Consider the following 54,352-nt stretch of genomic DNA (forward strand, 5'->3'; position numbering starts at 1 on the left):
CGGCGATGACGACGAAGACGAGCTTCGTTCTTGTCGATCTGCTTAACCATTGTCTTTCACTCCTTACCTTATTTCTTGCCCTTGCCGGCCTTGCCTTCTTTGTGCTTGACAACCTCGCCCTCATAGCGGATGCCCTTGCCCTTATAAGGCTCAGGCGGCTTCTTGGCGCGGATCTCGGCGGCATACTGGCCGACCTTCTGCTTGTCAATACCGGTAACAGTGAAGTGGTTGGGATCCTGCCACACGATGGTGCAATCCTCGGTATCGGGGATGTTCACCTGGTGGGAGAAGCCCAGGTTCATGACCAGGTTGGAGCCCTGCTTCTGGCAGCGCAGGCCAACGCCCACGATCTCCAGCTTCTTCTCATAGCCATTGACAACACCATTGACCATGTTGGCAATGTTGCTGCGGGTCAGGCCGTGCAGGCTGCGGGCCTGGGGTTCGTCATTGGGGCGGGTAACCAAAACCTCATTGCCCTCGACCTTGACGGTCATGAGGGGATGATAGTTGGAATTCAGGCTGCCCTTGGGGCCCTTGACGGTGACGGCATGTGCTGCCTCATCGACAGTGACCGTAACGCCGGCAGGAATGACGATGGGTTTTCTTCCAATTCTCGACATTGTCTTTTACCCCTTTCTTACCACACAAAGGCCAGGACCTCGCCGCCAACGTGCGCAGCACGAGCAGCCTTATCGGTCATGATGCCCTTAGAGGTGGAAATGATTGCGGTGCCCAGGCCCTTCATGACCTTCGGCATATCTTCGCAGTTGGTGTAGATGCGCAGGCCGGGCTTGGACACGCGGCGCAGACCAGCGATAACGGGCTCGCCGTTTGCCTGGTACTTCAGGGTGACAACGATGGTGCCCTGGACGGTGTCGTTCTTCACCTGCATGCCCTTGATGTAGCCCTCGTCAACCAGAATCTGGCAGATAGCCTTCTTCATGTTGGAAGCGGGGATCTCCACAGAAGGGTGTTTGGCAGTGCTAGCGTTGCGGATGCGAGTCAGCAGGTCCGCGATAGGATCAGTAATCTGCATTTGCCACTAACCTCCTTAGATTAGCTCTCATTTGTTTTATAATGATACCGCCCCGAAACATCGTTGCCCCGGGGCGGATATCCGACAGTTTATCCAGCCTCTGGTTTAATTACCAGGAAGCCTTCTTGACGCCCGGGATCTCGCCCTTGTAGGCCAGCTCACGGAAGCACACACGGCACACGCCGTACTTGCGCAGCACGGAGTGGGGGCGGCCGCAGATGCGGCAGCGGGTGTATGCGCGGGTAGAGAACTTAGCAGGACGAGACTGCTTCAGCTTCATAGACAGTTTAGCCATTGTACAAATCTCCTCCCTTAGTTGTTCTCTGCGAACGGAGCGCCCAGAGCCTTCAGCAGCTCCTTGCCCTCTTCGTCAGTCTTTGCAGTGGTGACAAAGCAAACATCCATGCCGCGGACTGCATCGACCTTATCGAAGTCGATCTCAGGGAAGATGATCTGCTCCTTGATGCCGCAGGCAAAGTTGCCACGGCCATCGAAGCCATTGCCGTTGATGCCGCGGAAGTCGCGGACACGGGGCAGAGCCACGTTGAAGAAGCGATCGACGAACTCATACATACGCTCACCGCGCAGGGTGACCTTGCAGCCGATGGGAGTGCCCTGGCGCAGCTTGAAGTTAGCAACGCTCTTCTTGGCACGGCAGACGACTGCCTTCTGGCCAGTGATCTGGCCCAGATCCTTCATGACAGCTTCCAGGATCTTCTCGTTGTCCTTGCTTCGCCGCAGGCAACGTTGATGACGACCTTGTCCAGCTTGGGGATCTGCATAACGCTCTTGTAACCGAACTTCTTGTTCAGAGCAGGAGCAATTTCATTGACATACTGTTCTTTCAAACGAGCCATTGTTCCTTACTCCTTTCTTACAGCTCAGCGCCGCACTTCTTGCAGACGCGGACCATCTTGCCGTCTTTCTCGACGTGGCCCACGCGCACAGCCTTGCCGCACTTGGGGCAGATGGGCATGACCTTGGATGCGTACATAGCACCCTCAGCCTTGACGATGCCGCCCTGCTCGCCCTGACGGCGGGGCTTGACGTGCTTGGTAACCATGTTCTGGCCCTCAACGATGACCTTGTTCTCAGAGGGGCTGACCTGCAGGACCTTACCAGTGTGGCCCTTGTCCTTGCCGCTGATGATCATAACGTTGTCGCCGGTTTTAACATGAAGATTATTCATTTTTAAAACCTCCTTACAGCGATTCCGGAGCCAGGCTCAGGATCTTGGTGTAGCCGGCATCGCGCAGCTCGCGAGCAACGGGTCCAAAGATACGGGTACCCTTGGGGCTCTTGTCGGCCATAACGATAACGGCGGCGTTCTCATCGAAACGGATGTAGGAACCGTCGTCGCGGCGGACGCCATGCTTGCTGCGCACGATGACAGCCTTGACGACGTCGCCCTTCTTAACGGAGCCGCCGGGGGCTGCTTTCTTGACAGAGCAGACCACGACGTCACCAATGTTTGCGTATCTCTTGCGGGTGCCGCCCAGCACGCGGAAGCACATCAGCTCCTTGGCACCGGTGTTGTCGGCAACTTTGAGATAAGTTTGCATCTGAACCATTTCAGATATCTCCTTTCAAACTGTTCAAAGCAGCGGGCAAAGATTACTTTGCCTTCTCAACGATACGGACCAGGCGCCAGCGCACATCCTTGCTCAGGGGGCGGCACTCCATGATCTCAACACGGTCACCGATGCCGCACTCGTTCTTCTCATCACGAGCCTTGAACTTGGCGGTACGCTTCAGGATCTTCTTGTACAGGGGGTGCTGCACGCTATCCTTAACGGCAACCACGATGGTCTTATCCATCTTGTCGGACACGACGACGCCGACGCGGGTCTTTCTCAGATTACGTTCTTCCATCGTTTAACCTCCTTACTGCTTCTCAGCCAGAACGGTCATCACGCGTGCGATGTCCTTCTTGACTGCTTCGATGCGGCCGGGGTTCTCCAGCTGGTTGATGGCATGCTGGAAACGCAGGTTAAACAGCTCGGCCTTCAGGTCTGCCAGCTTGCTGGTCAGCTCTGCGGTCTGCATTTCGCGGAGTTCATTAGCCTTCATTGGTGCCATCCTCCTTCACGGAGTCCTCACGGACTGCAAATTTGCACTTGATGGGCAGCTTGTGCATAGCCAGGCGCAGTGCCTCACGAGCAGTTGCCTCATCGACATCTGCCAGCTCGAACAGAACGCGGCCGGGCTTCACGACTGCAACCCAGTACTCGGGAGAGCCTTTACCGGAACCCATTCGGGTCTCAGCGGGCTTCTCAGTAACAGGCTTATCGGGGAAGATCTTGATCCACACCTTGCCGCCACGCTTGATGTAACGAGTCATGGCAACACGAGCAGCCTCGATCTGGGTGGAAGAGATCCATGCCGGCTCCAGAGCAACAAGGCCGTACTGGCCCTGGCACACCACGTTGCCGCGGGTAGCCTTGCCGGTCATGCGGCCGCGCTGGACGCGGCGGTACTTAACACGCTTAGGCAGTAACATTACTTGTTGCCTCCTTCCTTCTTCTGAGCGGTCTTAGCGCTCTTGAGGACCTCGCCCTTGTAGACCCACACCTTAACGCCGATGCGGCCGTAGGTGGTAGCAGCCTCTGCAAAGCCGTAGTCAATGTCAGCACGCAGGGTCTGCAGGGGGATGGTGCCCTCATGATAGCTCTCAGTACGAGCGATATCAGCGCCGCCCAGACGGCCGGAGCACATTGCCTTGATGCCCTTAGCGGGAACGGTTGCACGATCGCGGGGGCTCATAGCATTGCGCATGCACTGCTTCATAGCGCGGCGGAAAGTGACGCGGTTCTCCAGCTGACGAGCGATATCCTCAGCAACCAGCTGAGCGTTGGTAGCAGCGCTCTTGACCTCGATGACGTTGACGATCACGGTCTTGCCATACTCTTTGGTCAGCTTGTTCTGCAGAGCAACGCGCTCTTCGCCGCCCTTACCGATCACCATACCGGGCTTTGCGCAGTAGATGTTGACGGTCACGCGGGGAGCGGAAGTGGAAGGATCCACAGTGCGCTCGATCTCGATCTTGGGGACGCCAGCGTCCTTCAGCTGAGCTTTCAGCTCAGTGCGGATCTTGTGATCCTCGACGAGGTTATCGCTGAAATCCTTCTTGGAGGCAAACCAGCGGCTGTCCCAGTCTTTAATAACGCCGACACGAATGCCGTGCGGATTTACTTTCTGGCCCATTGTTTTCCCTCCTTACTCTTTCTCTTTCAGAACAACGGTCATGTGGCTGGTGCGCTTCAGGATGCGGTAGCCGCGGCCCTGTGCACGAGGCATCATGCGCTTCAGCGTCGGGCCGGGGCAGACGTAGCACTCGGCGACGTAGAGGTTGTTCTTGTCCATATTGAAGTTGTTTTCCGCATTTGCGGCTGCAGACTTCACCAGCTTCAGAAGGGGCTCACAAGCTGCCTTCGGGGTGTACTGCAGGATTGCCAGCGCTTCGTCCAGGGGCTTGTTACGGATCAGGTCCATAACGATAGACACCTTACGGGGACTAATGCGGGCATAACGAAGAATTGCCCGAGCTTCCATGTTGTGTTCCTCCCTCTATTACTTAGAATTACCGGTGTGGCCCTTAAAGGTACGGGTGGGAACGAACTCACCCAGCTTGTGGCCAACCATGTCCTCAGTCACATACACAGGCACATGCTTGCGGCCGTCGTGGACGGCAAAGGTGTGACCAACGAATTCGGGGAAGATCGTGGAGGCACGGCTCCAGGTCTTGATGACCTGCTTCTTGCCGGAAGCGTTCATCGCTTCAACGTGCTTCATAAGAGCAGCCTGGACGAAAGGTCCTTTTTTAATGCTTCTACCCATTGTCTTAAACTCCTCTCTTACTTACCTGCACGCTTCACGATCAGCTTATCGGAGCGCTTATGATGCTTGCGAGTCTTGAGACCCAGAGCGGGCTTGCCCCAGGGAGTCATAGGACCGGAGTGGCCAACAGGTGCGCGGCCCTCGCCACCGCCGTGGGGGTGGTCGCAGGGGTTCATAACGGTACCACGGCTGCCGGGACGGACACCCATGTGGCGCTTACGGCCAGCCTTGCCCAGGTTGACGTTCTCGTGGTCGATGTTGGAAACCTGGCCGACGACTGCGGTGCAGTTGACGGGCACGTTGCGCATCTCACCGGAGGGCAGACGAACCAGTGCGTAACCGTTCTCTTTAGCCATCAGCTGAGCCATGTTGCCAGCGGAACGAACCAGCTGAGCGCCGCGGCCGGGATACAGCTCGATGTTGTGGATGATGGTACCGACGGGGATGTTCTCAAAGGGCAGGCAGTTGCCGGGCTTGATGTCGGCAGTCTTGCTGCTCAGAACCACGTCGCCGACCTTCAGGCCATCGGGAGCAATGATGTAGCTCTTGACGCCATCGGTGTACTCGACCAGAGCGATGAATGCGCTGCGGTTCGGATCGTACTCCAGGGTCTTGACGGTAGCGGGCATATCGGTCTTCTGACGCTTGAAGTCGATGACACGATACTTGGTGCGGTTGCCGCCGCCCTGGTGGCGGACGGTGATGCGGCCGGTGTTATTGCGGCCGCTGTGCTTCTTCATGGGCTCCAGCAGGCTGCGCTCGGGAGCGACCTTAGACAGGACGCTGTAGTCCGTGACGGTCATGCCGCGGCGGCCCGGGGTAGTGGGGCCATACTTTTTGATAGCCATTGTGCTATTCTCCTTTGTTATCTTATGAATTATTATCGGGGTCATATCCCCATAGAGGAACCCTCGGCGGGTTCAGCTTAGACCATGCTGTTGAAGAACTCGATTTCCTTGGAGTCCTTGGTCAGGGTCACGATTGCCTTCTTGGAAGCGGCAGTGTAACCAGCATGCATGCCCTGGCGGCGGAAGCGGCCACGCACGGAAATGGTGTTGACCTTTGCGACCTTAGCGCCGGGGAACAGGGTCTCGACAGCCTGAGCGATCTCGACCTTGGTAGCGTCGGTAGCGACCTTGAAGGTGTACTTCTTGTCGGCGATGCCAGCCATGGAGTTCTCGGTAATGACCGGCTTCAGGATGATATCATGTGCGGTTTTCATTAGCCAAGCACCTCCTCGAGCTTCTTAGCTGCGTCAACGCTGATGATCAGCTTGTCGGCGTTCAGCACATCGTAGGTGTTCACGCTGCCAGCAAAGGTGGTCTTCACACCGGCAATGTTGCCAGCGCTCTTGACGAACTTTGCATCGACAGTCTCATTGACCAGCAGGTTCTTCTTGCCGGCGCCAACAGCGTTCAGCATTGCAACCACGGTCTTGGTCTTGTACTCGTCGCAAGCAAACTTATCAACAACCACCATGTTGCCGTTGGCAGCCTTGTCGGACAGGACGCTCAGCAGAGCCAGGCGCTTGACCTTGTTGTTGATGTGGTAGTTGTAGCTGCGGGGCTTGGGGCCCAGAGCAACGCCGCCGTGAGTCCACTGCGGTGCACGGATGGAACCCTGACGAGCGTGGCCGGTGCCCTTCTGACGCCAGGGCTTCTTGCCGCCGCCGGAAACTTCCATGCGGATCTTGGTATTCTGGGTGCCCTGACGCTGGTTGGCCAGGAAGTTCACCACAGCAATGTGGACAGCCTTCTCGTTCGGGGTGATACCGAACACGGCGTCGGAAAGCTCGATCTCGCTAACATGCTGACCGTTCATATCGACTACATTAAACTTTGCCATTGTAGCTTTCCTCCTTACGCCTTCACGCTGTTAGCCAGGGTGACGATGGTGCCCTTGGTACCGGGGACCGCACCCTTGACAGCGATCAGATTGTTCTCGGTGTCAACCTTGACAACAGTCAGGTTCTGCACGGTGACGCGCACAAAGCCCATGTGGCCGGGCAGGCGCTTGCCGGGGAACACGCGAGCAGGGGTAGAAGTGGAACCGTTAGAACCTGCATGACGAGCAACAGGACCGGTGCCGTGGCTCTCACGCAGACGGTGCTGACCGTAGCGCTTGATAACGCCCTGGTAGCCTTTGCCCTTGGAGACGCCCACAACATCAACCTTGTCGCCTGCCGCGAAGACATCAGCCTTCAGCACGTCGCCAACGTTCATTGCGGAGACATCCTCCAGACGGAACTCACGCAGGGTCTTCTTGGGGGCAACATTTGCCTTCTTGAAGTGGCCTGCAGCTGCCTTGTTGACCTTCTTGGCGGAAACCTCGCCGAAGCCCAGCTGAACAGCCTGGTAGCCATCGCTCTCGACGGTCTTCTTCTGCACGACAGTGCAGGGACCAGCCTCGATGACGGTCACGGGAACGACCTTGCCGTTCTCGTCGAACAGCTGAGTCATACCGACTTTCTTGCCGATAATGCCTTTAACCATTTTCTTTTCCTCCTGTAAAGGTTATTGGTTGGCGGCGCACGTCACCGCCAACATGACCCCTCGGGAAACGAGGGCATCGATGGATCAGATTTTACAGTTTGATCTCGATGTCCACGCCAGCGGGGAGCTGGAGGCTCATCAGAGCCTCAACCGTCTTGTTGGACGGCTTCAGAATGTCGATCAGACGCTTATGAGTGCGGCTCTCGAACTGCTCGCGGCTATCCTTGTACTTGTGGGTAGCGCGCAGAACGGTGACGATCTCACGGTCGGTGGGCAGGGGGATGGGGCCGGACACGCGGGCACCAGTGTGCTTTGCGGTCTCCACGATCTTCTCTGCTGCGGCATCGATCAGCTGAGCATCATAGCTCTGCAGACGGATTCTGATTTTCTCTTTGACTGCCATTGCTTACGCCTCCTGAAAAAATTGATTTTGCCCTAGGCGAGCCGATAAATTGCTCTACACAGTTCCGGGTGTTCCTCGACTTGGCACTAGAAAAACCGGTGAACCGCTTGGCAGTTCTCCCGGAAACATCTATAGCAAATCAAATCCGAACATTGGTTCCGCCGTTTCGCAGGAGAGTAACTTTCCTGCCGGGGAACGTATTCCATCGCTGTCAGTAATTTTTTCGCCCGGTTCTAAGATCGGACATACTCCGCGGAAATAACCCATCACGACTATTGCCGGATGACAACCTCCCGCATCTACGCATATCGCTGGCCTGCACGACTTGTATCGCACAAGCCCTTTGCAGCCGAGAGATATTTTATCACATCTGCGTGCAATTGGCAAGTGTTTTTTCAAAAAAACACGAATTTTCTTTTTTATTTTCTCCGCACGATGTTTGGACACATTTTCTGTGCAGAATGCACAATCCCCGCCGCTCTTTTTCAGTGGAAAACCCGTTCAGCCTTTAGGATGGCTCTGTCCGGCCTGTTTTATACTTTTCTATATAAAAAAGCCGTCCTCCGCTGAGGGCAGCGGGGAACAGCTTTCCGTGCACTCCCCTGTAAGGGCCGTGCATTCCTATGATCTGGGAGGATCGTTCAAAGGCAGATGCCTTACAGGGTCAATTCTACGCCCGTCCGGTAAAGGGTGTCCGGGTCTTTCTCTTCTTTCACAGCATCCGTTACTTTGATCTGTGCCACGTTGACCGCCACAGCCGCTGCTGCGGCTTCCTGTGCTGCGGTGCACCGCACGATGGCGCAGCAGTTCAGGCGCAGCTTCGCCACGATCTCTTCCGGCGTCAGCGTCTTGTCCAGCGTGACCACCGCGCAGTTGGCGCAGGTAACACCTGCGGGGTCCAGCTCCAGCAGCTCCGGCTTGATGTTCAGCAGGGGCTTGTTCCGTACCACATGGCCGGTCAGCAGCTGCAGGTCTTCATACTCTACATCCGGGATGGCGTAAAACACGTCTTCCAGCGCAGCCGACAGGCTCACATCCCCGCTGGCGTGCAGGTATTCCACCTGCCCCAGCACCTCAGCGGCATCATCGGAGATGTTCACATCCCCCATGACGTAGATTTTGGAGCCATAGCGGCGGAACGTTTTGGGGGTCAGCTCAAAATCATCGTCCACCACAGCCGTTCCCTCCGGCAGAACGATGAGTTCCGTGTTTTCCGTAAAGAGCGGGGCCAGCGTCTCAGTAAACTGCTCCAGCAGGATGGCTTTGGGGGCCGCAAAGCGGACGCCCTTGGCAGCCAGGGCGGCCACGTCCAGTTTGGGGTCTACCGCCACGAACTGCTTTTCCGTCCAGTAGAGCCGTGCCTGTGCCCGGAGCAGGAAGCTGCGGTCCAGCTTGACCGTGCCTTTCAGCACCACCGCCTCATCCGGGTAGACCGCCAGTTTGCCGTTGATGGTGCACTTCTCGGTCACAAGGCCCGCCAGTCCGGCCGGGCAAAGGACTTTCCCGTTGACGATGATCTTCCCGTAAGCCCGCAGGGTGTCCCCCGCGTCGGCTGCAATGTTCGCCTTTCCGTTGACGATCAGGACGCTTTTTCCCTCCGGCTTGTGGGAAGCGGTCAGCTCTGTCTTGCCATTGACCATATTCACCTTGGCATCGTCGTCATAGCACTGGACGCTGGTCGCATCCAGCTCCACCGGATACTTTGCCAGCAGCGCTTCCGTCCTGGGGCTGGTCATGGCCAGTGCGGCATGTATTTGAATATGCTCGTAGCTTGCCAGCGTTTCCTCCGAAACATGGCGCAGGTCGATCACAACGGCTTTCACATTCAGTTTCTTCATCGTTCATTCCTCCAGCAGTTTTTGTTTGAGCAGATGGCGTACTTTCCCCAATCGGGTGCGGACGGTTCCAGGCGGGAGTTCAAATTTTCGGCCCAGCTCGCTGGCGTTGTATCCCTCTTCGTACCGCAGGGTAAACAGCATCCTGTCCAGCGGGTCGAGTGTTCCCAGCAGGGAATCCAGGTCCACGGTCCCCAGCGCGGCCTCCGCCGTCTCGTCCGGCGTTTCGGCATCGTCGGGGTCCAGCAGTGCCAGCAGGCTTTCTTCTTTCACGGCCCGGCGCACCTGGTCACAGTAGAGGTTGCGGGCCGCGGCAAACAGCCAGGCCTTGCACTGCCCGGGGGCAAAACTCTCCATGAGTGCCTGATTCTGCAGTGCCCGCAGGAACACTTCCTGCGTTAAATCTTCCGCCCTGCCGTCGTCCCGGCAGAGTTTGTAGCAGAAATGCTCCAGCTTGTCCCAGAACTCCTCGTAAAGCAGCTCCCACATGGGCCTCTCCCCTCCTTTCTGCCTGGTAGACGAATGAGAAGCGCAAAGTGTTTGCAAAATTTGAAAAAAGCTGTGCAGACTCCAACGCTGCACAGCTTTTTCAAATCATTTTTTCTGTTTGAGTTGCTCGGCCAAGTCTTCCCGCGGGGTGACATACACGGTGGTATACACCTCATACAGCACCATGCCGGGCTTGGCGCCGTTGGCTTTCCAGATATTCTTCACCTCGGTGGTGTCCACAGCCACTTTTGCGCCCGTGCCCGCCTTGAACGCGCTGGAATAAAGCACGGCCAGCTCTGCCGCCTCCTGCTTGGTGGAGTCCGGGATGTCCTCGCCCCGGCTCATGACCACCACATGACTGCCGGGCGCTTTCTGCACATGGAACCACAGGTCCTTGCCCCGGGCGGTGTGGAGGGTGAGCTTATCGTTCTGGGCGTTGTTGCGGCCCACCAGAATTTCAAAGCCGTCGCTGGAGGTAAAGCGGAGGAAGTCCGCAGGCTTCTGGCGCTTATCCCGCTGCTTGTAGTATTTCAGGTAGCCCTGGCTCTTGAGCTCGGCACGAATCTCATTCAGTGCCGCCTCACCGGAGGCCGTCTCCACCTCGTAGAGGACGGTTTCCAGATAGGCGATCTCTTTTTCGCCCTCCGCCAGCAGGTCCACCAGCATCCGGGCCGCCGTCTGCTTCTTTTTATAATTCTTGAAGAAGTTCTGGGCGTTCTGGCTGGGGCTGAACCGCAGGTCCAGCGGGATGGTAACTTCCTTGCCCTCATCGTACCAGTTGGGCACAGTGATGTTCTTCATCCCCTTTTGGGCCAGATACAAGTTGGCGGAGAGCAGCTCGCCGTACAGGCGGAGCTTTTCACTCTTGCCGCTGGCGGCCAGCTCTTCCTGCCGGGCCGCCTGCTTGCGGACCGCGCGCTCGTACATGTTGTGCACGGCCTTGTGCAGCTCCTTGCTCTTGGTGCGGAGCCGTTCGGCACGGTCCTTCTCGGCGTAGTAGCCTCCAACATGGCGTTGAACGAGGGCCATTCTTTGATCGCGTACCCCTCGCCGTACTGCCGGGGCCGGAAGAACGTGTACTCCACCGGCTTGCCGTCCGGGGCGGTGACGCTGCAGGGACATCCGCCTTTTTCATGGAGCTCTTTCAGCTCGTCAATAGCGGCCATCAGCCGGAGCTTCTGGGGTTCCGTCAGCTCGTTGGCGGGCAGGTGCTCGCCGTCAAAGGCGCGCCAGGCCGCCTCCCGGCAGACCACCGGGCCCACACCCGCCACGGTCTTGTTCAGGGCGTCTGCTACCGGCAGATCCCGCTGGCAAGCCGCCGCCACGATGGAAGCCGAGCTCACCGAGAGGAAATCCGGGCGGGCAGGTTTCGGGGGCGTGGTATAAGGCAGGCCCGGCAGCAGTTGCCGGACATCGCTGTCCTCAAAATCCACCCGCTTGAGGGCGTCGATGATTTTGCCATTCTGCACCAGCACCAGGTTGGAGTAGCGGCCCATCAGCTCCGCACAGAGGATATTCCGCACCAGGTCTCCCATCTCATTGGTGCACTGGAATTCAAAGTAGACGATGCGGTCGCCCGGCTCCATCCGGACGTCCAGCAGCTTGCCGCCCGTCAGGTGCTTGCGCATCAGCATACAGAACGAGGGGGGCGTCTCGGGGTTCTCGAAGCTCTCCTCGGTCAGGCAGACCCGGGCCGAGCCGCTCCGGGCCGACAGCAACAGGCTGTACGTCTCGGTGCGGGTGCGCAGGGTCAGGACCAGCTCATCGCGGGTCGGTTCAAATATTTTTGCGATCTTGGCCTCGGTCAGGGCAGCTTTCAGCTCCCGGGCTGTCAGGGCCAGTGTCGCGGCATCCAAAGCCATAGTGGTACCTCGCTCAACCTCTCCGTCATCTTCGCTTCGCTCGATGACGCCTCTCCTGACAGGAGAGGCTTTGGCAGTCCGATCCGTTTCCCAGCGAAAACGAAATCTCTTTGCCAAGGGCTCCCCTGATAGGAAAGACTCCCCGCCGGGGCGAGGTGGCACGCAAGTGCCGAAAGGGGAGCAGCTGGCGAGCGGTAGCGAGACTGAGAGGTTTTCTTTATTATAAATAAGTAAACGGGTCGCGGTTGGCTGTGCTGACCAGCACTTCCACAGCCGGGAACGCGGCGCGGAGCTTTTGGGCCACCGCTGCCGCCACCGGGAACTCGGTGGCATAGTGGCTGGTGGCCACGATGGACAGCCCCAGCCGCTTGGCGTCCAGCGCGTCGTGGTGGTCGGCCTCGCCGGTCAGCAGGCAGTCGGCCTCCATGGCCAACGCCTCTTCAAACAGGCCGCCGCCAGCCCCGCTGATGACAGCCAGCCGCCGCACGGGCTTGCCCGTGTCCGCATATTTGACCGGCACTTCCGGGCCGTCCAGCGGCGTGTTGCACCGGGCACCCAGCTCCACCTGTGCTTTGCGGGCCAGCTCCGGGACAGTGATGGGTTCCACCTCGCCCACCCGGCCGCAGCCGCCGGCGAAAGGCTCCCAGTTTTTCATTCCAAAGATGCCTGCCAGCACTTCATTGACACCGCCCTCGGCGGCATCCAGGTTGGTGTGCATACAGATGGCGGAGATGCCTTTCTGCACCAGCTGGAACGGCAGGTCGGCCGGGCTCAGTTTTTTCAGCGGGTGGAAGATGACCGGGTGGTGGGTGACGATGAGCTGGCAGCCGTTCTGTTCGGCCTCCGCCAGCGTTTCGGCCGTGACATCCAGTGCCACCAGCACCCGGGAGACCTCCCCGCCGCAGTCCACCAGCAGGCCGGGGTTATCCCAGCTTTCGGCCAGCTCCAGCGGAGCCATCCGCTGCATCTCTTCATAGATCTTCTGGACGGTTGCCATTCCTCAATCCTCCCGTAAAATTTGGTCGATCTCCTCCGCCAGCGGGGTGCCGTCGGGCACGCCCAGCCGGAAGCGGGGAAGCTTGGCTTTCTGCCAGGCCGCATAACCGGCCCCCTCCGGCCACTCCCCTGTTCCGCCAAACAGGCATTCCGTAAACGTGGGGGTACGTGTCTCGCCCGTATACTCGGCGGCCATCACGGCATACCAGCGGCCTGCCGCCTGCACGGGGCGGTCGGCCACCAGGGCAAAGCCATGCTCCCACAGCCAGCGGCGCAGCTCACTGTGGCGGGTGGCCGGTACCATGACCAGGCGCGGCCCGCCCGGCTGGGACACCCAGGGCGCTTTTTCGATGATCTCCCAGGTGGTCTGGGCCGAGACGCCTGCCAGCACGATGGTGCCCACTTCCCCTGCCGACAACACAGAAAGACCGTCGCCGAGCCTCAGCTCAGCGCGGTCTTCACAATGGGCATGTTCCAGCGTCTGCTTTGCCTTTGCCAGCGGGCCGGGGCGCAGGTCGGCCCCGATCACCTTGGGGTACTTCCCCGAGGCAGCCAGCACGGCGGTCAGTTTGCCGTGGTCACAGCCAATGTCGGCCACAGGCTCTCCCTCCCGCACCAGCGCGGCAGCGGCGGTCAGGCGCTCATCCAGTGTGGGCAGCAACTCAGGCCTTCTTGGAAGCCAGATGTGCATTCAGCTTCTCCAGCAGCTCGTCGCAGTCCACGCCGTGGACCTCGCAGGCCTCCTCGATGCTCTCGCCGCGGGAAGCAGGGCAGCCCAGGCAGTGCATACCGATCTCCATAAAGTAAGGAGCGGTGGTCTGGTCCATATCCAGGATATCGCCGATGATGGTTTCACGGGTCACCTGCTTGGGAGCGGCGGTGTTCTCGTCTTTCTTGAGCATATTGAAAATATCAAACATGATTGAAATTCCTTTCTGTTTATGGGGTGCCGCGCCCGAACCCGGGCGCTCTTTTTATAATATACCCTAAAGTAATGTGATATTGCAAGAGGCAATGCAAAAAAGCCCCTCCGGCCATACAGCAGGAGGGGCTTACAAGCTTCAGATTAAAAAATCAGCGCTTAGTTCTGCTTCATGCGAGCGAAGCAGTCAGAGCAGTAGACCGGACGGTCCTCACGGGGCTGGAAAGGAACCTTGCAAGCCTTGCCGCAAGCTGCGCAGACAGCGTCGAACATCTGGCGCTCACCGCCGTTGTTGCCGCCACGGACGCCATTCTTACGGGCGTCACGGCAGGGCTTGCAGCGCTGGGGCTGGTTCTCAAAGCCGCGAGATGCGTAGAACTCCTGCTCACCAGCAGTCCAAACAAACTCCTTGCCGCAGTCTTTGCAAACTAAAGTCTTGTCTTCGAACATAGTAGTATCTCCTCTTTGTTTAGTTCTTGCCCACGGAAGGATTGTAACCATACCTTTGGTTTTTCGGGACCATCGCGCTGATCGTAAGCTTACCAGGGGCTTGAATGAGTAAAATGCCCTCTAGCTGAGGACTCTCCTATTGTACCGTTCTTTTTTTTGTTTGTCAACCAAAAAACAAACCTCCGCCCTCTTTTTTGTGCAATCGGCACAATAAGACAGACTTTGCCCCGCCAAAAACACCAAAAGGGCTGTGCCCTCCGCGAGGACACAGCCCTTTGTACCGCGAATGCGGCAAAATTACTTCTCGATGACTTCCTTGGTGTCGCGGGCGATCATCAGCTCCTCGTCGGTAGCAATGACCAGGGTGCGGACCTTGGCGCCCCAGGCAGTGATGTCGCAGACATCGCCAACGGGATGCTTGTTCTTGTCGGTATCGATGCGAATGCCCAGCCAATCCATGTGGTGGCAGACCTTCGCACGGGCAATGGCGTCATGCTCGCCGATACCACCGGTGAAGACGATGGCATCCACGCCGCCCATGGCTGCGATGTAGCCGCCGACCAGCTTCTTGATCTGGTAGTTCAGCATATCGGAAGCCAGCTGCGCGCGCTTGTTGCCGGCAGCAGCTGCCTCTTCGATATCACGCTTGTCGCTGGAAACACCGGAGACGCCCAGCAGACCGGACTTCTTGTTCAGGATCTCGTCCAGCTGGTGGCCAGTGATGTTCAGGTTGTACTTCAGGTAGTTGACCACAGAGGGGTCGATATCGCCGCAGCGGGTACCCATCATCAGGCCAGCCAGCGGGGTCATGCCCATGGAGGTATCAATGACCTTGCCCTGGTCAACCGCGGCAATGGAAGAACCATTGCCCAGGTGGCAGGTGATGAGCTTCAGGCGCTCAATGGGCTCCTCCAGATACTCGGCAGCCTTATAAGCAACGTACTTGTGGCTGGTGCCGTGGAAGCCATAGCGGCGGACGCCGTACTTCTCATAGTACTCGTAGGGGATGGCGTACATATAGGCTTTCGGGGGCATGGTGCTGTGGAAAGCGGTGTCGAAGACAGCGACCATGGGGATGTCCGGGCCAAAGACCTTGCGGGCAGCCTCAATGCCCAGGATGCCTGCGGGGTTGTGCAGGGGGGCCAGGGGGCTCAGCTCACGGATGGTCTTGATGACCTCGTCGGTGATCAGGCAGCTCTCCTTGAACTTCTCACCGCCGTGGACAACACGGTGGCCGATGGCGTTGATCTCGCTCACATCGTCGATGCACTTGCCCTCGCCGGTGGTCATCTTCTTCACGACCTCAGCAAAAGCCTCGGTGTGGGTGGGGAAGATCGCCGGGGTGGTAGCCTTTTTGCCGTTGGCCTCGTGGGTGATCATGCTGCTCTCCATGCCAATGCGCTCGCACAGGCCCTTGCAGAGCACTTTCTCGCCGTCCATATCGATGAGCTGATACTTCAGGGAAGAAGAACCGCAGTTAATAACCAGAACTTTCATCTTCTGTAGCCTCCAATATTTTTTCGTCTGCCCGCACAAGAGGGCAGAATTTTACAGATTCCTGAAATTATTATATAATAGGTTCAGCCGCTTTTCAATCCGCAACCGTGGCAAGCGTTCCCCCAAGTACGCAGCCTTTTTTGTACATCCTGCCCAGAATCCTGGCAGGGCAGGCCATTTTCTCTGTCAGTCTGACAGATTTTTCACAATGTTTCGAGGTCTTCACATGAAGTTTGCTGGTATCATTGCCGAATATGACCCATTCCACAACGGCCACGCCTGGCAGCTGGCCCAGGCCAGGGCGCTGGGCGCGCGGCAGGTGGCCGTGGCCATGAGCTGCAGCCTGACCCAGCGGGGCGCTGTCCCCCTCCTGCCCGAGGCCGTCCGGGTGCAGGCCGCCCTGCGCTGCGGGGCTGATTTTATCTTTGCCCTGCCTGCCCCCTGCGCCTGCGCCGGGGCGGAGGCCTTTGCCCGGGCGGGTGTTCGGCTTCTGGCCGCTGCCGGGTGCGACGCCCTTGTTTTTGGGGCCGAGACTCCGGACACCGCGCTCCTGATGGACGCCGCCCGGGTGCTTGCCAGTGAGGAATACCGCGCCGCCCTCAAGGCGCAGCTGGCCGCCGGGGCCCGGAGCTTTGCCGCCGCCCGGCAGGCCGCTGTGGAAACCCTCCGTCCCGGCTCCGCGCTTGCCGCTTTGCTGGACCAGCCCAACAACAATCTGGCCGTGGAATACTGCAAGGCAATTCTGGAGCTGGATGTCCCGCTCACGCCCATCCCCCTGCCCCGGCAGGGTGCCAACCACGGCGAAGCCCTCAACGGCAACGTGCAGTTTGCCAGCGCCAGTGCCCTGCGGGCGCTCTGGACTCAGCAGGGCGTGGAAGCCCTGCGGCCCTACGTCCCGGAAGCGGTCTTCCCGCTGTATCAGGAAGCTGCCGCCGCGGGCAGTTCCACGGATTTTTCCGCCGCCGGGCGGTGCGAGCTGGCCCTGCTCCGCGCCCGCTGCACCGGTGAGACGCCATTCGCCAATGTCCGGGGTGTTTCCGAGGGGTTGGAACATCGGCTGGAAAAAGCCGTCCGGGCCAGCTCCACACTGGACGAGCTGCTGAACACCCTGACCACGATCCGCTACCCCCGCGCCCGGATGCGGCGGCTGGCCATGGACGCCGCCCTTGGTTACACCGAAGAAGCATTCCCCGCCCTGCCGCCCTATCTCCATCTGCTGGGGGCCCGCCGGGAGCTGCTGGGCCAGCTGAAACAGGCCGCCCTCCCCGCCTCCCACTCCCTGATGCGCTTACAGGAGGAAAATGCCGCCTGCGCCCGGATGGTACAGGCCCAGCTCACCGCCAGCGATTTTGCGGCGTTCTGCCGTGCAAAACCGCGGCCCATGGGCGGCGCACTTCGTCAAAAAATTATCTTTTTGACGATATAGCAAAATTTATTCGTAATTTTTCGGCAATTATGCTATTGTATCTTTCTTCGTATCCGGTGTATCATAAAGGAGCAAGATTCTTGGATACAACAAAGTGTATCCTGCCACCCACGGAAGAGGAGGAACTTCATGGCGCTTCACGTTCTGGACGAAGCCAACCGCTGCCTCGGCTGCAAAAAGCCGATGTGTCAGCAGGGCTGCCCCATCCACACCAATATCCCCGAGGTGATCCGGCTGCTGAAAAACAACCAGCTGGACGACGCCGGCCGGATGCTGTTTGAAAACAACCCCCTGACCACCGTCTGCAGCCTGGTCTGCAACCACGAGAACCAGTGCGAGGGCCACTGCATCCGCAACCGGATGCCCAGCCACGACCCCGTGCACTTTTCCATCATCGAGGATTATATCTCCACCACCTATGCCAACAAGATGACGGCCGGCCCCACCCCCCGGAACGGGATGAAAGCCGCCATCATCGGCGCGGGCCCGGCGGGCCTGACCATTGCGGTGCTGCTGGCACGCTGGGGCTATGACATCACCATTTTTGATGCCCGGGATAAGATCGGCGGCGTCATGCGGTACGGCATCCCCAATTACCGCCTGCCGGACAGCGTGCTGGACGATTTTGCATACCGCCACCTGGAGCTGAAAGACATCAAGGTGCGCACCAACACCGCCATCGGCCGCACCATCACCATCGACGACCTCTTCCGCGACGGCTACAAGAGCGTCTTCATCGGTGCCGGCCTGTGGAAAGCCAACGCCATGCACATCAAAGGCGAGACGCTGGGCAACGTGGCCTTTGGCATCGACTACCTGGCCAACTCCAAGGCGTTCCGCCTGGGGGACGACATTGCCGTCATCGGCGTGGGCAATTCCGCCATGGACTGCGCCCGCACCGCCATCCGCAACGGTGCCCGCCACGTTACCTGCTACGCCCGCCGGGACGAGGACTGCATCAGCGCCTCCGAGCACGAAGTGCGGTACGCCAGGCTCGAGGGCGTGGGCTTCCGCTTCTGCAAGGCTCCGGTGGAGATCCGGGAAAACGGCATCATCTGCCGCGACACCGTCAAGGGCGAGGACGGCAAGTTCACCCAGGTGGAGGGCAGCGAGATGTTCTATCCCCACACCGGCGTCATCGTCTCGGTGAGCCAGGGTGCGGAGAACGAGCTGGTGCAGAGCACCACCGGCATCCAGACCAACCAGCGCGGCCTGCTCACCGTCAATGAGGATGGCAGCACTACCCGCGAGGGCGTGTTTGCCGGCGGCGACGCCGTGATGGGTGCCCGCACCGTCGTCGAGGCCGTGGCCATCGCCAAAAAGGTGGCCGAGTCCATGGACAGCTATATGAAGTCCCTGCCCAAAGATCCCGCCCCGGACCCCTATGCGGACATCCCGGTTTTCAGCACTCCCACCTCGGACGTGCTGACCAAGCAGGGCGTCTGAACCCGATAAAATTTCACGAGTCTGCCGTGGAGTTCCGTGGCAGGCTCTTTTTGTAAACTTTCTGCGTCTTTGCCATTCTTAGCCGCTTTTTTGTTGACCCGGCCACGCCGCCTTTAGTATACTATTTATAAATCCTCTTGCAAATATTCCAGTTTGTACGCAGTTTCCGGCCATTTCGACGCCGGGGACCGCGCGGAAAGGTCGGTGGACAACATTCTCAAAGCATCACTCCCCAAACTGCGGGAAAAACTGCTGGAAGCGTTACAGGCGGTGCTGCCCATTGTGGCCATTGTGCTGGTGCTCTGCTTTACCATTGCCCCCATCTCCCCCAGCATCCTGCTCTGCTTTCTGCTGGGCGCCGCCATGATCATTGTGGGCATCATGTTCTTTACGCTGGGCGCGGAGATGAGCATGAGCCCCATGGGCGAGCGGATGGGCACCATGCTCACCAAGACCCGGAGCCTGCCCCTCATCATCGGGGTCGGCTTCCTGCTGGGCTTCCTCATCACCATCTCGGAGCCGGACTTGCAGGTGCTGGCCAATCAGGTGCCCTCCATCCCCAACATGACCCTGATCCTTTCGGTGGCGGCAGGCGTAGGCCTGTTCCTCGTCATGGCGTTTTTGCGGATGCTCTTCGGCATCCCGCTGCCGCGGCTCCTTGTGCTGTTCTACAGCATCATCTTCATTCTGGCCGCGTTCGTCCCCAAAGAGTTTCTGGCGGTCGCTTTTGATTCCGGCGGCGTGACCACCGGCCCCATGACAGTTCCATTCATTATGGCGCTGGGCGTCGGCGTGGCCGCCATCCGTTCCGACCGCCACGCGGCGGACGACAGCTTCGGTCTGGTCGCCCTCTGCTCTGTCGGCCCCATCCTGGCTGTGCTCATTCTGGGCATCGCGTTCCAGGCCAGCGACAGCACCTACATCCCGCCCATCCTCCCTGAGGTGAACGATTCCGTGGAGCTGTGGCAGCTCTTCCGGGAGGGCCTGCCCACCTACTTCAAAGAGATCGCCACCTCGCTGCTCCCCATCATCCTGATGTTCGGGGGCTTCCAGCTCGTGGCCCTCAAGCTGGACAAACGCACCATTGGCCGCATTGCCGTCGGCCTTGCGTACACTTATATGGGCCTCGTGTTATTCCTCACCGGCGCAAACGTCGGTTTTATGCCAGCCGGTAATTATCTGGGGCAGGTGCTGGCAGGCCAGAGCTTCCGCTGGGTGCTCATTCCCATCGGAATGCTCATCGGTTACTTCATCGTCAAGGCCGAGCCCGCCGTCTATGTGCTGAACAAGCAGGTGGAGGAGGTCACCGATGGTGCCATCTCCGCCCAGGCCATGGGCATGGCTCTTTCGGCAGGCGTCTCCCTCTCGGTGGGGCTTGCCATGGTGCGGGTGCTCACGGGGGTTTCCATCCTGTGGTTCCTCATCCCGGGGTACACGTTCGCCATTGCCATCTCGTTGATCGTGCCCAAGCTCTTCACCGCCATTGCGTTTGACGCGGGCGGTGTGGCCTCCGGCCCCATGACGGCCACGTTCCTGCTGCCGCTGGCACAGGGCGCCTGCGTGGCTGTGGGCGGCAACATCGTCACCGATGCCTTTGGCGTGGTGGCCATGGTCGCCATGACGCCCCTCATCACCGTCCAGCTCATGGGCCTCATTGCAGAGCTCAAGACCCGCAAAGCCCGCAAGGCGCAGCCCGCCTTTGCGCTGGCCGCTGCCTATGCCGAGCTGCCGGATGACGCCATCATTGAGCTGTAAGGAGGTTTAAGCTGTGACAAATCCCCTTTACTGGCTGGTCACCATCACCGACCGCCGCTCCACGGACGCGTTCCTGGCCCTGTACGAGAGCTACGGTGTCCGTGTCAGCCTCCGCACCGTGGGTGCCGGCACGGCCGTGCAGGAAATGCTGGCCACCCTCGGCCTGGAAAAGAGCGAAAAAGCCGTTCTGTTTGCCATCATCACCGCCGACACCTGGCCCAAGATCCAAAAGGCGCTCCGCCGCCAGATGCGGATCGACGTGCCGGGCACCGGCATCGCGTTCATCATCCCGGTCAGCAGCATGGGCGGCAAGCGTGCCCTGCAGTTCCTGACCGAACACCAGACCTTTACGCGAATGGAGGAAAGCACCTTGAAAGACACCCACTATGAGCTGCTGCTCGTCATTGCCAATCAGGGCTACACCGGCTCCATCATGGATGCCGCCCGTGCCGAGGGTGCCGGCGGCGGCACTGTGCTCCACGCCAAAGGCACCGGCATGGAGGGTGCCGCCCGTTTCCTGGGCGTGGACCTCGTCAACGAGAAGGAAATGGTCTTCATTGTGGCCCGCAGTTCCGAGAAGAATCAGATCATGAAAGCGATCATGGCCGGGGCTGACCCCAAGGCGGGCGCTATCGTCTTCTCCCTGCCGGTCACCGACACGGCAGGCCTGCGGCTGCTGGACGAGGACGAGACCGAAGCCGTGTAAGCCATTCACCTGCACCATGAGCAAAAATCCACACCGGGCGGGGCGTTCTTCCCTGCCGGGGCGTGGATTTTTTTGTCGTTTTCCGGTATCATAGAGGTGGAGGTTTTGCAGATGAATCATTCAAATCACGGGCGGCGGCTGCTCAGTGCCGCCGCTGTTGTTTTGGGCAACGCGGGGTACTCCCTGACGGTAGCCCTTTTTCTGGAGCCCGCGGGCCTTGTGGCCGGGGGTGCCACCGGCGTGGCGCTGGCCTTTGGCCGCCTGACCGGGCTTTCGGTCTCCGGTTTCCTGCTGGCATTCAACTTAGTCATGCTGGTCTGGGGCTGGGTGGTACTGGGCCGGGCCTTTGCCCTCAACACCCTGGCCAGCAGCATCCTGAGCCCCATCTTTCTGGGCCTTGCCGAGACGATGCTCCATGGCCGTGTGCTCACAGACGACCTTTTCCTGAACACGGTCTTTGCCGCCATCGGTGTCGGGGCTTTTATGGGCATCGTCATCCGGGCGGGGGCCTCCACGGGCGGCATGGACATCCCGCCGCTGGTGCTGCAAAAATGGTTCCGCTGGCCCGTGTCCGCCACCATGCTCATCTTTGACATTGCCGTCATCCTCATCCAGATCCCGTTCAGCCCGGTGCCGCAGCTGCTGTACGGCATCGTGGCCATCATCATTCAGGTCATGGTCATGGACAAAGTCCTGCTCTGGGGTGAGAGCCGTACCGAGGTCAAGCTGATCAGCACCAAGGCGGACGAGCTCTGTGCCGCCATCCTGCACCAGCTGGACCGCGGTGTCACCATCCTGAATGGTGCGGGCGGCTACACCCACGACCCCAGTGCCGTGCTGCTGAGCGTCATCTCCAGCCGGGAGCTTCCCCGCCTGGAAAAGCTGGTCCACGCCATCGACCCGGACTGCTTCCTCATCGTCAGCCAGGTCACAGAGGTACGGGGCCGCGGCTTCTCCATGGATAAAAAATATCAGTAAGCACACAGCAAAAATCCCCCGGAAATTCCGGGGGATTTTTGCGTATGCTTACAGTAAGGGCGCAATGGCCTTAACCAGCCGCCCGGTGAGGCGGAGCAGGGTCTGCCCCTGCCAGATGCTCTGTTTGGTGGCTTCCACCGTGCGGCACTGGGTCAGTGTCCGCTGGAAGTCGTCTTCAATGGCCGGGATGCAGGGGGCGTCCACCATCCAGACCGCATCCTCAAAGTGGTGGTAGAGGCTGCGGTAATCCAGATTGATGGTGCCCACCACGGCCTCACGGTCATCCACCACAAAGACCTTGGCGTGAACAAAGCCCGGCACCCACTCCGAAATTTTGACGCCCGAGCGGATGAGGGCCGCATAGTGGGTCTTGGCCAGCGCGTACGGAATGCGCTTGTCCGGCTTGCCCGGCAGGATGAGGTGGACATCCACGCCCCGCTCCGCCGCGAACTTGAGGGCCGTTTCCAGCTCCCCGTCCAGAATCAGGTAGGGTGTCATGATGTGGATGTACTTCCGGGCCCGGTTGAGCAGGTCGATATAAACCAGCTCGCCCACCCGTTCCCCGTCCAGCGGGCAATCGCCGTAAGGGGCCGCAAAGCCCTTGGCCCCCGCCGGGGCCGGGATGGGCTGCTTGAGGTAAGCTTCAAACTCCGGCTCCCGGGCGATATCCCACATCTGCAAAAAGATGGCCGTCAGAGAGCGGACCGCCTCGCCCTCCAGCATGACAGCGGCATCTTTCCAGCGGCCAAACTTCTCCACATGGTTGATGTACTCGTCGGCCAGATTCACGCCGCCCGTAAAGCCCACTTTGCCGTCAATGACCAGCACTTTTCGGTGGTCTCGGTAATTATAATGGGTCGAGACAAAGGGCATCAGCGGCGAGAAAACTTTGCAGGTGATGCCCAGCCGCTCCAGCCGCTTGGGGTAGTCCCGGGGCAGGGTGGTGAACTCACAGGTGCCGTCGTACATCACCCGCACATGGACACCCTCAGCGGCCTTACGGGCCAGCACTTCCAGCACCCGGCCCCACATGAGCCCCTCGTCAATGATGAAATACTCCAGGAAAATATACTGTTTCGCTTTTTCCAGCTGGCGCAGCAGCTCCGCGAACTTGGCCTCGCCGCTGGGGAAATAGGTCACAGCCGTGTTCTCATACACCGGGAAGCCGCCGCCTTTCCCCCGCAGGTAGTAGGCCAGCGAGGCCGCACCCGACTCCTGTGCTTTCAGCCGTTCCAGCGTTTGGGCATCCTGGGGCAGCTGCTCCCGGGTATCCTGTTCCAGCTGCTTGAGGCGGCGCTTGAGCATCCGGTGGCCGACTTCGCCTTTGGTCCACCAGAACAGCACCACGCCCAGGACCGGCACCAGCGCAATGACCACCAGCCAGGTGATCTTGGCGCTGTTGTCCATATCGCTGTTGAGCAGGTAGATGACCATAACGGCCGTGAACGCGATGCTGCCGCCCAACAGATGGGGCACCAGCGCGGTGAACCACCGGAACACGCTGAGCAGCAGCAGCACTTGCACAAAAAAGAGGGCCAGCACCAGTCCGGTGCGGCCAAAAATGGCCCGGATGATGCCCCGTTTACCCTTTTTCAGCAGCCGGATGCCGCCATCCTCAAAAACGCGGACCCGGTCTTTGACATTCTGTTTAAACTCTTCTGGCTTCATAGCGTTCCTTTCGTTCCCGGTTTATTTCCGTTTCAGCGTCACTGCAAACATTCCCTGTGCCGCATGGCAATCCTCCACCAGCGCCTTGGGCTGGGCGCAGACACCATGGTTGTGCCATGGGTCATTGAACCAGTAGTGCTCGTCGTCATAGCCCACCAGCAGCAGGCAGTGCTCGTGGCATTTCCATGCAAAATCCGTGCCGTCGGCCAGCAGCCAGTGGTCCCGCTCCTCCGGCACCGGAGTGAAATCCAGCGTGGCCCAGAAGACCACCGGCATCCCGGCGTCAATGTACTCGCAGAGCTGAGCCGCCGTCTTGCCCGTCTCATCCACTACTTCAAAGGCGTCCGCCGCCCCCTCGTGATCCAGCGCGCTCTGCAGTGCCTTGACGATGCAGGGGGCATAGCAGCCATAGCCGGTGTGGTCGTGGGGGTCGCCGGGGTAGACTTCATAGGGATCCGGGCCGTAGAGCTTTCCATCATAATCCCAGTAGGGCGCGTGGGGCAGGTCCCGCTCAATGAACGTGTCCGGGTCAATGGCAATGCCCATCGCCTGCAGCAGCATCACCGAGCTGATGCTCTCGCAGCCGTTCACCCAGCGTTCCGTCTGGTCGATATAGGGAGCCGATACGATTTTTTTCATCAAAATTCCTTTCGAGGCGCAAATGGCCTCTGTCAAAAACAGCCGAAGTGTGGTATCATAGCAACTAATAGATAGTATACCTTATTTCGGCACTTTTTTCCACCGGAATCAGAGCGCAGGAGGATATTTGGAGTATGAAGAATCTGATCATCGGCATTGCCGGCGGGTCCGGCAGCGGCAAGACCACGCTGGCCCTGCGGCTGAAAGAGCGGTTTGGGGAGGATGAAGTCCGCCTCATCTCCCACGACAGCTATTACAAGCGCCACGACGAGCTGCCTTTTGAGGAGCGCTGCAAACTGAACTACGACCACCCGGACGCCTTTGATAACGCCCTGCTGATCTACCACCTGCAGGAGCTGAAAGCAGGCCGCGCCATCGACTGCCCGGTGTACGATTACGCCGACCTCAACCGCAGCAACAAGGTACAGCACATCGAGCCCGCCCCCGTCCTCATCGTGGAGGGCATCCTGCCCTTTGTGGAGCCGGAGCTGTGCGAGCTGTTCGACTACAAAATTTATGTGGATACCGACGCCGATGAGCGCATCCTCCGCCGCATCCTGCGGGACGTCAAAGAGCGGGGCCGCTCGCTGGACAGCGTCATCCACCAGTACCTCACCACGGTCAAACCCATGCACGAGGCCTTTGTGGAGCCCAGCAAGCGGAACGCGGACATCATCGTGCCCAACGGCGGCGAGAACAGCACCGCCGTGGAGATGCTGGCCCACCACATCCGCAGCCTGATCGAAAAGGCAAACATGATGTAAACTCCTTCCGTCATCGCTGCCGCGATGCCACCTCCCTCCTGGAGGGAGGCCAAAAGGCCCCCTCTGTGAGGGGGCTGCCGCCAAAGGCGGCTGGAGGAGTGACACAAAAGCGCCCTGCGTTTCCCACCGGAAACACAGGGCGCTTTGCTTTTTGGGGTTACGGGTGGATGGAGGTGCGCACCAGGGCACGCTTGAGGCGGGCCTGCGCCAGCTCGTACTCCCGGCGGTCGAGGTTCTTCCGGACCAGAATTTCTTCCGCCCGCTTTTTGGAAGCCTCGGCACGGGCCTGGTCGATGTCCTCTGCCCACTCCCAGGTGGTTGCCACCAGACGGGCCTCGCCATCGAGTACGGTGAGCATCCCGCCCATACAGGCGGCCCGATGGCTCTGTCCCTCGGCATTGACGATATGGGCCTCACCCATGCCCAGCGCGGTGCAGTAATCGCCGTGCTTGGCCAGGATGGCCAGGTCGCCGTCAATGGCGCGGCAGACCACCCGCTCGGCCTGTCCATCAAAGACACAGCCGTCCGGTGTGACCACCGTCAGATGAAAGGTCGTCATGGTTTACCCTTTCTTCGCCTTGGCGAACACGTCGTCGATGGTGCCCGCGAAGAGGAACGCGCTCTCGGGCAGGTCATCGCACTCGCCGTTCAGGATCATGCGGAAGCCGCGCAGCGTCTCTTTCAGAGGCACATACTGGCCGGGCATACCCGTGAACTGCTCTGCCACATGGAGCTCTGGGACAGGAAGCGCTGCACCTTGCGGGCGCGGTTGACAGTGCGCTTGTCGTCCTCGCTCAACTCGTCCATACCCATGATGGCAATGATGTCCTGCAGCTCCTTATAGCGCTGCAGCACTTTCTGCACGGCACGGGCGATCTCGTAGTGCTCCTGGCCCACCACTTCGGGGCTCAGGATGCGGCTGGTGGAGTCCAGCGGGTCCACAGCCGGGTAGATGCCCTGGGAAGCGATGTCACGGCTCAGAACGGTCGTTGCGTCCAGATGGGTGAACGTGGTGGCAGGGGCTGGGTCAGTCAGGTCGTCGGCGGGAACGTAGACGGCCTGCACCGAGGTGATGGAGCCCTTGCGGGTGGAGGTGATGCGCTCCTGCAGAGCGCCCATCTCGGTGGCCAGCGTGGGCTGGTAGCCGACGGCGGAGGGCATACGGCCCAGCAGAGCCGACACCTCAGAGCCTGCCTGCGTGAAGCGGAAGATGTTGTCGATGAAGAGCAGCACGTCCTGGTTCTTGACATCGCGGAAATACTCCGCCATGGTCAGGCCGGACAGGGCCACGCGCATACGGGCTCCTGGGGGCTCGTTCATCTGACCATAGACCAGCGCCGTCTTGTTGATGACGCCGCTCTCGGTCATTTCGCCGTAGAGGTCGTTGCCCTCACGGGTGCGCTCACCGACGCCGGTGAACACCGAGTAGCCGTTGTGCTCGGTAGCGATGTTATAGATGAGCTCCTGGATCAGGACGGTCTTGCCGACGCCGGCACCGCCAAACAGGCCGATCTTACCACCCTTGGCGTAGGGGCAGATCAGGTCAACGACCTTGATACCGGTCTCCAGAATTTCGGTGGTGGACTGCTGCTCCTCGTAACTGGGAGCGGGACGGTGGATGGGCCAGTAGGCTTCCGGGGTGGGGGCGGGCTTGTTGTCCACCGGCTCACCCAGCAGGTTGAACACGCGGCCCAGGCACTGGTCGCCGACGGGGACCTTGATGGACTCGCCGGTGTCAACCGCTTCGGTGCCGCGCACCAAGCCATCGGTGCTGCTCATGGCGATGCAGCGGGCGACGTTATCGCCGATCAGCTGCGCCACCTCCACCACCAGCTTTTCGCCGTGGTTGTCGATCTCAATGGCGTTGAGCAGGTCCGGCAGCTGGCCATCCTGGAACTGGATGTCCAGCACCGGGCCGATGACCTGGATCACCTTGCCGATGTGTTTTTCGGACATAGGCTACAACTCCTTTACTCAACCTCTCCGTCATCTGCGCTTCGCTGGATGACACCTCTCCTGACAGGAGAGGCCTTGGCATTCCGTTTCGTCTTCCAGCAAACTCAATTCGTTTCTCAAAAACGAAATCTTTTTGCCAAAGGCTCCCCTGATCGAGGAGCTGTCGAGCGGCAGCGAGACTGAGAGGTTTAATCGTTCTTTTAATTCTCCGCGCCTGCCACGATCTCCGTGATCTCTTGGGTGATCGCAGCCTGACGGGCACGGTTGTAATACAGATTCAGATGGTCGATCATTTCCCCGGCGTTCTTGGTGGCGGCGTCCATGGCGGTGCGGCGGGCGGCCAGCTCACTGGCCACGCTCTCGCACACGGCACCGTAGACGATGCCGGCCACATACTCAGGGATGATGGCGCGGAATACTTCCTCGCTGCTGGGCTTGTACAAAATCTGGCTGCGGCGGGCCTCGGCTTTCTGCTCTTCCGTCGGCTCAATGGACAGCGGCAGCACCTCCAGCGTGGTGGCGGTCTGGGTCATCATGGAGTCAAACCGGGTGTAGCAGATCTTTACGGCGTCGTACTCGCCTTTCAAAAAGCCTCGGTGATGCTGCGGGAGAGCTGGAAGCACTCGCCCACCGAGATATCGGCGGCCAGCAGTACCTCCTGGGTGAACAGCTCTGCCCCATGCTGGGCAAAGTGCTCCGCCGCCCGTTTCCCGATGGGCAGCACCGTCACCGGGCCCTCGTGGGCATCCGCCTGCTTGAAGATGTTGGCGTTATAGCCGCCCGCCAGGCCGCGGTCGCCTGCAATGACGATCAGCAGGGTGCGTTTGATCTCATCCCGCCGCAGGTAGGGATTGCGGGCCCGGGGGTCTGCCGCCGCGATCTTGGTCAGCGATGCGTACAGCGTTTCAAAATAGGGGCGGCTGTGCTCCACCCGCTCCTTGGCACGGCGCATTTTGGAGGAAGCCACCAGCTCCATGGCCTTGGTGATCTGCATGGTACTCTCTACGCTTTTGATGCGCAGCTTGATGTCCTTCATGGAACCTGCCATGCGTTATGCCTCCTTCCTGTTCAGTGCGCCTTGAGGAAGCTCTCCGTGTAGGCGGACAGAACGCTCTTGAGTGCCTGCTCGGCATCGGCGTCCAGGTTGCCCGTGGTGCGGATCGTTTCCATCACCGCAGCGCCGGAAGCGTCGGTGTCCAGATATTCGTACAGGCCTTTCTCATACTCGGCCACATCGGCCACTTTCACCTTGACCAGATAATCGTGGATGGTGGCATACAGGATGGCCACCTGTTTTTCCACGGCCACGGGGGCGGAGCGGTTCTGCTTGAGCACTTCCACGATGCGCTCGCCCTGTGCCAGGCGGGCCTTGGTGTCGGCGTCCAGATCGGAACCGAACTGGGCGAACGACTGCAGCTCGCGGTACTGGGAGTAGATCAGCTTCAGGGTGCCGGCCACTTTCTTCATGGCCTTGATCTGGGCGTTGCCGCCGACACGGGACACCGAGATGCCGGGGTTGACGGCCGGCATGACGCCAGAGTGGAACAGCTCGGTCTCCAGGAAGATCTGGCCATCGGTGATGGAGATGACGTTGGTCGGGATGTAGGCCGACACGTCGCCCGCCTGGGTCTCGATGATGGGCAGAGCCGTCAGGCTGCCGCCGCCCAGCTCGTCGGAGAGCTTGGCCGCGCGCTCCAGCAGACGGGAGTGCAGATAGAAGACGTCGCCGGGGTAGGCCTCACGTCCCGGGGGACGGCGGATCAGCAGCGACAGGGCACGGTAGGCCACGGCGTGCTTGGACAGGTCATCATAGATGATCAGGACATGCTTGCCCTGATGCATGAAGTACTCGCCCATGGCACAGCCGGAGTAGGGTGCGATATACTGCAGGGGCGACAGCTCCGAAGCCGTGGCGGAAACCACGATGGTGTAACCCATGGCTCCGGCCTCGGTCAGGCTCTGCACCAGGTTTGCCACGGTAGAGCGCTTCTGGCCGATGGCAACATAGATGCAGATGACGTCCTTGCCTTTCTGGTTGATGATGGTATCGGCGGCGATGGTGGTCTTGCCGGTCTGGCGGTCGCCGATGATGAGCTCACGCTGCCGCGGCCAATGGGGATCATGGAGTCGATGGCCTTAATGCCCGTCTGCAAAGGCTCCTTGACGGGCTGGCGCTCGATGATGCCGGGCGCTTTGCTCTCAATGGCGCGGTACTCGGTGGTCTCAATGGGGCCCGCGCCGTCGATGGGCTGGCCCAGCGCGTTGACGACACGGCCGATCAGAGCTTCGCCCACCGGGACGGAGACGACCTTGCCCGTGCGCTTGACGGTGCTGCCTTCCTTGATGCCGACGTCGGAGCCCAGCAGCACGATGGAGACGGTGTTCTCCTCCAGGTTCTGGGCCATGCCGTACTCGCCGTTGTCAAACTGGAGCAGCTCGCCCGCCATGCACTTTTCCAGACCACTGGCACGGGCGATGCCGTCGCCCACCAGGATGACCGTGCCCACCTCGCTCTGCTCAATGACATTCTCGTAATGCTTGATCTGAGCACGGATGATCTTAGAGATCTCTTCAGGTTTCAGTTGCATTGTTGTGTCTTCACCACTCAATTCTTTGGTATTTTCGGGTGGATATTCTTCTACAGCGTTGTTACAACGTTGCTGCCGCGATGTTCCGCCGCAGGGTGGCCAGCCGGTTCTGGACTGTGCCGTCCAGCTCGGTGCCCTCGATGTCCAGGCGGATGCCGCCCAGCACACTGGGGTCGATCTTGGTCGCCAGGTCGATCTTCTTCCCGGTGATTGTCTCCAGCTTCTGGCGCAGCTGCTCGGTCTGCGCGGCAGTCATGGCAATGGCCGTGATGGCCGTTGCTTCCAGAATGCCGTGCGCGGCGTTGTAGCGGATGCGGTAGGCCCGCGCGCAGCCCGGCAGCTCCCGCAGGGTGCCGTTCTCGCACAGGATCTTCAAAAAGTTCAGCACATAGAGGTGGACCTGCCCGCGGAACGCCTCGTCCAGCAGGGCGCAGCGCTCTTTCTTGGGGATGCTGGGGGTGCTGAGCAGCCGCAGGTACTCCGGGTCGTCCCGGATCAGCTTGGCTGCTTCGTCCAGCTCGTCCAGAATGCGGGTCTCAAGCCCCTCCTCCGCTGCCAGGTCGTACAGACTGCCGCCGTACATCCTTGCGATCTCGGTCATGATGCTTCACCCACATTTTTGATAAATTCGTCGATCAGGTCTTTGTGGTCTGCTTCGCGGATCTCGCGCTCCACGACCTTGGAGGCGATCTCCATGGCCATGCCGCCGATCTCGTCCTTGACCTCGTTGACGGCCTTTTTGCGCTCCTGCGCAATGTCGGCCTCCGCTTTCTGCTTGAGGGCAGCCGCCTGGGCCCGGGCCTCACCCAGCAGCTCCTCGCTGCGGGCGGTGGCGGTCTTCTGGGCCGCCGCCACGATCTGGTTGGCCTCGGTGCGGGCGTTCTGCAGGTTCTGCTCATACTCAGCCTTCATGGCTTCGGCCTCGGTGCGGAGCTTCTGGGCATCCGCGATCTGGCTGTCCGCCTTGGCCTTGCGCTCGGCAATGACTTTTTTGACCGGGTTCAGCAGCAGCTTTTTAAAGATCACCAGCTGGATCATCAGGTTGCAGATCTGGGCGACGAACGTCCAGCCATCCAGCGTGATCAGTGCCTGATAAAGTTGCATAAGCTTCTCCCCTTTCTTCCGGTATTACAAGTAAGGGGCGCTTACTGCAGGTAGTTCATGAACATACCGGGAGCCAGGAAGATGAGCAGCAGGCCGGTGACGAAGCCGTAAATACCGGTGGTCTCCGACAGTGCAACGCCCAGGATCAGGGTGCTGGTAACGTCGCTCTTGCACTCGGGCTGGCGGCCAACGGCCTCGCAGGCAGCAGCGGCAGCGTTGCCTTCGCCGATACCAGGGCCGATACCTGCGATCAGCGCGCAGCCCGCGCCGATGCCGCAGCCAGCCAGAGCGATACCACGAGCCAGGAATTGAAAGTCAGTCATAATCAGTGTCCTCCTAAAAATGATATTCTTGTTTTTAAGGGGTGCCGGGGCGGGAGACTTAGTCCTCGCCAGCGGCGCGTTTGATGAAGATGGTGGTCAGAGTGCAGAAAATAAATGCCTGGATGCAGCCGCCGAACCAGTCAAAGTACAGGCCCGTAAAGGCCGGGATACCGATCTGGAACAGCTGCAGCTGGCTCAGCACGCCGGGCAGCCAGCCAAAGATGACATGGCTGAGGCTTGCCAGTGCCAGTACAGCAGGGTGGAGATGACGGTACCGGACAAAATGTTGCCGAAGTGACGGAACGCCATGCTGACGGGCGTTGAAATTTCCGAGAGCACATTGATGGGTGCCATGAGGAAGATGGGGTCCAGCAGGCCTTTGAGGTAAGCCAGGATGCCGTTGGTCTTGATCTTGTAGTACATGATGAGGACGAAGACCACGATGGCCCAGGCGGCCTCGGTGTTGAGGTCAGCCGTGGGGCTCCACAGGCCCACCACGCTGATGAGGTTGCAGCCAATGCTCAAAGCAAAGATCGCGCCCACCAGCGGGATATACTGGTCAAAGTGGTGGCCCATGTTGTCGTGCACGAACTGGTCCAGCCGTTCCACGATAAACTCCGCGGCTGCCTGCCGCTTGGAGACGTTTTCCAGCTTGAGGTCGCGCCCCAGCCAGAATGCCAGGCCCGAAAGCAGCGCCATGACGATCCAGGTGCTCACGAGGGTCTGGGTGATCTTGAAATCGCCCAGGACCGGGATGTTGGTATGGATGGTATACAGGATCTTCGCGCCGTTCAATTCCATTTGTTACGTTTCACCCCCTTTGTCCGCGGGGTCTGCTGCCGGAGCCGCGGCGGGGGCAGGGTCATCTTCCACCGAGATGTCCACATGCTCCTGCCGCGTTTTCAGCGGCTTGTACTTGCCCGTTATTTGCAGGTAATAAATGGTGATCCGAGGGAAAAACAGCGGCAGGATGCTGGCAAAGGCCTGGAAGCAGGGGGCCGCGATGGCCACCACCACCCAGACAGCCTGCAGCAGCATCCGCCCGTTGTAGGAAAGCTGTAATTTTGCTTTGCGGCGTTTTTCGTCCTGCTCGTCGATGATCTTCTGCACCACAAGACAGATGCCTGCAAAGTTGCCGATGGCCACCAGCGCGCCAACAAGGCTGCCCAGGATGACCGAAGAATCGAACCGGGCCCAGCCCACCGTGTGCAGGGCCGCGAACACCACCCACATGGCGGCGGTGCAGATGGCCGTGCCCCCGGCAATGCGCCCGAGCTCTTTTTTGGATTCCGGTTCCAGTTTCATGGAAACGCCCTCCCCGTGTTGTAGTTTACAGGTGCGAGTTGAACCCGACGCGGCGGGGTTTGTCTTTCCGGGCCCGCTTGAGATGCTCTTTGGCGAACACCCAGAAATTTTGCGCCCCGGCAGCCAGCCCCAGCAAAATAGCCGGGATATAGACCCACATCGGCCAGCCCCAGTGGTTGACTGCCCACCAGCATCCGCCCAGGCAGAGCACCAGCGGCAGCAGCAGGTTGAGCCCCAATTGCGTCAGCCAGACGAGGTCTTCCAGCGTTTTGTAAAGGCCTTTCACTGCATCGGTTCCCCTCCCCTGTTGTAGGATATGCTCCCCGCCCACGGGCGGCGGCGCATGATAAAGATTTTTTTCACAAAGAATCTTTATCATCCATTATACTCAAAATGGCTGTGAAAGGCAATCAATTTTCCACTGTTTTTTAGCAAAAGTCTATAATTGCCATGAAGTTCGTTATATCTAACTAAAAGTTTTTCAGAAACCATCCTGTTTCTTTACAGGAACTTTTATCATTTCGACAAAATTGTCCGGAAAAATTTTTCATTCGACTCTTGACAGCCAAAATGTCAACCATCAATCTGTGCAAAATGCAAAAAGCCCCGGCGGGCGGCTGCGGGATTGCAGCGCCCGCCGGGGCGAAGAGAGGTCTTTGGTTTTGCTCTGGGATTCCGTGCAGATGCTTACCAGAGGTTTGCGGTCTCATTGTAGAGGCCCTCATAGCTCTTGGCCGAGACATCCCAGCTGTAATCGCACTCCATGCAGTGGTGCACGAGATTCTTCCAGTTTTCCTTGTCGTTGTAGGCATCCTGTGCATGGCAGCAGGCCTCATACAGCTCATGGGCACTGTAGCCTGCAAACGTGAAGCCATTGCCATCGCCCATGGTGGAATCGTGGATGGAATCGCGCAGGCCGCCGGTCTCGCGAACGATGGGAGGCGTGCCGTAACGGCAGGCGACCATCTGGGCCAGGCCGCAGGGCTCACTCTTGGAGGGCATGATGAACGCGTCCGCGCCTGCATAGATCTCCTGCGACAGAGCCGGCTCAAAGCCGATGTAGGTGCCTACGCGGCCCGGGTGACGAGCGCACAGATCGGAGAAGAAACTCTCATACTGGTTCTCGCCGCTGCCCAGGATGACCAGCTCAATGCCGCGGTCCACCAGACCATCGGCCACGCTCTGCACCAGGTCAAAGCCTTTCATGCCCACCATGCGGCTGACCATGGCAAAGACGGGGCTGCCGTCCTGATGGAGGCCGAACTTCTCCTGCAGGGCTTTCTTGCAGGCTGCCTTGCCCTCTTCAAAGTTGTCGATGCTGTAGTTGAACGGGATATAGGGGTCGGTGGCCGGGTTGTTGGCGTCCATGTCAATGCCGTTCAGGATACCGCAGAGCTTATACTGCTTCTCCCGCAGCAGGGCATCCAGGCCGTAGCTGAACCACGGGTCCAGAATTTCCTGTGCATAGGTGGGGCTGACCGTGGTGATCTTATCAGCAGTCTCGATGGCGCCTTTCATGAAGTTGGCACAGCCATCGTACTCCACGATGTGCTGGTCACGGCGGCCGATGCCGCAGGTATCTTCCAGAATCTCGGTGCCGTACTTGCCCTGATACGCAATGTTGTGGATGGTGAAGATGGTCTTGATGCGGTTGAACTTATCCAGATGGCGGTAGTACAGGTTCAGGTAGACGGGGACCAGAGCGGTCTGCCAGTCGTTGCAGTTGATGATGTCGGGGGTGAAGTCGATGTAGAACAGGGTCTCCAGCACCGCGCGGGAGAAGAACGCAAAGCGCTCACCGTCATCGTAGAAGCCGTACAGGCCGCGGCGCTTGAAGTAATACTCGTTGTCCAGGAAGTAGTAGGTCACGCCGTTGCGCACGGACTTGAACAGGCCGCAGTACTGGCTGCGCCAGCCCACCGGCACCGAGTAGTTGGTGACATACTCCAGATCCTCGCGGTATTTCAGGTCGCCGTACAGGGGCATGATGACGCGGGCGTCCACGCCGTCCTTGACAAGGGCCTTGGGCAGGGAGCCTGCCACGTCCGCCAGACCGCCGGACTTTGCATAGGGAGTCGCTTCCGAAGCAGCGTACAGGATTTTCATAGGATCGCTCCTTTCTGAATCAGAACGGATGTATCAGAACACTGCACCGCCGGGACATCCTGCACACGGCGATACAAAAAGAGCGGGCGGGGGCACACAAGGCCCCCGCCCCTCTTTAAGAGGGGCTACCGGGGAGGGAGCCGCCCCTGTGAAAAATTGCAGATCAGACGATGTGGTTCTTCTGGACGTAGACGGGGAAGCTCTCGGTACCGGACAGCTTCTTGCCTGCGGTGATCTTGACGTTCTTGTCCGTGACCACGCAATCCAGCTCAGCGTTGGGCTCGATCACGGTATCCTGCATCAGGACACAGTTCTTGACGACAGCGCCTTTCTTGACCCGGACGCCGCGGAAGAGCACGCTGTTCTCCACGGTGCCCTCGATGATACAGCCATCGGCCAGGATGGAGCTCTCCACCCGGGAGCCGGTGACGTAGCGCACGGGGTTGTCGTCGCGGATCTTGGTGTAAACGGGGCTCTGCTTGGGGAAGAGGGCGTTCAGATTCTTCTCGTCGATGAGCTTGAGGTTCTCATCGAAGTAACTCTTCATATCGCAGACATGAGCCACGTAGCCGGTGTACTCCAGAGCGCGGATGTTCAGGATGTTGACGTTGTGGGCCAGGATATCGCGCTCAAAGTAGATCAGGCCGCGGGCAGCGGCGTCCTTGACCAGCTTGATGAGGATCTCGCGCTCCAGAACATAGATGTTCAGGTCGAGGTTCTGCTTGCCGGAGCGGTAATCGTTGAACAGCAGCTCGGTCACACGGCCATCGGCATCGACGGTCAGGGTGTAGTTGTCGTTCTTGCGGCCCTCGGGGATCTCCACTTTCTGGTAGGCGATGGTCACATCGGCACCGCTGGCCTGATGGGCAGCCAGCAGAGCGTTGAAGTCATAGTTGACGGCAATGTTGGCGTCGCTCATGACAACATATTTTTCTTTCTGGTTCTCCAGGAAGTTGAGGATGGAGCCCAGAGCTTCCACACGGCCAGAGTAGATGCGCACGCCCTTTTCTGCAAAGGGAGGCACGATGTTCAGGCCGCCATGGCGGCGGGCCATATCCCACTCACGGCCGGTGCCCAGATGATCCATCAGGGAGTGGTAGTTCTTGCGCACCACGATGGAAACATTGGAGATGCCGCAGTTTGCCATGCTGGACAGGATAAAGTCCACCATGCGGTAACGGCCTGCAAAGGGGATCGAAGCCATGGCACGCTCGGTGACAAGCTCCGGTACGGTGTTATCATAGCTGTTGGGGAAAATGATGCCCAACGCGTTGTTGTTCTGGCTCAGCATACTTCCTCGCCCTCCTTGACGGAATCAAATACTTTGGCGCCCTCTTTCACGGTAGCGCCTGCGCCAATGGTAAGGCCGGTACCTACATGCGCGATGGGGCCGTCGCCGCCGATCTTGGCGCCTGCGCCCACGGTGACATCCTCAGCCAGGATGCAGCGCTTGACCACGGCACCTGCCTTGACCACGACGCCATCCATCAGGACAGCATCCTCGACCGTTGCGCCCTCTTCCACCACGACACCGGCGCTCAGGACCGAGTGCTTGACGGTGCCGTAGATCTTGCAGCCCTCGGTGACGAGGGAGTCCTGCACCACGGCGCGGGGGCCGATCTTCTGTGCGGGCAGAACGGGGTTGCGGCTGTAGATCTTCCACTTCTTGTCGAAGATATCAATGCCGGAGTTCTCGGGGTCCAGGACCTCCATGTTGGCTTCCCACAGGCTGTCGATGGTGCCGACGTCGCGCCAGTAGCCTGCAAAGTGGTAAGCGTACATCTTGCGGCCATCCCGCAGCAGGGCGGGGATGATATTCATGCCGAAGTCGTTCTTGGAGTTGGGGTCCGCCTCGTCCTCTTCCAGATACTTCTTCAGGACATCCCAGTTGAAGATGTAGATGCCCATGGAAGCCAGGTTGGATTTGGGTACCGGGGGCTTCTCCTGGAACTCGGTGATGCGGTCATCCTCGTCGGCCACCATCAGGCCGAAACGGGAAGCCTCTTTCCAGTCCACTTCCATAACGGCCACAGAGAACTCCGCGCCTTTCTCTTTGTGGAAGCGGAGGAAATCGGCGTAATCCTGCTTGCAGATCTGGTCGCCGGACAGGATGATGACATACTCCGGGTCATAGTTGTCGATGAAGCTGATGTTCTGGTAGATGGCGTTTGCAGTGCCCTTGTACCAGTCGGTACCCTTGGCCTGCTCGTAGGGGGGCAGGGTGTGCACGCCGCCGTACAGACGATCCAGATCCCAGGGCTGGCCGTTGCCGATGTACTCGTTCAGCTTCTGGGGCTGGTACTGCGTTGCGATGCCAACGGTATCAATGTTGGAGTTGACGCAGTTGGACAGCGGGAAGTCCACGATGCGGTATTTGCCGCCAAAGGACACCGCCGGTTTTGCCGTTTTCTGTGTCAGCGCGTACAAGCGCGAGCCACGTCCGCCGGCAAGGATCATTGCCACGATTTCTTTTGCCATAGCTATATTCTCCCCTTTAAACATTTCCTTATATTTGGGTGGAAATGGTTCAACAATGTAAAAGCTTACTCCTTGGGCGCCGCCGCTTTTTTGGCGCGGGGCTTACGGGCGGGCTTTGCAGCGGGCTCTGCCTCGGCGGCGGTTTCGGCCTTGGATTTGCGGCCACGCTTGGCCGGGGTCTTTTGTTCCGCAGCGGCTTCTGCCTTGGCCGTCTTCTTCACGGTCTTTTTGGGCTTTTCCTCCGCGGGCTTTTCAGCCTTGGCCTTGGTGGTGCGGGTGGTTTTCTTTGCGGTCGCCTTCTCTGCCTTTTCCGCAGCCTTGTCCTCCGCTTTCTTGCGGGGGGAGCGCTTTGCAGGCACCTCAAAATAGAGGGTGCTCATGGGCGGCAGGGTGATGGTGATACTCTGCTCAAAGCCGTGCAGCGGCTTCTTCTTGGTGCGGACCGCCTTGTTGTGGACAGCACCGGAGCCGCCGAATTCCGCATCATCACTGTTCAGGATCTCTTTATAAGTACCGGAGACCGGGGCACCCAGCGTATAGCCCTCGCGCAGGACGGGGTTGAAGTTGCAGACCACCAGCACCTGCTTGCCGGCGGCATCCTTGCGCAGGAACGCCACCACGCTCTGCTGAGAGTCGTCCGGGACGATCCACTGGAAGCCCTCCCAGCTGTAATCGATCTGCCAGAACGCAGGCGTGTTCTTGTAGAACTTGTTCAGCGTCTTGACATAGTTCTGCAGCTCGGTGTGCTTATCGTAATCCAGCAGCATCCAGTCCAGCGGCTTTGTCTCGTTCCACTCGGTGAACTGACCGAACTCCTGGCCCATGAAGAGCAGCTTCTTGCCCGGGTGGGCCAGCATATAGCCGAAGAACGTGCGGAGGTTTGCAAACTTGGCCTCGTAATCCCCCGGCATCTTGTTGATGAGGCTGCCCTTGCCGTGCACGACTTCATCGTGGCTGATGGGCAGGACGAAATTCTCGCTGAACGCGTAGAAGAAGCTGAACGTGACCTTGTTGTGATTGCCCGCACGGAAGAGCGGGTCGGTCTTCATGTAGCTGAGCATGTCGTTCATCCAGCCCATGTTCCACTTGAAGTTGAAGCCGAGGCCGCCATCCGAGACAGGCTTGGTGACCAGCGGCCAGGCCGTGGACTCCTCGGCGATCATGTACTTGTGGGGATGGCGGCCCAGCACGGTGCTGTTCAGCTTGCGCAGGAACGCGACGGCCTCCAGGTTTTCCTTGCCGCCGTCCTTGTTGGGCTCCCACTCGCCCTGCTTGCGGTTGTAATCCAGGTACAGCATGGATGCCACGGCGTCCACCCGCAGGCCGTCGATGTGGTACTGCTCCAGCCAGTACAGCGCGCTGGAGATCAGGAAGCTCTGCACCTCATTGCGGCCAAAGTCGAACACCATGGTGCCCCACTCTTTATGCTCGCCGCGCTTGGGGTTGGGGTCCTCGTAGCAGGGCTCGCCGTCAAAGCGGTAGAGGCCGAACTGGTCCTTGGGGAAGTGGGCAGGCACCCAGTCCATGATGACGCCGATGCCGGCCTGATGGAGCTTGTCCACAAAGGCCATCAGGTCTTTGGGGGTGCCGTAGCGGCTGGTGGGGGCAAAATAGCCCGTGACCTGGTAGCCCCAGCTGCCATCGAACGGATACTCCATGACGGGCAGCAGCTCCACATGGGTGTAGCCCATCTCGGTGATGTACGGGATGAGCTGGTCTGCCAGCTCCGAGTAGTTGTAAGGGACATTGCCCTCTTTGGTCTTCCAGCTGCCCGCGTGCATCTCGTAGATGTTCATGGGACCGTTGATCACGTCAGCTTTCTTCTGGGCGGCCTGCCAGCTCTCGTCATGCCAGGCATAGCCGTTCAGGTCGTAGACCTTGCTGCCGTTGGACGGGCGGGTCTCGGCGTGGAACGCGTAGGGGTCGGCCTTATAGACCAGATCCCCCGCGCGGGTGGTGACGCAGTATTTGTACACGTCGTATTCTTTCATGCCCGGGATGAACAGCTCCCAGACAGAATCGCCGTCTACTTTGCGCATCGGGTGGCTTCCCGGTTTCCAACTGTTAAAATCGCCCACCACGCTGATGGCCACGGCATGCGGTGCCCAGACGCGGAATACCACGCCCGTCTCCCCGGCCCGCTGCTCAATGTGCGCGCCAAAGTAGCGGTACGCTTCACAGTTATTGCCCTGCTTGAACAAATACACAGGCAGGTCCGATGGACTGCTGTGGATCTTTTCCTCAGTCGGTTTCATAAACGCTCCTCCCCGTATCGGCTGCCGGATGGCAGTCTGATACCTTTTACTCTATTATATTAAAAAATTATTTCCGATTTTGCAAGGCTTTTTCCATAAAATGTACCATAATCTTTTCCTTAATATTTTTCTTATATATACAAACTCGCCAATTTTAAACGAGAAATATCAGCAAACCTGACAGAAACCGGACAAAAAAGAAACATCCGTCCCTTTTTGTGCGGAAATTGCACAGAAAGAAACGGATGTTTTTTCTTAAAATTTACCAGCGCTGCCAGCGGCTCAGTTCACAACGTAAACATTGACCTGGATGGCGCCATTGATGACCGACTCGGCGTAGGTCTCATAGAACAGATCCACAAGGATGTGGCCGTTCTGCAGGGCAATGCCGGTATCGGTGGCCACCGCGTAGCCGTAAACAAAGCTGCCATCGGTGGAGGTGATATACAGCAGGGTACCGTAAGGGATGACACTTGGGTCCACGGCCACGGTGCCATAGCCCAGGCCTAAGCCGGACGAGCCCTTGCCGCTCTTGGAATAATAGCCGGTGGCCTTGCCCGTAAGCACCTGGCTGTAGGAGGACGGCGGGTTGGTGGTGCCGTCCGGGCCGGTCAGGGGCGAAACGGGAGCGCCCGCGCCGTAGGTCTTGACCACATGGTTCGTGGGCTCCGCGGTGGTGGTCACATCCACCACCATGCTGTTCTCCAGCTCGCCGTCCACATAGCGCTCACGGGTGGTAACGGTCTGCTGGCCCTCCGAGCCATGCTGGAGGGTGGTGGTGCGGCCGGTGTTGCGGAAGTACAGGCTGGTGTAGACATACTCGGTATCGTAGGGGATGGTCTGGGTCTCCACCTTGTCCTGATAATCCACACGGTGCACCACGATCTTGCTGCCCACCGTGACCAGATCGTTGAGGGCAGGCTCCGTGTAGTCGTCGGCATCCAGCGTGATGCCCGCGCGCTCCAGCGCGTCGGCCACGGTGCCGACGGCCATCCTGACGGAATACTCCTGCCCGTCCGCCTGAATGCTGACGGCGAACGCGCGCTCAATGTTCAGGGAAGCAAGGTTGCCGCTGAACGCAGTGTAGTAGACGTTGTCGCCTTTCTCGGCCTCAATGCCGGAAAGGTTCATCACGCGGGCCGTGTCACTCTCAGCCGAGGTGAGGACCACCTGCCGCTCACCGTGGGAGTCGGTGACGTAAGTCAGGCGCAGATTCGCGGCGGTCACAGCCAGCGTGAACACAAGGCACGCCGCCATGACGCAGAACGCCAGCACACGGTGAGAGACTGCACGGCTGCAGTCCGTGATTGCTTTTTTAAATTTGACGGAAGCGATACGAGACAACTCCTCTCTTTTCATCATTTTGGTTCCGGGAGCCGGATGCAGGCATCCATTGCTCCACGCGCAGGCAGTACCCGCCTGTGCTCGGGCCGTCTTCGGACGGAATTTCACTTCATCTTTGTGAATTTTTATACGCTGCAACGTCTGTTGGTTCGTTGAGCGGGCATTATTTTAGCAGACTGAGCCCGATTTGTCAAATCCGCCGTCTGGACTTTGTTAGATGCTTGACATAGTTCTTTGTGCAATTTGCACAGTGTTTTCCCTGAAATATATTATTTTAGAGTATTTCTTTCTGATTTTCGCACAAAATAGTTGTCTTATTCGTTCATAATTTTTTAACATCTAAATTTGATTTTCCGGGGGTAAAATTGCAGTTTCAAAGCCCGTTTTAGTGACTGCAAACCGACCGCAAACGGCCAATTTCCGCACAAATTCGGCACTGATTTTTTGTAAAAATCAACGCCGAATTTCTTTTGAATTTCTCGCTAAAAATGGCGTTTAGCAAAATGCCGAAACGTAAAAACACGTAATAAAAAAATATGCACTTCCGCCTTGGCCGCCGCTCTGGTAGAATCGGGCCAGCAACCCGGGAAGCACCGCCCTGCGGCCGCAGGCAAACCCCATGGGAGATACATTATGAGATACATTATATAATAGAGAGGAGGTCCCATGGCCCTAAAAGCCTATTCCCTCGCCCGGGACGGAGCACTGCACCTGACTCCGCATTTCCGGGTGCGGGAGTTCGCCTGCCGGGATGGTTCCGACCCCATTTTTGTGGAGGAAGAACTGGCCGCCCTGCTGGAAGCCATCCGTCTGCATTTCGGGTGTCCGGTGGCCATTACCAGCGGGTTCCGCACCGCCGCCCACAACGCTTCGATCCCCGGCGCTTCGCCCCACAGCCAGCATCTGTACGGGCGGGCCGCTGATTTCCGGGTGGAGGGCGTCAGCGTGGCGGAAGCCGCCGCCTACGCTGAGACCCTGCTGCCCGGCAAAGGAGGCATCGGGCGCTACCCGCCCCGCAAAGGCCGCGCCTGCGGCTGGGTACATCTGGACACCCGCAGCACCAAAGCCCGCTGGACGGGCTGAGAGCGGCCCATCCAGCGATTTGAAATTTACCACCAAAATAAGAAAGGAGAACCCTCTATGAAAAAGCCCTGCAAGATCTCTGCCTCTACCATGGCCCGCACCGCCGCGCTGGCGCTGGCCCTGACCAACCAGCTGCTGAGCTGTACCGGCCATTCCGTGCTGCCCATCGAGTCCGAACAGCTGGAGCAGCTGGTAAGCACCGGCATCACGGTGGCAGCGGCGCTGGTGAACTGGTGGGAGAACAACAGCTTCACCCCCGAAGCCATTGAGGCCGACCAGTACCTGACCCGTCTGAAGCAGAAATAACGGCACAAAAAAGCACCCCGAGGCTGATATTGCCCCGGGGTGCTTCTGCTTGCACCGTAAAAAGAGCTTATTTCATTTCCCAAACGACATCTTCCGCAGCCACATGGTTTGCCTGTGCGGCATCGTGTGCATCGGCAGCCTTTGCAAAGCTGCCCGTGGTAACGGACATTGCCGCCAGCACCAGCATGGCCAGGGCGCAGCCCAGCAGCCGGATGGTCATTCCATTCACATTACCGTTCATCATTTCCAAGCTCCTTTTCCTCAGGCCGCCCGGCGGACACCATTCCGCCCGGGTCAGCACCCATTTTCCTGGCTGCGAGCCCCCTCTATTGGCCCGCAGCGATCCCAGACACGAAAAAAGCCCAGAGTGAACACACTCCAGGCTCCATTGTCTGCGTTAAGTTCATGATAGCGCTCCGGGCAGGTTTTGTCAAGAAAAATGAAGAGCTTTCACCTCACAGCATTCTTGCATCCATCTCATTTGTCTGCCCCCGCGCAAAACGCCCCGAAACCGTGCGGTCTCGAGGCGTTTCTTTTATGATTATAACGTATACAAGGCAACCGAGGGCTTTTCTGCTAATACAAGCTTCATTCGATACTGCTCCTTTCGCAAAAAAATTAGCAGCCAAGCACCGAAGCACATGACTGCTCTGTAAGGAACGGTATTCTGTTTTAGGTCTACAAACTGGAATTTATATAATTATTCCTCTAACTTTCCCTATTTTACAGGCTTTCCCGCCTGTTCATTAGTGAAATGATATGTAGTTTCCCTTATTTTTGCCCTTATGAGATAATCACAAGGGAAATAAGGGAAATTTTTTAGTCATTGCCTACCACTTTATCAAGAAGCCGAACCGATTTTCGTTTCGCATCTCTTGTGGAGTGAGCATAGACGTTCATTGTGGTACTGACATCTGAGTGTCCTAACAATTCCTGCACATCTTTTGGGGCAGCTCCATTTGCTAAAAGGTTGCTTGTATAGGTGTGACGTAACTGGTGGAAATGAAAGCCTTCAAATCCCTCTAATGTTTTTGCTACCTTTCTGCATACCGTTCCCAAAGTAGTCGGAAGTTCCAGACAGCCATCAGGTCTTAAGCAGACGAAAGAAATTTCTTTATAATCTGCCGGGACTTCCTCTGTTCTGTCTAAGCAATAATACTCGTAGTACACTCTGTTTTTCTCTTTGACCTCTTTGTAGTAGTTCGTGTGATAAAGTTCTCCGTACTGCATTCGATTCTTTAACTGCTCTTTCCGGGCATTACGGAAAATCTCTACCAGCGTATCTCCAAAATCAACAATCCTCACTTTTTTCCGCTTGGTTGGTCCGATGATATATTTGCGCTTTGAGCCATCATATCGGATGCTGCGTCTTATGGTAAGGCATTGTTCTTCCAGATTTACGTCCTGCCACGCCAAACCGCAGGCTTCTCCAATACGAAGCCCGGCATAATAGGCTATCTGGATTGGAAGTATTGCGGCTGGGTTCTTTTTTTGAAGATACGCAAGCAGTCTTTCATAATCTTTTCGTGAAATTGGTTGGATATTTCCGTCCATGTCCTCATCCGAAAACAAATCAACTTCGTCCGTCTGATACCGCAGTTTAATATACTGCATAGGATTGAACGTAATATACTGTTTTGGAAATACTGCAAAGCGGAATGATTGCTGCATGACTGCGGAAAAAGAATGGATGTAGTCTTTGCTGTAACCCTTTTTCTCTTTTCCATCGGGATGAACTCCCCCGAAGGAAAGCAAATCAAAGAAGGATTGCAAATGCTCAGAGGTTACATTTTTTAATTTCCGTTCTGCCAGCGGATGTTTCTTAATATTTCGGATTGTTCCGAGGTAATTCTCCACCGTACCATTGCTGAGCGTACCTGTTTTTAATTCCTCCTCTGCCCACACATCCAGAAGTTGTCCGACTGTGAGATTTTCCGCTTTGGCAACAAATTTCTTTTTCTCATAATCATCCATTGCCTGACGGAGCAGTTTTTCAGTTTCACTTTTGCTTTCTGTTCCAACGCATTCTTTCTGAACAAGATTGCCGCTTGCGTCCTCTACATAGAAGCGGTAGTACCATTTCTTTCCTTTTTTTCTTACAGATCCTTTTGCCATAATCGTATGTCTCCTTTCGATATTAGACAATCGGAACTGATGAAATGCTTCGTGCGTGTAAGTATATCATAACTCCGGTTGTCTTACTATACCGATTCGGAATCTTCGTATAAGACTTCTGATAAAAGATTTGCAAGCCTTTGTTCTGCTGTTTTTGGTTTCTTGGAATAGAGCCTTACAACGTCTGCCATCTCATTAAGAGCATTGATGGTAGGAGTGATTTCCCTTAAGAACATAATCTCATTATATTCCTCATTCGATTCAAACCCTATTGTTTTGGCAATATCCGTCTGACCATCATTCCCCTTGAAGTTTTTGCAGGCGAACTGGAAGGAATCCAAAAACAGACCATATTGTTTTAACATCAGCAGTAATAAATCTTTTGAAAAAGCATCTTCTTCTTTGGTAAGGGCAAGCGGTAACTGTTCCAGAATATCTCCCATCGCATCACGAATCTGTAACTCTCTCTTATCCGTAATGTCGGTTTCATATTCGTCTGTTTCCCCTTTGAGCCATTCCACAGATACATGGAGTGCTTCCGAAAGACCTTCCAGCACCATTTTTTTCGTATTGTCAATCGAACCATTCTCATAACGCAGGATTGTAGAAGCGGTAACTCCCATCTTTTCTGCGACATAAGGCTGTGTCAGATTCAATTCCAGACGGCGCTGTTTTATTCTGCTGCCTATCAGCTTGCGTAGTTCTTTATCTTTCATGCTGACTGCCTCCTTTTTCGGTATGTATGAATTATAGCATTGTTTCTCTAAAATTGCAATATGCAATATAAAAATTGTTTTTAATATTTCGTAACGCTTGACAAAAAGATTTGGAAGGGATATACTTACATCACAAGAATTGCATAATGCAATTTACAGGGAGGTGATTATATGACGCAAAGAAAAATTGCATTATCCATCGAAGAAGCTGCCGACTATACGGGAATCGGCAGAAACACCTTAAGACAGCTTGTAGAATGGAAGAAACTTCCGGTATTAAAGGTTGGTCGTAAAGTCCTGATTAAAACCGATATTCTGGAAATGTTTATGGAAGCGAATGAAGGTCGTGATTTGAGGGATAGAGGAAATGTAAAAGCCGTAACAAGAACTGCGGCAAATTAAAAAGGCGGCTTCCAAAGAAACCGCCAAAGGTTCTATCAGACCGAAGCCATGATATACCTACACGCAAGAAGATTATACCATGTGCTTCTTCTGATACGCAACCGAGAACTTATGTTTGCAAAAGAAAGGGGAATGTAATAATGGCAAAATCAACAAAAAGTTATGAAGAACGAATGCTTGAAATGGAAAAGAAGGAACAGGAAAGCCTTGAAAAAGCAAAACGATATGCAGCACAGAAGAAAGAACTTCTAAAACGAAAGAAAGCCGAAGAAAGTAAAAAACGAACCCATAGGCTCTGTCAGGTTGGCGGTGCGGTGGAATCCGTTCTTGGTGCGCCTATTGAGGAGGAAGACATCCCAAAGCTGATTGGTTTTCTGAAAAAGCAGGAAGCCAATGGGAAATTTTTCTCAAAGGCAATGCAGAAAGAAACAAATACTGATATGGAGGAAGTGTAATGACGGAGGGGATGAGTTTTTCATTCCCTTCATTGCTTTTTCATGAAGGGCGCATTTATGGACAACCAGAGGTCGTCCCAATAAGTTTGCCACAAGTGGCAACCGGTCTGCGCTCACGCTTGCCGGGCTCGTTCCGTCGGCGGGGCTTTCAGCCAGACCTGCTCATGCCGCAGGAGGCACTCTTCGCCAGAGAGGCGCATTCCATGCAGGCTGCTATGCGCAGGGCACTCTTACGCAGAGGGCGTTCCGGCAATGCTGCTTTTTCTAAAACTGAAAGCAATGTTGCCGGAAATCTATGCCGGATACGTCAGAAAGGAGGAATCCAGACATGGCGATTTTTCATTACACAATCAAAATAGTCGGACGAAGTAAAGGGAAATCTGTTATCTCCGCTTCCGCATATCTCAATGGGGATGTGATGAAAAACGAGGAAACCGGGAGAATCAGTTATTACACTTCTAAAAAAGAAGTGGTCTACACCAGTCTTATGATGTGTGAAAACGTACCTCCTGAATGGCAGATAGTACTAGAAGAAAATATAAAACGCTTTCAAAAATCTGTCCGATACAAAAGATCAGAAGATAAAGAAGCTACTTTAGAAAAATTTAAAATCACATTTCAGAAACAAAGGTTATGGAATGAGGTATTGAAGATTGAAAAAAATGCAGATGCCCAACTTGGCAGGTCATTTGAATTTGCCCTTCCCAAAGAATGGAACAGACAGGAACAAATTCAATATACAACTGACTATATTCAAAAAACTTTTGTAGATAGAGGAATGTGTGCTGATTGGAGTATCCACGATAAAGGGGATGGCAACCCCCATGTTCATCTTCTTCTGACTATGCGTCCTTTTAACCCGGATCATTCTTGGGGAAAGAAAGAAGTCAAGGATTGGGATTTTGTCAGAGATAAAAACGGAAATATCGTGATTGATGAATCCCATCCGAACTGGTGGCAGGATAAGAAAAACCCTGACCGTCATGGAATCCGTATCCCTGTATTAGACGAAAACGGAATTCAGAAGATTGGTGCAAGAAACCGCCTGCAATGGAAACGGGTGCTGACCGATGCTACCGGATGGAACAATCCAAAAAATTGTGAACTGTGGCGGAGTGAGTGGGCAAAGGTGTGTAATGAACATCTTCCTTTGCATAATCAGGTCGATCACCGTTCTTATGAAAAACAGGGAAAACTCCAGATTCCTACCATCCATGAAGGCGCTGACGCAAGAAAGATTGAACAAAAGTTTCTTGCCGGGCAGGAAATAAAAGGTTCGTGGAAAGTAGCGGAAAATCAAATCATAAAACAACAAAACACGTTATTGCAAAAGATACTGGACACCTTTGGAAAAGTATCGGGTGCATTATCATTATGGAAGGAGCGATTAAATGACATTAGAAGAAAGCCGGGAAATTATACCCTTAATGGAATCCATGATTGGGCAAATCGAAGAACAGCAGACCTTAATGGCAGAAATGATTCTGGAAATGCAGAATCGGGACACCCAACTCTCTCTTATGCAGGAACAGAATCAGAAATTGCAAAAATTAAACAGCGAGTTATCCGAGCTGCTCAACATTTTGCCAAATACCGAGGAACTGCTTTCCAAGATGGAAGAACAGAAAACGAAGATAGAACTTTTGGAAAACGAAAATCAGCAATGGCAGAAATTGGTACAGAAGCTGAACAGCGAAAACAGTTTATTACTGAAACAGAACACCGAATTGCTGAACTGGAACAGCAGATAGAGAAAGGACGTGATATAGATGAACGAATCCAGAGAATCAAAGAACGCCGAACAGTTGGAAGAACTTCTCCTCTTGACCGAGGAGATACAAGAAGAACTGGAACAGAAAGACCAGCTTATCGTGGAACTAAAGACGCAGCTCAACGAATCTCTGACCTTGAACGAGAAATTAAACAAAGAGAACAGAGCCGGGAATATTCAAGCATTAAAGAACGACTTGAAGCTAGCAGACAGAGCATTGCGGAACGAGAAAGAGAAGCTGCGAAGCGCAAACGTCACGATAGGGGAATGTCAAGATAAAATACGATGCTTAACACAACAACGGGATTATGCCCGGACACATCAGAAAATCGTAGAGATACCGGTAGAAAAGCCGGTACCCTATGAAAAATGTGAAGCCTGTGACCGGACAGCCTATCAGAATGAAAAAGCGAAATACGAAACACAAAAAGAGCGACTTGCAGGACAGTATAAAGCAAAAACGGTAATGTTCCAAAAAACCTTGTTCCTTCTTGCATGGTATTCGCTGACAACCACTCTTTTTCAGGCAGTACAGTCAGATGTGTTTCTTTCCGATTGCAAATCATTCTTCCATGATGCAGCGTCATTCATACAAACTTTTATCGGTTGGACGATTGAGGTCGGGCAATCTGTGGCACAGATTAGCACAAAAATTCCAAATCCTTTTATAGCCGGAATGGTATATTGGATATTGCTAATATTGATTGTAGGAATATGTGTGGCAGGAACAGGGATACTGGCGATACTGATAGAAATAAAGGTTATAGAATTATATAGGGAAAAGTGTTGGGATGTCATTACTCTACTGATGATACTGACAAGTGCTGCTGTCATCATTTATTTTGGAGAAGCAATCAAAAAAGCACTGTCAGTAAATCTTCTATTGCTTTTTGTACTTTTGCAGGGCGCATATGTTGGACTTAGGTGTTATTTAGAATCGTACCTTGAGAAAAGAAACTATTAAGCATTTTTTACAAAGCTATGTACAAAATCATTCTAAAATTCCCATTCAATAATACGATTGAGAAAACCTCTCTGATACAGTATAATAAAGTGTTAGGGAGGTATCTCTATGAAGGAAAAAATACTAATCATTGAAGATGATTTTACGATACAAACACAGCTTAAAACTCTTTTGTATGGGAATGGATATGAAGTATTTGCAGTTACGGATTTTTCCCAAACAATAGAGCAGTTAAAAGAAGCTGCACCACATCTGGTTATTCTGGATATAAAACTTCCGGGGAATAACGGTTTTGAAATATGTTCTCAAATTCGCACTTTTTCAGATATTCCGATTGTATTTGTAACAAGCAGCAATACAGATATGGACGAACTAAACAGCATTATGCTGGGTGGAGATGCGTTTATCACAAAGCCTTATAATCCTGCTATTCTTCTTGCTAAAATTGCTGCATTGTTAAAGAAAGCCTACCGTTCCTCTCAAACAGAAATTTATATGTGGAAAGAAGCTACCCTGCATTTGGAGAGTAGCATGATAGAGTACAAAGGACAGAAAGCAGAATTGACAAAGAATGAATTGAAAATCCTCTACTACCTTTTTAAGAACGCTGGAAAAATCTGTTCCAGAAATGATATTGTGGATTTTCTTTGGGATAATCAGCTTTATGTTGATGATAATGCCCTAAGTGTCAATATTACCCGTATTCGTGACAAACTGGCAACAATCGGACTTGTAGATTTCATTAAAACAAAACACAGGCAAGGATATACATTATGAATGGAAAACAATATTTGAAAAATCAACTCCCCGTTATTTTAATCAATCTGCTGGGTATGCTTGCCTTTGCCTTGTTCCTGATTGCAAGCGATAATCCTATCCAAACAGTCCTGTTTATTCTTGCGGTCTGGTCGATTGTCCTTGTTTTATCTTTGCTGACTTTTTATTTCTCACGAAAAAAGTATCTGAATAAATTGCTCAATATGACGGAGCAATTAGAAGAACGATATTTATTGCCGGAAATCATGCAAGTGCCGGAAAGGGCTGATGAACAGGTTTTTTACCAGATTATGAAAATGGCTGAAAAATCCATGTTGGAACGGATTGGCGAAGTACAGAGGGAACGCAGGGAATATAAAGAATACATTGAACAATGGATACACGAAGTAAAAACACCAATTACAGCTATGAAGCTGCTGTGTGAGAATAACCGTTCTCCCTTTTCCAGAGAGGTATTGGCAGAGTTAGAGAATATCAATCAATATACAGAACAGGCACTTTACTATGCCAGAAGTGAACACGCTGAAAAAGACTATTCTGTCCGTGAAGTCAATTTATGCGATGTTGTGAATAGTGCAATCGCAGATAATAAGTATCTTTTGCGTCAAAGTAATATGTCAATTCAGATAGACGATATAGAAACAATGGTTTACACTGATGAAAAATGGGTGCGGTTCATCTTAAATCAGATTATCGGTAATGCAATCAAATACCATGCAGAGCAGCCTATTTTGCACTTTGGGGCAACAAAAACGAATGACAAGATTGTGCTATCTATCAGCGATAATGGGATAGGTATTCCTAAAAGTGATTTACCCCGTATTTTTGAAAAAGGATTTACAGGTCAGAATGGGCGAACCGGGAAAAATTCTACTGGAATTGGCTTATATCTTTGCAAGCGTCTATGTGATAAACTGGGAATAGGACTTACTGCTTATTCCGAAAACAGAGGAACAACGATTTCACTTATCTTTCAAATGAATGATTTTATTATCGGAGTGCAGGGCTGACAGGTTCTGCACTTCTTACATTTTTGTAAGAACTGTGTAAGAAAACTTGATACAAAAAATGAGATACTCCATTTACAATATGGGTATGGAACAGTTAAGGAGGTTTATCCGATGAATACAATTTTGAAGCTGGAGCATATCCAGAAATATTATGGCAATGAGGGGAATATTACCAAAGCCATTAAAGATATTAGTTTTTCTGTGGAAGCCGGAGAATTTCTCGGAATTATGGGTGCGTCCGGTTCTGGAAAGACAACGCTGCTAAACTGTATTTCTACGATTGATACCGTAAGTGCAGGGCATATTTTTTTAGAGGGAACAGATATAACGGAAATCAAACCAAAATTCCTTGCCCGCTTTCGCAGAGAGAATTTAGGTTTTGTATTTCAAGACTTCAATTTGCTGGATACATTGACAATTTCAGAAAACATTGCACTGGCATTAGCAATCAATAAAGTCCCTGCAGGGATTGTAGAACCCCGCATTTTGGATATAGCCGGAAAGCTGAATATCAGCGATATTCTAAACAAATATCCTTATCAGGTATCGGGCGGTCAAAAACAGCGTTGTGCCTGTGCAAGAGCAATTATCAACAATCCGAAACTCTTATTGGCAGATGAACCGACAGGAGCATTAGACAGCCATTCCTCACAAATGCTGCTGTCTACCATTCAAAGTATCAATGAACAGCTTAGGGCGACAATTCTTATGGTAACTCATGACGCTTTTACCGCCAGCTATGCCAACCGTATTCTTTTTTTGAAAGACGGAGAAATCTTTATGGAACTGCGCAAGGGCAACGACAGCAGAAGTGCTTTTTTTGATAAAATTCTGAATGTCCTTACCATGATTGGAGGGGGACAGAGCCATGTATGCTAAACTTGTTTTCAGAAATGCAAAACGGTCTGTAAAAGACTATCTGGTCTACATTGTCACAATGACAATCTGTGTTACCTTGTTTTATGCGTTCTTGTCTATTTCCAGTAGTTATTATAGCCCGGATATAGGCAGCGAGTATGATTTTACTCTGTTAAGTGACGGAATGAAAATTGCAATCTGCATGATAACATTGCTGTTGTTATTTTTGATACGGTTCGTCAATCATTATATGCTAAGACGGAAGCAAAAAGAGTTTGCTGTCCAGTCCATTATGGGAATGGAACAAAAAACTATTGGCAGGATTTTCTTTGCAGAAACACTGATTATGGGTATGTTTTCCATTTTGATTGGTATTTTTTGCGGTGTATTTTGTTCTCAATTCATTACCGCAATGCTCCTTACTGCTTATGGAAAGCCTTATGAAATCTCATGGACATTATTCCCGGATACCGTTTTGTTGACAGTGGTATTTTTTGTGGCAAGTTTTTTTGTGGTAGGAATTTTCAATACCCGTACCATTCAGAAAACAAAAATTATTGATATGCTTTCCGCAGAGAAAGAGAACGAACCAGAGCTAAAAAAGAGCCGCTTCATTTCTGTTGTAGTAGTCCTCTTTGAAGTATTTACCGTATGGGGATTGATTGCAGGAATACAAAAGGTCTGGTTTTATTATGACACCCGCTTTGCGTTTCCGGTGCAGCTTATGTTTTGGGGAAATATTCTTTTTCCGCTGCTTACTTTGCTGTGGTCGATATTTTGCATAATCAGAAAGAAAAAAAGAGAATGTTTCATTGCTGGTTTGCTGATATGTTCTGTATTGAATGCTTTTACAGCAGCCAGCGTTGCAGCATTAACAAATAAATATTATCTGCCTTTAGGTGGTGGAACGCTCAATCAATATCTGCTTTTTGTTGTGATTGACTTACTTTTCTTCATTTGTGCCTTCATTTATCTTACCAGTGGTTTGATTGTAGCATGGAAAGAAAAATCGCCAGAACACCGATACCATGAGGAAGCACTTTTCTTTTTCGGACAGATTACCTCAAAGCTGAATACGACCAGCAAGACTATGGCAGTCATTTGTATCACTTTGGTATTAGCAATTTTCATGTTCGTTGCAGCCCCTATTTTGACGGGCTGGTCGTCTGGTTATTTGGATATACGCTCTATGTATGATGTGCAGGTATATTCGAGATACAATGATGTTTATGAAGAAGAAAATCTGCCACAGGACAGTTATGAAATCATTACTGATTTTCTGGCAGAACATAAAATAGATACAGACTATGATTGCACTTTCAATCTATATCTGCCAGAGAAAGACGATTTTCACAACAGACAGAAATATGATTTTCCGATTGTGGCAATTTCTTTAAGTGATTATAACACCATAAGGAAAATGTTGGGTTATGAACAGATTTCTCTGGGGGAAGATGAATTTACGACACAATGGGCGGCAATCGCCACCGAGGAAGAACGGGATAGCTTTTTGAAAGAGCATACCAGTATTTTGACAGACGCAGGAGAATTGACTCTTTCCGAGCAGTCCTATTATGAGGAAGCAATCGGAGAAACAGCGTACAATTCCTATACAGATATACTCTATGTACTTCCAGACAGTATTTGTGAAAAGCTGTTGCCGGTAATAAAAAACCGCTATATCACAACAGAAGAAAACATCTCCTATGAAAATGCAAGGGAACTGGAAAAATTTTTTACAGAGGAATACCCAGAGCAAGCAGAAAGCGGTGTTATGTATGGAATACGGTTCAGTACATTACAGAGGAACAGTACAATAGCAAATAATTTTGTTTTACAGGCTGCAATGCTTTATGGTGCTGTTGTATTGATGATTATATGTCTTACCGTACTTTCCTTGCAACAACTCTTAGACGCAGGACAATATAAATATCGCTTCTCTGTACTCCGAAAATTGGGGGTGGAAGAAAAGCATATCGGAAAACTTATCTTGCAACAATTAAGTGTTTGGTTTGGGCTTCCAATTATCACAGCAATCATTGTAGCTGCTGTTGTAATAGCTTACTTTATCCAAACCATATCAGCAGAAATTTCAGCCTATATCGGGTTTGGTGCATTGATGTTACAAATAGGGGCAACAATGGGCATTTTGGCAATTTTATTGATTTGTTATTTCATAAGTACATGGATTATTTTTAGGCATTCTGTTAATCCATAGAAAATATGTAATTATTGCATTTCGCACATTCTTTAAAGAGGGATAGCACTCTTAATGAACACTATCCCTCTTTCACTTAATAAAATTCTAATGAATCTTCTGCATCCACCCACATCTGTAAATTGCCCTCAAGATATAATCTTGCATATTCCAAAGGCTCATCCACAGCTAATGAAGTAAGTGCACATTCTGATCCATATGTGGTTTTTAAATCTTTTTCAGCTTCCCAGCAGTCAATGCGAAGCATATATCCAGCACTTGTGTAAACATCAATACTATCGTGATTTATGTTGTATTCTGCATAAATTGTTCTCATCGTATCTTATCTCCATTTTCTTTTGATAATCAGTAATAGAGTTAAATATCGAAAACATTTCAATCAGTTCACCATGTCGTTATTGTTATATGTTATACTGTGTTATGAAATTTTCTTTCCCTTAATTTTTCCCATATTAAGGTTCATGAAAGCTAATGGGAGAATGTAACACAAGGGAAAGAGTAAGGGAAAGTACACTTGCTACAAACTTAGTATTTTCAAGGGTTTGCGAAGAATTTGATAATCAAATATAACAGTTATTAAATTTCCTAAAATATGTGAAATATCAACTGAGATTTATAAAACCATTATCAATGTTCCTGCTGTAATCAGCATACATCCAATCAGGGATTTTGCAGTAAATTCTTCATGTAAGAAGATAAATGCCAAAATTAATGTAATAACAACACTTAATTTATCAATCGGAACTACTTTTGAAGCTTCGCCCACTTGCAATGCCTTGTAATAGCAAAGCCACGAAGCACCCGTTGCAAACCCGGATAATATAAGAAAAATCCAACTCTTTTTGCTGATTTCAGCAATTCCACTCTGTGCATTTGTGAGAAATACCATTCCCCAAGCCATTGCTACCACAACAACAGTTCTGATAGCTGTTGCAAGATTTGAGTTGACTCCATCTATGCCGACCTTTGCCAGTATAGAGGTAAGTGCTGCAAATATTGCAGATAGTAATGCAAATA

Annotated in this window: 64 protein-coding genes and 4 pseudogenes (2 of these 68 only partly in view); 17 read left to right on the forward strand and 51 right to left on the reverse strand. The window is 54.9% G+C overall.

Annotated elements, in window-relative coordinates; all coding sequences use genetic code 11:
- From rplR to DXA70_RS03970, 27 genes and pseudogenes are all read right to left on the reverse strand, one after another.
- A protein-coding gene (gene rplR, locus DXA70_RS03845) for a 50S ribosomal protein L18 (protein WP_128117667.1) crosses the window boundary here: on the reverse strand, nucleotides 1-50 show its beginning. It extends 310 nt beyond the left edge of the window; only the first 50 of its 360 coding nucleotides appear in the window; the start codon lies at nucleotides 48-50; its stop codon lies beyond the left edge, outside the window.
- 18 nt (nucleotides 51-68) lie between these two features.
- The gene (gene rplF / locus DXA70_RS03850) at nucleotides 69-620 is read right to left on the reverse strand and encodes a 50S ribosomal protein L6 (protein ID WP_128117668.1); all 552 of its coding nucleotides are present in this window, start codon (nucleotides 618-620) and stop codon (nucleotides 69-71) included.
- 17 nt (nucleotides 621-637) lie between these two features.
- The gene (rpsH, locus tag DXA70_RS03855; protein ID WP_005934908.1) at nucleotides 638-1,036 is read right to left on the reverse strand and encodes a 30S ribosomal protein S8; all 399 of its coding nucleotides are present in this window, start codon (nucleotides 1,034-1,036) and stop codon (nucleotides 638-640) included.
- 109 nt (nucleotides 1,037-1,145) lie between these two features.
- Nucleotides 1,146-1,331 carry a type Z 30S ribosomal protein S14 gene (locus tag DXA70_RS03860; protein WP_005921866.1) on the reverse strand — a complete coding sequence of 62 codons (186 nt, stop codon included), beginning with the start codon at nucleotides 1,329-1,331 and terminating at the stop codon, nucleotides 1,146-1,148.
- Between the two features lie 17 nt (nucleotides 1,332-1,348).
- Nucleotides 1,349-1,893 (reverse strand): annotated as a pseudogene (gene rplE, locus DXA70_RS03865) (50S ribosomal protein L5).
- Nucleotides 1,894-1,910: 17 nt separating this feature from the next.
- Nucleotides 1,911-2,225 carry a 50S ribosomal protein L24 gene (gene rplX / locus DXA70_RS03870; protein ID WP_005934911.1) on the reverse strand — a complete coding sequence of 105 codons (315 nt, stop codon included), beginning with the start codon at nucleotides 2,223-2,225 and terminating at the stop codon, nucleotides 1,911-1,913.
- A gap of 13 nt (nucleotides 2,226-2,238) precedes the next feature.
- Nucleotides 2,239-2,607 (reverse strand): 50S ribosomal protein L14, encoded by a 369-nt coding sequence (rplN, locus tag DXA70_RS03875; RefSeq protein ID WP_005938014.1) that lies wholly within the window; start codon nucleotides 2,605-2,607, stop codon nucleotides 2,239-2,241.
- A 43-nt stretch (nucleotides 2,608-2,650) separates the two neighbouring features.
- A complete protein-coding gene (rpsQ, locus tag DXA70_RS03880) occupies nucleotides 2,651-2,908 on the reverse strand; it encodes a 30S ribosomal protein S17 (RefSeq protein ID WP_055190687.1) in 258 nt (85 codons plus the stop codon).
- Nucleotides 2,909-2,920: 12 nt separating this feature from the next.
- On the reverse strand, nucleotides 2,921-3,106 hold the full coding sequence (gene rpmC / locus DXA70_RS03885; RefSeq protein WP_005921879.1) for a 50S ribosomal protein L29: 186 nt from the start codon (nucleotides 3,104-3,106) through the stop codon (nucleotides 2,921-2,923).
- Nucleotides 3,096-3,536, reverse strand: a complete 441-nt coding sequence (rplP, locus tag DXA70_RS03890; protein ID WP_005934913.1) for a 50S ribosomal protein L16 — start codon at nucleotides 3,534-3,536, stop codon at nucleotides 3,096-3,098. The genes rpmC and rplP overlap by 11 nt, the downstream gene beginning before the upstream one ends.
- The gene (gene rpsC, locus DXA70_RS03895) at nucleotides 3,536-4,240 is read right to left on the reverse strand and encodes a 30S ribosomal protein S3 (protein ID WP_005938023.1); all 705 of its coding nucleotides are present in this window, start codon (nucleotides 4,238-4,240) and stop codon (nucleotides 3,536-3,538) included. The genes rplP and rpsC overlap by 1 nt, the downstream gene beginning before the upstream one ends.
- A 12-nt stretch (nucleotides 4,241-4,252) precedes the next feature.
- Nucleotides 4,253-4,588, reverse strand: a complete 336-nt coding sequence (gene rplV / locus DXA70_RS03900) for a 50S ribosomal protein L22 (protein ID WP_005921882.1) — start codon at nucleotides 4,586-4,588, stop codon at nucleotides 4,253-4,255.
- Nucleotides 4,589-4,606: 18 nt separating this feature from the next.
- Nucleotides 4,607-4,873: a 30S ribosomal protein S19 gene (gene rpsS, locus DXA70_RS03905; protein WP_005921883.1), complete on the reverse strand. Its 267-nt coding sequence runs from the start codon at nucleotides 4,871-4,873 to the stop codon at nucleotides 4,607-4,609.
- Between the two features lie 17 nt (nucleotides 4,874-4,890).
- Complete coding sequence (gene rplB, locus DXA70_RS03910; protein ID WP_128117669.1) at nucleotides 4,891-5,721, reverse strand: 50S ribosomal protein L2; 831 nt, start codon at nucleotides 5,719-5,721, stop codon at nucleotides 4,891-4,893.
- Nucleotides 5,722-5,798: 77 nt separating this feature from the next.
- A complete protein-coding gene (gene rplW / locus DXA70_RS03915; protein ID WP_005934919.1) occupies nucleotides 5,799-6,095 on the reverse strand; it encodes a 50S ribosomal protein L23 in 297 nt (98 codons plus the stop codon).
- The gene (gene rplD / locus DXA70_RS03920) at nucleotides 6,095-6,718 is read right to left on the reverse strand and encodes a 50S ribosomal protein L4 (RefSeq protein WP_005938033.1); all 624 of its coding nucleotides are present in this window, start codon (nucleotides 6,716-6,718) and stop codon (nucleotides 6,095-6,097) included. Before rplD ends, rplW begins: the two co-directional genes overlap by 1 nt.
- Before the next feature lie 14 nt (nucleotides 6,719-6,732).
- Nucleotides 6,733-7,365 carry a 50S ribosomal protein L3 gene (rplC, locus tag DXA70_RS03925; protein ID WP_112115469.1) on the reverse strand — a complete coding sequence of 211 codons (633 nt, stop codon included), beginning with the start codon at nucleotides 7,363-7,365 and terminating at the stop codon, nucleotides 6,733-6,735.
- 91 nt (nucleotides 7,366-7,456) lie between these two features.
- Nucleotides 7,457-7,768 carry a 30S ribosomal protein S10 gene (rpsJ, locus tag DXA70_RS03930; RefSeq protein WP_005934923.1) on the reverse strand — a complete coding sequence of 104 codons (312 nt, stop codon included), beginning with the start codon at nucleotides 7,766-7,768 and terminating at the stop codon, nucleotides 7,457-7,459.
- Nucleotides 7,769-8,424: 656 nt separating this feature from the next.
- Nucleotides 8,425-9,606, reverse strand: a complete 1,182-nt coding sequence (locus DXA70_RS03935) for a hypothetical protein (RefSeq protein ID WP_128117670.1) — start codon at nucleotides 9,604-9,606, stop codon at nucleotides 8,425-8,427.
- A 3-nt stretch (nucleotides 9,607-9,609) separates the two neighbouring features.
- Complete coding sequence (locus DXA70_RS03940) at nucleotides 9,610-10,092, reverse strand: RNA polymerase sigma factor (RefSeq protein WP_128117671.1); 483 nt, start codon at nucleotides 10,090-10,092, stop codon at nucleotides 9,610-9,612.
- Nucleotides 10,093-10,197: 105 nt separating this feature from the next.
- Nucleotides 10,198-11,214 carry an NFACT family protein gene (locus DXA70_RS14095; RefSeq protein WP_347553478.1) on the reverse strand — a complete coding sequence of 339 codons (1,017 nt, stop codon included), beginning with the start codon at nucleotides 11,212-11,214 and terminating at the stop codon, nucleotides 10,198-10,200.
- A pseudogene (locus DXA70_RS14100) lies at nucleotides 11,154-12,287 on the reverse strand (NFACT family protein); the annotation flags it as partial. The pseudogene DXA70_RS14100 and the gene DXA70_RS14095, both read right to left, overlap by 61 nt.
- Nucleotides 12,175-12,951: a Nif3-like dinuclear metal center hexameric protein gene (locus DXA70_RS03950; RefSeq protein WP_128117672.1), complete on the reverse strand. Its 777-nt coding sequence runs from the start codon at nucleotides 12,949-12,951 to the stop codon at nucleotides 12,175-12,177. The pseudogene DXA70_RS14100 and the gene DXA70_RS03950, both read right to left, overlap by 113 nt.
- 3 nt (nucleotides 12,952-12,954) lie before the next feature.
- Complete coding sequence (locus DXA70_RS03955) at nucleotides 12,955-13,611, reverse strand: class I SAM-dependent methyltransferase (RefSeq protein ID WP_128117673.1); 657 nt, start codon at nucleotides 13,609-13,611, stop codon at nucleotides 12,955-12,957.
- Between the two features lies 1 nt (nucleotide 13,612).
- Entirely contained in the window at nucleotides 13,613-13,870 is a 258-nt protein-coding gene (locus DXA70_RS03960; RefSeq protein ID WP_022256461.1) for a DUF1858 domain-containing protein, read from the reverse strand.
- A 161-nt stretch (nucleotides 13,871-14,031) separates the two neighbouring features.
- Nucleotides 14,032-14,322: a zinc-ribbon domain containing protein gene (locus DXA70_RS03965; RefSeq protein WP_055190671.1), complete on the reverse strand. Its 291-nt coding sequence runs from the start codon at nucleotides 14,320-14,322 to the stop codon at nucleotides 14,032-14,034.
- Between the two features lie 297 nt (nucleotides 14,323-14,619).
- Nucleotides 14,620-15,819 (reverse strand): acetate kinase, encoded by a 1,200-nt coding sequence (locus tag DXA70_RS03970; RefSeq protein WP_112115475.1) that lies wholly within the window; start codon nucleotides 15,817-15,819, stop codon nucleotides 14,620-14,622.
- A 226-nt stretch (nucleotides 15,820-16,045) separates the two neighbouring features.
- Between DXA70_RS03970 and DXA70_RS03975 the strand changes: the two genes are divergently transcribed.
- The 5 genes from DXA70_RS03975 to DXA70_RS03995 all read left to right on the forward strand — a co-directional run bounded on the left by DXA70_RS03975 (nucleotide 16,046) and on the right by DXA70_RS03995 (nucleotide 22,130).
- A complete protein-coding gene (locus tag DXA70_RS03975; RefSeq protein ID WP_128117674.1) occupies nucleotides 16,046-17,245 on the forward strand; it encodes a nucleotidyltransferase family protein in 1,200 nt (399 codons plus the stop codon).
- A 129-nt stretch (nucleotides 17,246-17,374) separates the two neighbouring features.
- On the forward strand, nucleotides 17,375-18,691 hold the full coding sequence (locus DXA70_RS03980) for an NAD(P)-dependent oxidoreductase (RefSeq protein WP_128117675.1): 1,317 nt from the start codon (nucleotides 17,375-17,377) through the stop codon (nucleotides 18,689-18,691).
- Nucleotides 18,692-18,895: 204 nt separating this feature from the next.
- A complete protein-coding gene (locus DXA70_RS03985) occupies nucleotides 18,896-20,446 on the forward strand; it encodes a DUF1538 domain-containing protein (RefSeq protein WP_128117700.1) in 1,551 nt (516 codons plus the stop codon).
- A gap of 13 nt (nucleotides 20,447-20,459) precedes the next feature.
- Nucleotides 20,460-21,152: a hypothetical protein gene (locus DXA70_RS03990; protein ID WP_022257420.1), complete on the forward strand. Its 693-nt coding sequence runs from the start codon at nucleotides 20,460-20,462 to the stop codon at nucleotides 21,150-21,152.
- A gap of 111 nt (nucleotides 21,153-21,263) precedes the next feature.
- Nucleotides 21,264-22,130 carry a YitT family protein gene (locus DXA70_RS03995; RefSeq protein WP_128117676.1) on the forward strand — a complete coding sequence of 289 codons (867 nt, stop codon included), beginning with the start codon at nucleotides 21,264-21,266 and terminating at the stop codon, nucleotides 22,128-22,130.
- A gap of 48 nt (nucleotides 22,131-22,178) precedes the next feature.
- On the opposite strand, the gene DXA70_RS04000 is transcribed toward DXA70_RS03995, so the two are convergent.
- Together DXA70_RS04000 and DXA70_RS04005 are read right to left on the reverse strand one after the other, a co-directional pair.
- Entirely contained in the window at nucleotides 22,179-23,798 is a 1,620-nt protein-coding gene (locus DXA70_RS04000) for a phospholipase D-like domain-containing protein (RefSeq protein ID WP_128117677.1), read from the reverse strand.
- A gap of 21 nt (nucleotides 23,799-23,819) precedes the next feature.
- Nucleotides 23,820-24,437 (reverse strand): C39 family peptidase, encoded by a 618-nt coding sequence (locus tag DXA70_RS04005; protein ID WP_128117678.1) that lies wholly within the window; start codon nucleotides 24,435-24,437, stop codon nucleotides 23,820-23,822.
- Nucleotides 24,438-24,571: 134 nt separating this feature from the next.
- Between DXA70_RS04005 and udk the strand changes: the two genes are divergently transcribed.
- Nucleotides 24,572-25,201, forward strand: a complete 630-nt coding sequence (gene udk, locus DXA70_RS04010) for a uridine kinase (protein WP_128117679.1) — start codon at nucleotides 24,572-24,574, stop codon at nucleotides 25,199-25,201.
- A gap of 157 nt (nucleotides 25,202-25,358) precedes the next feature.
- On the opposite strand, the gene atpC is transcribed toward udk, so the two are convergent.
- The 17 genes and pseudogenes from atpC to DXA70_RS04085 form a co-directional block, all read right to left on the reverse strand.
- Nucleotides 25,359-25,760: an ATP synthase F1 subunit epsilon gene (gene atpC, locus DXA70_RS04015; protein ID WP_022257415.1), complete on the reverse strand. Its 402-nt coding sequence runs from the start codon at nucleotides 25,758-25,760 to the stop codon at nucleotides 25,359-25,361.
- A 3-nt stretch (nucleotides 25,761-25,763) separates the two neighbouring features.
- A pseudogene (gene atpD, locus DXA70_RS04020) lies at nucleotides 25,764-27,157 on the reverse strand (F0F1 ATP synthase subunit beta).
- Between the two features lie 200 nt (nucleotides 27,158-27,357).
- Nucleotides 27,358-27,744, reverse strand: a complete 387-nt coding sequence (locus DXA70_RS15270) for a FoF1 ATP synthase subunit gamma (RefSeq protein ID WP_347553479.1) — start codon at nucleotides 27,742-27,744, stop codon at nucleotides 27,358-27,360.
- On the reverse strand, nucleotides 27,741-28,205 hold the full coding sequence (locus tag DXA70_RS15275; protein WP_347553480.1) for a FoF1 ATP synthase subunit gamma: 465 nt from the start codon (nucleotides 28,203-28,205) through the stop codon (nucleotides 27,741-27,743). Before DXA70_RS15275 ends, DXA70_RS15270 begins: the two co-directional genes overlap by 4 nt.
- Nucleotides 28,206-28,225: 20 nt before the next feature.
- Nucleotides 28,226-29,745 (reverse strand): annotated as a pseudogene (gene atpA / locus DXA70_RS04030) (F0F1 ATP synthase subunit alpha).
- Nucleotides 29,746-29,806: 61 nt separating this feature from the next.
- Entirely contained in the window at nucleotides 29,807-30,346 is a 540-nt protein-coding gene (gene atpH / locus DXA70_RS04035; RefSeq protein WP_112115483.1) for an ATP synthase F1 subunit delta, read from the reverse strand.
- A complete protein-coding gene (gene atpF / locus DXA70_RS04040; protein ID WP_112115484.1) occupies nucleotides 30,343-30,849 on the reverse strand; it encodes a F0F1 ATP synthase subunit B in 507 nt (168 codons plus the stop codon). The genes atpH and atpF overlap by 4 nt, the downstream gene beginning before the upstream one ends.
- Before the next feature lie 41 nt (nucleotides 30,850-30,890).
- A complete protein-coding gene (gene atpE, locus DXA70_RS04045; RefSeq protein WP_015564615.1) occupies nucleotides 30,891-31,172 on the reverse strand; it encodes an ATP synthase F0 subunit C in 282 nt (93 codons plus the stop codon).
- A 58-nt stretch (nucleotides 31,173-31,230) separates the two neighbouring features.
- Nucleotides 31,231-31,374, reverse strand: coding sequence for a hypothetical protein (locus DXA70_RS15280; protein ID WP_347553481.1), 144 nt, complete (start codon nucleotides 31,372-31,374; stop codon nucleotides 31,231-31,233).
- Entirely contained in the window at nucleotides 31,368-31,973 is a 606-nt protein-coding gene (locus DXA70_RS04050) for a FoF1 ATP synthase subunit a (protein ID WP_347553482.1), read from the reverse strand. The genes DXA70_RS15280 and DXA70_RS04050 overlap by 7 nt, the downstream gene beginning before the upstream one ends.
- 3 nt (nucleotides 31,974-31,976) lie before the next feature.
- Entirely contained in the window at nucleotides 31,977-32,477 is a 501-nt protein-coding gene (locus DXA70_RS04055; protein WP_022257471.1) for an ATP synthase subunit I, read from the reverse strand.
- A 25-nt stretch (nucleotides 32,478-32,502) separates the two neighbouring features.
- Entirely contained in the window at nucleotides 32,503-32,763 is a 261-nt protein-coding gene (locus DXA70_RS04060) for an AtpZ/AtpI family protein (RefSeq protein ID WP_242982800.1), read from the reverse strand.
- 401 nt (nucleotides 32,764-33,164) lie between these two features.
- The gene (locus tag DXA70_RS04065; protein ID WP_128117681.1) at nucleotides 33,165-34,583 is read right to left on the reverse strand and encodes a glycogen/starch synthase; all 1,419 of its coding nucleotides are present in this window, start codon (nucleotides 34,581-34,583) and stop codon (nucleotides 33,165-33,167) included.
- Nucleotides 34,584-34,746: 163 nt separating this feature from the next.
- Nucleotides 34,747-35,874, reverse strand: a complete 1,128-nt coding sequence (gene glgD, locus DXA70_RS04070) for a glucose-1-phosphate adenylyltransferase subunit GlgD (protein ID WP_128117682.1) — start codon at nucleotides 35,872-35,874, stop codon at nucleotides 34,747-34,749.
- The gene (locus tag DXA70_RS04075; protein ID WP_112115492.1) at nucleotides 35,868-37,061 is read right to left on the reverse strand and encodes a glucose-1-phosphate adenylyltransferase; all 1,194 of its coding nucleotides are present in this window, start codon (nucleotides 37,059-37,061) and stop codon (nucleotides 35,868-35,870) included. Before DXA70_RS04075 ends, glgD begins: the two co-directional genes overlap by 7 nt.
- 65 nt (nucleotides 37,062-37,126) lie before the next feature.
- On the reverse strand, nucleotides 37,127-39,316 hold the full coding sequence (gene glgB / locus DXA70_RS04080) for a 1,4-alpha-glucan branching protein GlgB (RefSeq protein WP_128117683.1): 2,190 nt from the start codon (nucleotides 39,314-39,316) through the stop codon (nucleotides 37,127-37,129).
- A gap of 282 nt (nucleotides 39,317-39,598) precedes the next feature.
- Nucleotides 39,599-40,678, reverse strand: coding sequence for a 3D domain-containing protein (locus DXA70_RS04085; RefSeq protein WP_128117684.1), 1,080 nt, complete (start codon nucleotides 40,676-40,678; stop codon nucleotides 39,599-39,601).
- Nucleotides 40,679-41,326: 648 nt separating this feature from the next.
- Here DXA70_RS04085 and DXA70_RS04090 point away from each other — a divergent pair.
- Together DXA70_RS04090 and DXA70_RS04095 are read left to right on the forward strand one after the other, a co-directional pair.
- Nucleotides 41,327-41,743, forward strand: coding sequence for a D-Ala-D-Ala carboxypeptidase family metallohydrolase (locus DXA70_RS04090; RefSeq protein WP_112148368.1), 417 nt, complete (start codon nucleotides 41,327-41,329; stop codon nucleotides 41,741-41,743).
- Nucleotides 41,744-41,800: 57 nt separating this feature from the next.
- The gene (locus tag DXA70_RS04095) at nucleotides 41,801-42,049 is read left to right on the forward strand and encodes a phage holin (protein ID WP_022256223.1); all 249 of its coding nucleotides are present in this window, start codon (nucleotides 41,801-41,803) and stop codon (nucleotides 42,047-42,049) included.
- 67 nt (nucleotides 42,050-42,116) lie between these two features.
- On the opposite strand, the gene DXA70_RS13575 is transcribed toward DXA70_RS04095, so the two are convergent.
- The 3 genes from DXA70_RS13575 to DXA70_RS04110 all read right to left on the reverse strand — a co-directional run bounded on the left by DXA70_RS13575 (nucleotide 42,117) and on the right by DXA70_RS04110 (nucleotide 44,880).
- A complete protein-coding gene (locus tag DXA70_RS13575; protein WP_158565130.1) occupies nucleotides 42,117-42,293 on the reverse strand; it encodes a hypothetical protein in 177 nt (58 codons plus the stop codon).
- Nucleotides 42,294-42,868: 575 nt separating this feature from the next.
- Entirely contained in the window at nucleotides 42,869-44,164 is a 1,296-nt protein-coding gene (locus DXA70_RS04105; protein WP_055158599.1) for a tyrosine-type recombinase/integrase, read from the reverse strand.
- 86 nt (nucleotides 44,165-44,250) lie between these two features.
- Entirely contained in the window at nucleotides 44,251-44,880 is a 630-nt protein-coding gene (locus DXA70_RS04110; RefSeq protein ID WP_055158601.1) for a helix-turn-helix transcriptional regulator, read from the reverse strand.
- Nucleotides 44,881-45,051: 171 nt separating this feature from the next.
- Between DXA70_RS04110 and DXA70_RS04115 the strand changes: the two genes are divergently transcribed.
- The 9 genes from DXA70_RS04115 (at nucleotide 45,052) to DXA70_RS04155 (ending at nucleotide 53,335) form a co-directional block, all read left to right on the forward strand.
- Nucleotides 45,052-45,282 carry a helix-turn-helix domain-containing protein gene (locus DXA70_RS04115; protein ID WP_004843519.1) on the forward strand — a complete coding sequence of 77 codons (231 nt, stop codon included), beginning with the start codon at nucleotides 45,052-45,054 and terminating at the stop codon, nucleotides 45,280-45,282.
- A gap of 140 nt (nucleotides 45,283-45,422) precedes the next feature.
- Nucleotides 45,423-45,737, forward strand: coding sequence for a hypothetical protein (locus DXA70_RS04120; RefSeq protein ID WP_006859028.1), 315 nt, complete (start codon nucleotides 45,423-45,425; stop codon nucleotides 45,735-45,737).
- The gene (locus DXA70_RS15285) at nucleotides 45,737-46,096 is read left to right on the forward strand and encodes a hypothetical protein (protein WP_128117685.1); all 360 of its coding nucleotides are present in this window, start codon (nucleotides 45,737-45,739) and stop codon (nucleotides 46,094-46,096) included. The genes DXA70_RS04120 and DXA70_RS15285 overlap by 1 nt, the downstream gene beginning before the upstream one ends.
- Nucleotides 46,066-47,787, forward strand: a complete 1,722-nt coding sequence (locus tag DXA70_RS04130; protein ID WP_117807244.1) for a MobA/MobL family protein — start codon at nucleotides 46,066-46,068, stop codon at nucleotides 47,785-47,787. The genes DXA70_RS15285 and DXA70_RS04130 overlap by 31 nt, the downstream gene beginning before the upstream one ends.
- Nucleotides 47,726-48,472 carry a DUF6040 family protein gene (locus DXA70_RS04135; RefSeq protein ID WP_128117686.1) on the forward strand — a complete coding sequence of 249 codons (747 nt, stop codon included), beginning with the start codon at nucleotides 47,726-47,728 and terminating at the stop codon, nucleotides 48,470-48,472. The genes DXA70_RS04130 and DXA70_RS04135 overlap by 62 nt, the downstream gene beginning before the upstream one ends.
- A gap of 108 nt (nucleotides 48,473-48,580) precedes the next feature.
- Nucleotides 48,581-49,249 carry a response regulator transcription factor gene (locus DXA70_RS04140; RefSeq protein WP_015520152.1) on the forward strand — a complete coding sequence of 223 codons (669 nt, stop codon included), beginning with the start codon at nucleotides 48,581-48,583 and terminating at the stop codon, nucleotides 49,247-49,249.
- Nucleotides 49,246-50,259 carry a sensor histidine kinase gene (locus DXA70_RS04145; RefSeq protein WP_055156115.1) on the forward strand — a complete coding sequence of 338 codons (1,014 nt, stop codon included), beginning with the start codon at nucleotides 49,246-49,248 and terminating at the stop codon, nucleotides 50,257-50,259. Before DXA70_RS04140 ends, DXA70_RS04145 begins: the two co-directional genes overlap by 4 nt.
- Before the next feature lie 111 nt (nucleotides 50,260-50,370).
- Nucleotides 50,371-51,138 (forward strand): ABC transporter ATP-binding protein, encoded by a 768-nt coding sequence (locus DXA70_RS04150; protein WP_055156116.1) that lies wholly within the window; start codon nucleotides 50,371-50,373, stop codon nucleotides 51,136-51,138.
- Complete coding sequence (locus DXA70_RS04155) at nucleotides 51,128-53,335, forward strand: ABC transporter permease (RefSeq protein WP_055156117.1); 2,208 nt, start codon at nucleotides 51,128-51,130, stop codon at nucleotides 53,333-53,335. The genes DXA70_RS04150 and DXA70_RS04155 overlap by 11 nt, the downstream gene beginning before the upstream one ends.
- Before the next feature lie 76 nt (nucleotides 53,336-53,411).
- Here DXA70_RS04155 and DXA70_RS04160 read toward each other — a convergent pair whose 3' ends face one another.
- Entirely contained in the window at nucleotides 53,412-53,651 is a 240-nt protein-coding gene (locus tag DXA70_RS04160; RefSeq protein ID WP_055156118.1) for a DUF6061 family protein, read from the reverse strand.
- A 297-nt stretch (nucleotides 53,652-53,948) separates the two neighbouring features.
- A protein-coding gene (locus DXA70_RS04165) for an EamA family transporter (protein ID WP_128117687.1) crosses the window boundary here: on the reverse strand, nucleotides 53,949-54,352 show its 3' portion. The gene runs 10 nt beyond the window's last position; the window shows 404 of its 414 coding nt (coding positions 11-414); the start codon falls outside the window, past its right edge; its stop codon occupies nucleotides 53,949-53,951.

The organism is Faecalibacterium sp. OF04-11AC, from assembly GCF_003460645.1.
GTDB classification, from domain to species: domain Bacteria; phylum Bacillota; class Clostridia; order Oscillospirales; family Ruminococcaceae; genus Faecalibacterium; species Faecalibacterium prausnitzii_I.

Coding starts and splice junctions, on each gene's coding strand:
- atpC (WP_022257415.1), bottom strand. CDS start 25,760: ATGACGACCTTTCATCTGACGGTGGTCACACCGGACGGCTGTGTCTTT.
- rpsH (WP_005934908.1), bottom strand. CDS start 1,036: ATGCAGATTACTGATCCTATCGCGGACCTGCTGACTCGCATCCGCAAC.
- DXA70_RS15285 (WP_128117685.1), top strand. CDS start 45,737: ATGACGGAGGGGATGAGTTTTTCATTCCCTTCATTGCTTTTTCATGAA.
- DXA70_RS13575 (WP_158565130.1), bottom strand. CDS start 42,293: ATGATGAACGGTAATGTGAATGGAATGACCATCCGGCTGCTGGGCTGC.
- rplD (WP_005938033.1), bottom strand. CDS start 6,718: ATGGCAAAGTTTAATGTAGTCGATATGAACGGTCAGCATGTTAGCGAG.
- rpsC (WP_005938023.1), bottom strand. CDS start 4,240: ATGGGCCAGAAAGTAAATCCGCACGGCATTCGTGTCGGCGTTATTAAA.
- DXA70_RS04115 (WP_004843519.1), top strand. CDS start 45,052: ATGACGCAAAGAAAAATTGCATTATCCATCGAAGAAGCTGCCGACTAT.
- DXA70_RS04150 (WP_055156116.1), top strand. CDS start 50,371: ATGAATACAATTTTGAAGCTGGAGCATATCCAGAAATATTATGGCAAT.
- DXA70_RS04095 (WP_022256223.1), top strand. CDS start 41,801: ATGAAAAAGCCCTGCAAGATCTCTGCCTCTACCATGGCCCGCACCGCC.
- rpsS (WP_005921883.1), bottom strand. CDS start 4,873: ATGGGTAGAAGCATTAAAAAAGGACCTTTCGTCCAGGCTGCTCTTATG.
- DXA70_RS04140 (WP_015520152.1), top strand. CDS start 48,581: ATGAAGGAAAAAATACTAATCATTGAAGATGATTTTACGATACAAACA.
- glgD (WP_128117682.1), bottom strand. CDS start 35,874: ATGCTGAGCCAGAACAACAACGCGTTGGGCATCATTTTCCCCAACAGC.
- DXA70_RS04160 (WP_055156118.1), bottom strand. CDS start 53,651: ATGAGAACAATTTATGCAGAATACAACATAAATCACGATAGTATTGAT.
- DXA70_RS04000 (WP_128117677.1), bottom strand. CDS start 23,798: ATGAAGCCAGAAGAGTTTAAACAGAATGTCAAAGACCGGGTCCGCGTT.
- rplF (WP_128117668.1), bottom strand. CDS start 620: ATGTCGAGAATTGGAAGAAAACCCATCGTCATTCCTGCCGGCGTTACG.
- glgB (WP_128117683.1), bottom strand. CDS start 39,316: ATGAAACCGACTGAGGAAAAGATCCACAGCAGTCCATCGGACCTGCCT.
- rplP (WP_005934913.1), bottom strand. CDS start 3,536: ATGTTACTGCCTAAGCGTGTTAAGTACCGCCGCGTCCAGCGCGGCCGC.
- DXA70_RS04130 (WP_117807244.1), top strand. CDS start 46,066: ATGGCGATTTTTCATTACACAATCAAAATAGTCGGACGAAGTAAAGGG.
- udk (WP_128117679.1), top strand. CDS start 24,572: ATGAAGAATCTGATCATCGGCATTGCCGGCGGGTCCGGCAGCGGCAAG.
- DXA70_RS04105 (WP_055158599.1), bottom strand. CDS start 44,164: ATGGCAAAAGGATCTGTAAGAAAAAAAGGAAAGAAATGGTACTACCGC.
- DXA70_RS04050 (WP_347553482.1), bottom strand. CDS start 31,973: ATGGAATTGAACGGCGCGAAGATCCTGTATACCATCCATACCAACATC.
- DXA70_RS03965 (WP_055190671.1), bottom strand. CDS start 14,322: ATGTTCGAAGACAAGACTTTAGTTTGCAAAGACTGCGGCAAGGAGTTT.
- rplC (WP_112115469.1), bottom strand. CDS start 7,365: ATGGTTAAAGGCATTATCGGCAAGAAAGTCGGTATGACTCAGCTGTTC.
- rplX (WP_005934911.1), bottom strand. CDS start 2,225: ATGAATAATCTTCATGTTAAAACCGGCGACAACGTTATGATCATCAGC.
- rplW (WP_005934919.1), bottom strand. CDS start 6,095: ATGAAAACCGCACATGATATCATCCTGAAGCCGGTCATTACCGAGAAC.
- DXA70_RS03970 (WP_112115475.1), bottom strand. CDS start 15,819: ATGAAAGTTCTGGTTATTAACTGCGGTTCTTCTTCCCTGAAGTATCAG.
- rplV (WP_005921882.1), bottom strand. CDS start 4,588: ATGGAAGCTCGGGCAATTCTTCGTTATGCCCGCATTAGTCCCCGTAAG.
- DXA70_RS04120 (WP_006859028.1), top strand. CDS start 45,423: ATGGCAAAATCAACAAAAAGTTATGAAGAACGAATGCTTGAAATGGAA.
- DXA70_RS04090 (WP_112148368.1), top strand. CDS start 41,327: ATGGCCCTAAAAGCCTATTCCCTCGCCCGGGACGGAGCACTGCACCTG.
- DXA70_RS04055 (WP_022257471.1), bottom strand. CDS start 32,477: ATGAAACTGGAACCGGAATCCAAAAAAGAGCTCGGGCGCATTGCCGGG.
- atpE (WP_015564615.1), bottom strand. CDS start 31,172: ATGACTGACTTTCAATTCCTGGCTCGTGGTATCGCTCTGGCTGGCTGC.
- rplB (WP_128117669.1), bottom strand. CDS start 5,721: ATGGCTATCAAAAAGTATGGCCCCACTACCCCGGGCCGCCGCGGCATG.
- DXA70_RS03980 (WP_128117675.1), top strand. CDS start 17,375: ATGGCGCTTCACGTTCTGGACGAAGCCAACCGCTGCCTCGGCTGCAAA.
- DXA70_RS03975 (WP_128117674.1), top strand. CDS start 16,046: ATGAAGTTTGCTGGTATCATTGCCGAATATGACCCATTCCACAACGGC.
- atpF (WP_112115484.1), bottom strand. CDS start 30,849: ATGCAACTTTATCAGGCACTGATCACGCTGGATGGCTGGACGTTCGTC.
- DXA70_RS04085 (WP_128117684.1), bottom strand. CDS start 40,678: ATGATGAAAAGAGAGGAGTTGTCTCGTATCGCTTCCGTCAAATTTAAA.
- DXA70_RS04155 (WP_055156117.1), top strand. CDS start 51,128: ATGTATGCTAAACTTGTTTTCAGAAATGCAAAACGGTCTGTAAAAGAC.
- DXA70_RS04075 (WP_112115492.1), bottom strand. CDS start 37,061: ATGGCAAAAGAAATCGTGGCAATGATCCTTGCCGGCGGACGTGGCTCG.
- DXA70_RS03860 (WP_005921866.1), bottom strand. CDS start 1,331: ATGGCTAAACTGTCTATGAAGCTGAAGCAGTCTCGTCCTGCTAAGTTC.
- DXA70_RS03960 (WP_022256461.1), bottom strand. CDS start 13,870: ATGTTTGATATTTTCAATATGCTCAAGAAAGACGAGAACACCGCCGCT.
- DXA70_RS04065 (WP_128117681.1), bottom strand. CDS start 34,583: ATGAAAATCCTGTACGCTGCTTCGGAAGCGACTCCCTATGCAAAGTCC.
- rpsJ (WP_005934923.1), bottom strand. CDS start 7,768: ATGGCAGTCAAAGAGAAAATCAGAATCCGTCTGCAGAGCTATGATGCT.
- DXA70_RS04005 (WP_128117678.1), bottom strand. CDS start 24,437: ATGAAAAAAATCGTATCGGCTCCCTATATCGACCAGACGGAACGCTGG.
- DXA70_RS15275 (WP_347553480.1), bottom strand. CDS start 28,205: ATGGCAGGTTCCATGAAGGACATCAAGCTGCGCATCAAAAGCGTAGAG.
- DXA70_RS04110 (WP_055158601.1), bottom strand. CDS start 44,880: ATGAAAGATAAAGAACTACGCAAGCTGATAGGCAGCAGAATAAAACAG.
- DXA70_RS03995 (WP_128117676.1), top strand. CDS start 21,264: ATGAATCATTCAAATCACGGGCGGCGGCTGCTCAGTGCCGCCGCTGTT.
- rpsQ (WP_055190687.1), bottom strand. CDS start 2,908: ATGGAAGAACGTAATCTGAGAAAGACCCGCGTCGGCGTCGTCGTGTCC.
- DXA70_RS14095 (WP_347553478.1), bottom strand. CDS start 11,214: ATGTCCCTGCAGCGTCACCGCCCCGGACGGCAAGCCGGTGGAGTACAC.
- rplN (WP_005938014.1), bottom strand. CDS start 2,607: ATGGTTCAGATGCAAACTTATCTCAAAGTTGCCGACAACACCGGTGCC.
- DXA70_RS04145 (WP_055156115.1), top strand. CDS start 49,246: ATGAATGGAAAACAATATTTGAAAAATCAACTCCCCGTTATTTTAATC.
- DXA70_RS03950 (WP_128117672.1), bottom strand. CDS start 12,951: ATGGCAACCGTCCAGAAGATCTATGAAGAGATGCAGCGGATGGCTCCG.
- DXA70_RS03940 (WP_128117671.1), bottom strand. CDS start 10,092: ATGTGGGAGCTGCTTTACGAGGAGTTCTGGGACAAGCTGGAGCATTTC.
- DXA70_RS03935 (WP_128117670.1), bottom strand. CDS start 9,606: ATGAAGAAACTGAATGTGAAAGCCGTTGTGATCGACCTGCGCCATGTT.
- rpmC (WP_005921879.1), bottom strand. CDS start 3,106: ATGAAGGCTAATGAACTCCGCGAAATGCAGACCGCAGAGCTGACCAGC.
- atpH (WP_112115483.1), bottom strand. CDS start 30,346: ATGACCGAGATCGCAAGGATGTACGGCGGCAGTCTGTACGACCTGGCA.